The organism is Anabaena sp. PCC 7108 (assembly GCF_000332135.1).
Lineage (GTDB): Bacteria > Cyanobacteriota > Cyanobacteriia > Cyanobacteriales > Nostocaceae > Anabaena.
Genome location: NZ_KB235896.1, coordinates 4482729 through 4540399 on the forward strand (window position 1 = coordinate 4482729; position 57671 = coordinate 4540399).

The following is a 57671-nucleotide window of genomic DNA, read 5'->3' on the forward strand; positions in this document are numbered from 1 at the left end:
ATATTAGCGTTGGTTTGTTTTGCCACCACCACGCTTGCTAATAGTAATTCTCAAACCACCACAATTTACGAACAGCGACAAAATCACAGTTCTGATGGTATCGGTAAATACTACATGGGGAGAGAAATTGCCCAAGTCATGGGTTATACAGGTGCAGGTTGGTTAGAAAGACCCAGCAGAGAAGCAGAAGAAAAACCCAGTCAAATAGTTAATCTTCTCAACTTAAAACCTGATGATGTAGTTGCAGATATCGGTGCTGGTACAGGCTATTTAAGCTTTATCATAGCACCTTTATTACCACAAGGTAAAGTTTTCGCAGTTGATATTCAACCAGAAATGTTAGAGATTATCGGGTATTTTAAACAAGAAAAAAACATCAATAATGTTGAACCAATATTAGCAACTGTAACTAATCCTAACTTACCTCATGAAAGCATAGATTTAGCAATCATGGTCGATGCTTATCATGAATTAGCATATCCCCAAGAAGTGATGACAGAAATAGTTAAAGCTTTAAAACCAGGCGGTAGAGTTGTATTAGTAGAATATCGGGCTGAAAATCCCTTTATTATGATTAAACGCTTGCACAAAATGACACAACAACAAGTGAAGAAAGAAATGCAAGCGGTAGGTTTAGTTTTGCAGGAAAGCATAAATTCATTACCACAACAGCATTTACTGGTATTTGCAAAACCATGAATTAGATTTTTATCTCACGCAGAGTCGCAGAGACACAGAGAAGAAAGCAAGAGTTTGGTATTCTATTTCTGAAAACTTCCCTTTCTTCTCTTTCTTACCTTCGCGCTCTTCGCGTCTTCGCGGTTCGTTAAAAAAGATTTATGTGCTATCGCGCAGACTAAACTAACATTATCAAGACCTTGTTGGGTAGCGCTGTTGCTTAACCCAACCTACTATAATTTATAAGATTTGTGGAATTAAACTGACTTTTTTCGCAACACCATCCCAAACTATCCAATTAAACTTATTATCTAAATCATCACCAGTATTTGAAACTTTAAAATAGAACTTTTCTCCGCTTTTAAATTGCACCGCAAAATCAGCATTTTGGGCATAAACAACTATAAAACCTCTATCCCGTAAGCAATACATAGCCCAATTTTTTAATGATTGCTTATAAGGTTCGTGGGGAATTGGCGGGTTAGTAATTACGTCTTCAATGACTTTTAATATTTTTTCCATTTTCGCATTTAACTAGGATCACAACGTATTTCAATCATAAACCCATCGGGGTCATAAAAGTACACTCCTCTACCTGTAGGACGGGTAAGGGGTCCATAAGCAATTACTAAATTATTTTCCCTGATCACAGCCACAGCTTGATCAAATAATTCTGGATTTATATCAAATGCTAAATGATATGCTCTAGTAAAGGACTTACTGGGGTCAGGGTTTGGTGGTGATAATTCCGGTTCTCCAAATAAATCAATTATCGTCCCGTCGGGAGTGACAAAATTAGCGACTTTTCCCGTAGCGACGAGTTCTATTAATGTTTCTGGTACTTCTTCCCCTGTGAGTTCATGTAATCCTAAAATATGACCATAAAAATGGCGAGATGCTGTCATATTTTGGACATTTAAAGCGATATGATGGACTTTGCGTAGGTAGCCGATGGGAATAGTATTGTTAGTCATTTTTTCTTATTGAGTATTTTTTAATATACTGTAACCTAGTAATAGCAAAAATTGACTCAGATTTTGATGCTATTCAGGAAGATGACCGTTTTCAAGCTTTGATTTAATAAATTAGGTATAATAGCCATATACTGAATTTTATTAATTCTGAGTTAATAATTATGCAGCAAATTACTATAACTCAAGCTTCTCAACATTTATTCGACCTAATTGAAGCAGCACTTAATGGTGAAGAAATTATTATCACCAAAGATAATCAACCTGCTGTAAAATTAATTCCTGTATTAACAGTTAAACGCCGTCGTCAACCAGGTAGTGCTAAAGGAATGGTAAAAATGGCTGATGATTTTGATGAACCTTTAGAAGATTTTAAGGATTACTAAATACCCGACTTATAATATCAATTGATAATTTATTGATAATCTTAAAAAATAAATCGGGTATCTTATTATTTAATTAACGTCTATACTCATCTCCACAATCACCAATTAACTTATATAAATCTTTTGACTGCTGAGAAACTGCATCTATTTTACCTATATCTTCAGCATCTAAACTAAACCCAAACACCTTAGCATTATCTTCTAAATGTTCCGCAATTCCTAATCTTGCACCAACAATTACACCCCCTACCGCTGGCTGATTTAAAATGTAATTCACAGCCACATTAGCAATACTCACTTGATGCTTATCCGCAATTTCTTTAAGAGTAGTTAGTAAGATTTGGAATAATCCCCAACCACCCCAATTATCAACCATTTGTTTGTATTTTCTCAAGCTTGTGGTGTTGATTTCTAAGCTTTTTGGTTCTGGTTTACCCAAATATTTTTCTGATAACAAACCACCGCAAACACTACCATAAGTAAATAGTTTGATATCATGTTCTTGACAGAATTTAACCATATTTACTTGTGGTCTTCTATCAACTAGAGAAAACTGCACCTGATTAGAAACAATCTTGATTCCTGCTTCGGTAATAATTTGCAAATGTTCGGTATCAAAATTAGTTAAAGCTAAATGTTTGATTTTACCTTCTGTTTGCAATTCTGCCATATATTTGAGTGCATCTAAATAGCCAGAGTCTCTATATTCCCACCAATGGAACTGCATTAAATCTAATGATTTAACATCCATTCGACCCAAAGATATATCAATATTTTTCTCGACAATCTCTTTCGTCATCTTTCCAGGACGAGGAACCCATTTTGTAAAAGCTTGAATATTATTTACAGCTTCTTCTCCACGAGTCGCAATTAATTGACGACGAAATTCACCAATGAAATCTTCTGCTGGACCATAATGATCTGCTAAATCCCAAGTTGTAAAACCAGCATCGACATATTGAAACATTGACTCAATAGCGGTTTTTGGATTAATGCGTCCATGTCCCCCGGAAACCTGCCACATTCCGTTTAAGATTCGGCAAATTTTTAAATCAGGAGTAAATTGTAAATAGCTTTCTTCAGTTAACATCATAGATTTTAGTGTATTGTTATTTCCAATCTTTTTCTGCTTGTTCCAAAACATAAGCCGCGACATTTTCGATTTCTTCAGTGGTCAATCTTTCTTGATAAGCTGACATATTGTTTTTCCCATTAGTAACGATATTTGTAATCGCTGCTAAAGAATCCATTCCATATCTTTTTAAAGCATTCTTTTTTAAATTCTTGCCCCTTCTAATAATGTTACCACCATTGATATGACATCCAGCACAGTGAACACTAAAAACTTCTGCCCCATTTTGGGTATCTAAAGCATTAGCAGGTAAAATCGGTAAAATCAAAATGCTTGTCCATAATAGAAGGGTAACTAATGTTAATGTTAGTAATCTTCTCACCAAATTTCTCCAAATTTTGTTTTGACAATTTACAACAATCAACCCTAAAGATAATATTATAGTGATTCAAAGTCGGATGTAAATCCGGCAAATTTTGCACATTCTTCTTGAAAAGTTTCTGCTTCGCTGACATCCTCGATTTTATAAGACATGATACGTATACCATCTGGCATTTTTTTAGAACCAATCAATTCACCTTTGTATTTACCTGCAAGTGTTTTAAACTCAACGCCATAAAGCTTCCAGGCTTCATCATTACAAGTGATATTTACACGCCACATAGTTAATTTGCAATTATTCCCGGTACATATTAATCATCTCACAAATAGGCAACGCCATAAAAATAATCTATTTGATTCTGTGTTCTTCTATCTAAAGGAAGTGTTTATCTAAAAAATACCGCGCCATAATGCCAATGTAGCATCATGTTCAATTGCTATGCAAATTAGCTAAATTTATTTATGGGGCTAAATATGACTAACAACATCAAAGACAAAATTCAAGCCGATTTACAAGAAGCTAAAGCTACTGGACAATTAAGAACTGAGAACATTCGTGAAATAGTCAAAGCCGCAGTTTCTCAGGTAGCTGCTGAATTGAAAGAAGGTTCTAGCGAACTACGTACTTTGGTGATAGATGCAGTTTCAGCAGTAGTTGAAAATTTACAAGATAAAGGTAGCGAAATCAAAGAAGAAGTGACAGCTTCTATTGAAGGTGCTTTAGAAGGTGTGAATAGCAAAAGACATGAAGCTATTGTCAAAACCCAAACGGAATTAAAGACACTACAAACACGACTAGATAATGAAGAAGAACAACTTCAGCAAGAAGTTGATGGAATGTTAGCAGAAATTGAACAGACGAGTACAGATAAATCTGCTAATATAAAAAGTGCGATCGCATCAGCTATTAATGCTATCCAAGATAGTGAAGAAGTCAGCCTGTTAAAGAAACGTTATGCCCAACTCCAAGCACAATTAGCCATTATTAGAGCAAATTTAGCTGCACGTTATGGCGGGCGTTCTGGGGAAGTAAAAGACTATTTAGATGAAGCAAAAACCTGGTATGATCAAGCGCGTCCTCAAGTAGAATCTGTGGCTACACAGGTGGGAGAAAAACATTCTCAATTAGAAAATAAACTGGGTGAAGCAGGTGCTGTATTAGCTAAAAAAGAGCGCCACTTCAAGCAAATATTGAGAGATTTACTCTTAGCAACGGCTGACTCATTTAAAGATAAAGAACCTGAAGACAAGAAAACATTGACTAAATAAGTATCTATAGCAATCCTGGCGGAGGGTGTGAACATTTTTTTTTGTTTGGGTTAGATGCGTTTCCCCTGGCGTTTTCACCTAACATCTACTAGAAAATATGTTTTCATGACTCATTTAGGGCTGCTATAGAAGGTTTTTTATTTTCTTTCAAATATAATCAAAAAAAGGGTAATTAGTCTTAGGAATTTTCAACTAATTACCTATTACTAAAATTAGTAAATACCTTCCTCTCTATTCTGGCTTTCATCATGTTTAGCAATTACCCAAATTGCATGAATACTACCAGGAAGCCAACCCAGAAGGGTAAGCAGGATGTTAATGAACAAAGTTGAATTAACTCCAACAGTGAGAAAAACTCCTAATGGAGGTAAGAAAAACCCAAGCAGCAAGCGGATTATTTTCATGATATTTTGAGAATGTTTTAACTTTGCAGTGACAGTGAATGAGTGGAGTTTTCAACCTGTGTTGGCAGGTTTTTGGAGTGAAAGATGCGACTTAAGAGGATATTTTGGGGTTAGTAGGAGTACTTTGTAATTCAGGATTCTTTTCAGCAAAGTATTTACTAATGAAGGTGTTAGCCAAAGATAGGACTACTGGACCGAGAATAAAAGCAATAATTCCGTGAACGCTAAAGCCAGGAACTAAAATTGATGCTAACCAAAAGCAGATTCCGTTGACTATTAGGGAAAATCCACCTAATGTTAAGAACGTCAATGGTAAAGATAGTGCGGAAATGATTGGTTTGACTGAACCGTTAATCAAACCAATCGCTAAACCTGCTATTAAAGCTGAAGGAAAATTGGCAAGATTAACGCCTGGAACAATTAAATCAACAATTAGCAGGCTTAAGGCTGTAGCGAGTATAGTTAAAAATGTTCCCCACATTGTTTTTACCTTTGAGTAACAGCAACACATATACTGTTTCTATCTTCTAGTAAAATTTAGGTTTTAACCTCTGGTTTTAGGCTGAATTAGGTTATGTCGAAAGGAGGATTTTTTAAACGCAGAGGAACGCGGAGGTTAACGCGGAGGAACGCGAAGGGTTTTTTTAGTTATTCAGGTTTATGGTAGAGGGAGGTTTTATATAAATGTTGTTCTTGATGTGTTTCTAATACGCAATCAGATAATGGATAACTTACGCAGGTAATGACATAACCAGCTTGGATTTCATGGGGACGAAGAAATTTCTGTTCACTTTGATCAATTTCACCGCTAATAAGTTTAGCTACACAAGCTGAACATTCTCCTTGTTTACAACCAGATGGTAAACGGACACCTATTTCTTCGGCTATGTCGATTATATATTGATCTTCTGGTACTTGAATTGTGCGATCTAATTTTAGTTTTTCGTTGATTAATCTGATTTGGTAAATATTCATATCAATTTGGGATTTATTTTTTGCTGTTGTTTGGTGAACATCTGATTTTTTTTAACCCAAAGACGCATAGAGAATAAGGAGAGATTTTTATGAATCAGGACTTACGCAACTAGCACATTGGTAAGGTGCGTCAGATATCAACAATCTGTTTATTTGCAGGATTTATGCTGGCACATTGGTAGGGTGCGTCAGATATCAACAATCTGTTTATTTGCAGGATTTATGCAGTCTGACGCACCCTACAACAGATTTTTAGTGTGACACTTGCGTAAGTCCTATGAATAATTATACATCCTGTAAATGTGCATTTTAGAGGATGTTTTTTGCGCCTTTGTGTGAAGTTTTCTTAGACATCTGGTGAAAAAGAATGTAGAGACTTTCCATGGAACGTCTCTACTAGAAGGGTTCCAAATCATGTATATTTAATTTCTGGAGATGTTTATGCTATTGTTTGACTGCTTTCATGGATAAACCTATGCGTTTTAATTTTTCGTTAATTTCTAAAACCTGGACTTTGACGACTTGTCCGACTTTGACTATTTTTTGAGGATCATCTACGAATCTATCTGCAAGTTGGGAAATATGTACTAGTCCATCTTGGTGTACGCCTATATCAACAAATGCACCGAAGTTAGCAACGTTGGTGACAATTCCTTCTAGTTCCATTCCTACTGTTAAATCTTTAATTTCTTTGATTCCATCTTTGAATGTGGCATACTTAAATTCTGCACGAGGATCTCTTCCTGGTTTTTCTAGTTCGCTGAGAATGTCGCGCAGTGTTGGTTCTCCAATTGTGTCGGTGACGTATTTTTTAATGTTGGTTTTTTTGAGTTTTTCGGCAATTTCTGTGACTTGATTTAATGGTAGTTGTAAATCTTTGGCTATGGATTCTACAAGTGCGTAACTTTCTGGATGGACTGCGGTGTTATCTAAAGGGTTTTCACTACCACGAATTCTTAAAAAACCTGCTGCTTGTTCAAAGGCTTTTGGCCCTAATTTGGCTACTTTTAATAGTTGGCGGCGATTTTTAAAGGCTCCATTTTGGTTGCGATAAGCGATAATGTTGTTAGCTACTGTGGGGGTAATTCCAGAAACGAATGTCAGCAGTTCTTTGGAAGCGGTGTTTAAATCTACGCCTACATAATTAACGCAACTTTCTACTGTTTCATCTAATTTCTTTTTCAGTAATTTTTGATCTACATCATGTTGATATTGTCCGACTCCTATTGATTTGGGATCGATTTTTACTAATTCGGCTAAAGGATCTTGTAATCTTCTACCGATGCTAATTGCACCTCTGACGGTAATATCTAAATCAGGAAATTCTTCTAGTGCGACTTTGCTGGCAGAATATATAGATGCACCGGATTCATTGACCATTACTTTAACTGGTTTGCGTTCGCAGTTTGCTAATACTTCAGCAACAAATTCATCTGTTTCACGGGAAGCTGTTCCGTTACCAATGGCTATTAATTCAATTTGGTATTTTTCAATTAAGTTCTTGATGGTTTGTGCGGCTTTTTTGCGTTGTTCAATAGCTTGGTGGGGAAAGACGGCTTGATATTCTAAAAATTTGCCGGTTTGTTCTAGTACTGCAACTTTACACCCTGTTCTAAAACCTGGATCTATGGCTAAAGTTGGTTTCATTCCTGCTGGTGCAGATAGCAGTAATTCCCGTAAATTTGCTTCAAAGGTTTTGATAGATTCAATGTCAGAATAGGTTTTCTTTTCAGAAATTACTTCACTGACTAAAGATGTTTTCATCAAGCGGTTAAAGGCATCTTTTAACATTGCTTGATAGAAATCTCTGATGTTTCTAACTTTGGTTTTAATTTCTTGAGTTTCTAAATAGGATAGTACAAAATCTTCATCAAAGTCTATTTCAAAGTTTAAGATTTTCTCTGCTTCTCCCCGACACAAAGCCAGCATATTATGAGGGGCAATATTTTTAACTTTGATTTGATAGTTGCGGTACATTTCAAATTTGGTTGTACCTTCTGGATGTTCTGCTTTAATGCGGGAAACAAACAAACCTTCTACTAATAAATAATCCCGCAAATAGGCACGTAATTCTGCTTTTTCAGCAACTTCTTCCGCTAAAATATCTGATGCGCCTTTTAATGCTTCTTCTGCGGTTTTTACGCTTTTTTCTTCAGAAACATATTTCGCTGCTTCTATTTCTAAGTCTGCTGCTACACCGTTTTTAACATTTAATGATCTCATAAAAGTCGCTAAAGGTTCTAATCCTTTCTCTCTAGCGATAGTGGCACGGGTGCGACGTTTGGGTTTATATGGTAGGTATAAATCCTCAAGTTCTGTTTTTTGTAAACAGGAGGTGATTTTAGCTTTTAATTCTTCGCTGAGTTTACCTTGTTCTGCGATCGCATTGAAAATTACTTTTTTCCTTTCTTCTAATTCTGTTAAGTATGTATATCTATCAGCTAAGTCCCGCAGCTGCACTTCCTTCATCTCGTTTGTGCGTTCTTTGCGATAACGTGCAATGAAGGGAATTGTCGCACCCTCGGACAACAGTTCCAGCGCGTTTTGCACCTGATTGGGTTGGAGTTGTAGTTCAGCTGCTAGTAGTTGAGGAATGTTCAACATTGGGTGTTTAAATTGAAAATGTGACCTACTATAATGTAATAACGTAAATTGCTATTTAAGAATAGGACTCAGGATAAAGAATCAATTTTGACTCTTGAAACCGTGGACTTGGCGTTGATTTCTCCGCACACTCCCTATTTTTCCCGATGTCAGTACAAGTCTAGAGAGTCAAATAATTTACCAAAAAATTACATAATCTCGGCTAATTCATATCTTGATTTTAAAAAAACTATTGTAAATAAAACCTACTTAAGTATATAATCAGTGTTTGTTATCTAAAGATAAGTTGAAATTAGTTTCTTCAACTACTAGTTTCTTCAACTACTCGGCAGTTAGTTCAGGATTTAGTTAAATGCCTCTATTTTTTCTGATTCCACTATTTACTGGTTTAATAACTGGTTATTTTTTCAACAGAAAAAACCAAGAAATCGCTTACATAGCAGGTGTGTTTACAGCAGTCAGTTTGATTTTATCCCTGATTATAGCACCTTGGCAACTTCAGTTAGGTTTGTTGGTACTTGTACTTGTGGGTAGTAACAACCTATTACGGAAAATTTACTAAAACAACTCCCACCTAGCTAGTACCGCTGTCTCGGAATTAAAAATAAAAAAGCAGATCATACAAGCTTTCTAAAAGTTTTTTATGGTCAACTGTTTTCATAGGAATGCACTGGATTGTCACATCTTGTCATCAGTACAGCCATTCTCGATACTGGGGATGAATATTTTTAATGTCTTCATAAAGCCACAATTTACTCATGTAAATTAAGGAGAAACAACAAACCCCAAATTACGAATTACGTTCGCGTAGCGTTTCCGTAGGAAATATTACGAATTACGTTCGCGTAGCGTTTCCGTAGGAAATATTACGAATTACGAATTACGAATTATTTCCCCTCTGACTAAAACTACTGTAATATCAACACCAGAAGCAATAGTTTCAGGAATATTACCTTGAATAGCTTGTTGTAATAATCCCTCACGGGAAGCACCTAAAACTACAACATCATAACCTTCCGTTTTCACTAAATTAATTACCTCTTCCGCAACATCATCTGCTTGTACTGATGTAGCAGTAACTGTACTGTGTAAATTACGGTGACGCATAAGTTGATGAGTAGATGCTTCTAAAACCGTCATATCTGGCTGTAATTCCGATGGTTTGAATATCTGCATGAGACGAATTTCGGGTTCATTTCCCAAAGTCACTAAAGCAGGTAATAATTTAATTGCTATCGGTGCATTTGGTCCCCCTGCCATCGGCACTAACCACCGATTAAAATGATTAGCATCAGCAATATTCCCCAATTTTACTAAGACAACATCACAGGTAGCTTGACGTATTATAGTATCAACGACCGTTCCAAAAATCCGGCCGGGGGTAGAAGTATTTCCTTTCCAACCCATGAAAATCAAATCAATATGTCGTTCCTTAATAGTTTCTAAAACGGCTTGAGCGACATCATGGGCGACTCGTATTTGTGTATGAATGGGAATATCCCATTTTTTGGCTAAATTTTCGGCGTGTCTGAGTAAGCGGCGACTTTTGGCGGTTCTAACTCGTGTTGCAGAGGGGGAACTATGACGAGAAACGAGAATGATTTGTAAACACTCTAATTCATAATGGCGATCGCGGGCAATTGTCGCAGCCATTTTTAATAGAGTCTCTGCTGTATCTGGGTTGGCGACTGTTACTAATAATCTACCTCTACCAATACTAGGCGATCGCGTCTGGTAAACTACATAAGAAGGTTCTGGTTGGGGACCATCAACCCTAGTTTCCCCGTTCAAATGGTCTGCTTCCGCCCGAATAATATCTGCACGGGTAATAATTCCAATCAGTCTTTGTCCATCTACCACTGGTAAACGACTGATTTGATAACGATCTAGTAAATACAAAACATCACTCAGTGTTTGCTTAGGTTTAATCGTCACCGGTTCAGGTGTCATGATTTCCCGAATCGGAGTGTGATTAGGTAAGTGACGTTCCCGCACTTTCTGTAAATCGGCTTGCGTAATAATTCCCAGTAATTTATTTTCTTCCACCACCGGAAAACCGCGATGATGAGAACGGGAAAAAGCCTGAATTAATTCTTCTATAGTCATTTCAGCATCTAAAGTTTCCACCCGTTGCTGCATCACATTTTGGGCGGTTAACTTAGTTAATAAACCATCTGCTGGCGCATCTTTTTCAATAAAAATACCATTCCACTCTAAAAGTTTGTCATAGAGAGAACCAGGGGCTACTTTATTTGCAACTATATAGGATGTCACCGAAACAATCATTAATGGCAGTACCAAATTAAAATCTGTCGTCATTTCAAAAACGATGACAATTGATGTAATTGGTACTCTAGCAACAGCAGTAAAAAAAGCTCCCATTCCTGCCAAAGCGTAGGTAATGGGTAATCCCGTGGCAATATTGAAGGGAGCAAGCAGAATATGAGCGCAAATAGCCACTAAAGAGCCAAGAGCAGCCCCCAGCGTCAGTGCCGGTGCGAATAAACCTCCAGGAGCGCCAGAGCCATAGGCGACCAGAGTCAGGACAAACTGGGATAAAAAAGCGATCGCTGCTATCGACCAACTCACCTCACCTGTCATAATCATATCCCGCAGCCCTGTGTTGTCCCGAAATGATAGGGGCAAAAGCGCCACAATCAAGCCAGAAACCAGTCCCGCTAAACCCACACGCGCCGGTAAACCTAATCTGAGGGTGTGTTTATAGAAAGTCATGCTGGACAGAATCCCCCGGTTAAATAATGCCCCCAGCAGACCGGCTAAAACTCCTAAAATTACATAAAAAGGAATATCTTGGATTAAAAAGCTAGTTGGTGCAGTTGCTCCCAAATTAATATCTAAACTACGACCACCTAAGAACCGGGAAACAACCGCACCGATAAAAGAAGCGAGGATAGCTGTCCCTAGTGTTAGGTCTGATACATCTTGCAGCAGTTCTTCCACCACAAACAACACACCCGCAATAGGTGCATTAAAAGCAGCAGCCAAACCAGCACCTGCACCCGCGGCAATTAGCTGTCGTCGATGTTCTGGAGAAGTAGGAAACCAGCGACTTAGTTGAGATGCCAAGCTTGCACCTACCTGCACTGTTGGACCTTCACGCCCTAAAGCTAGTCCAGAACCCAGTGCTAAAATACCACCAACTAACTTAATTAAAGCCACTCGTAAATCTAGAGCAATTGGTATCCGTGCCAGTGCTACCTTGACTTGAGGAATACCACTACCAGAAGTTTCTGGTGCTACACGCTCAACCAACCAACCGGCAAGGAATCCACAAGCTAATCCCACACTGGGTAGTAAGAACCAAGCAGGTAATAATAGTGATTTTTGTACTCTCCATCCACCTAGCCATCCTACCCCAGTTTTCAGCAGAACTGCTGCTAGTGCTGAAACTAAGCCTATTAAACAAGCTTCAAAAATTGCTAAACGACGTTCTTGCCGCAACATTTGCAGAAAGCGCCGCAGAATGGATGAATACCACATGATGCCCAAGGTGTTACCTGATCGAATATTTTTGTTATATCTTCCCTGAATGCTAACTCTTATGATCAGGGATTTAAACTGCCTCTGACTAAAACTACTGTAATATCAACACCAGAAGCAATAGTTTCAGGAATATTACCTTGAATAGCTTGTTGTAATAATCCCTCACGGGAAGCACCTAAAACTACAACATCATAACCTTCCGTTTTCACTAAATTAATTAATCCTTCAGCAACAGAATCAGCTTGTATGGGTGCAGCTACAACTGTACTGTGTAAATTCCGGTGACGCATTAATTGACGAGTGGATTCTTCTAAAACTCTCATATCTGGCTTTAATTCCGATGGTTTAAAAACTTGGGTGAGGCGAATTTCCGGATTATTTCCCAAGGTGACTAAAGCCGGTAATAATTTAATTGCTATCGGTGCATTTGGTCCTCCTGCCATTGGTACTAACCACCGATTAAAATGATTAACGTCAGCAAGATTCCCCAATTTTACTAAGACAACATCACAAGCAGCTTGGCGAATTATAGTATCAACAACAGTACCGAAAATCCGGCCGGGGGTAGAAGTATTGCCTTTCCAACCCATGAAAATCAAATCTATGTGTCGTTCCTTAATAGTTTCTAAAACTGCTTGGGCGACATCATGGGCAACTCTAATCTGGGTATGAATAGGAATATCCCATTTTTTGGCTAAATTTTCCGCGTGTTTGAGTAAGCGGCGACTTTTGGCGGTTCTCACTCGTGTTGCCGAGGGGGAACTATGACGGGAGACGAGAATGATTTGTAAACACTCTAATTCATAATGGCGATCGCGGGCAATTGTCGCAGCCATTTTTAATAGAGTCTCTGCTGTATCGGGATTGGCGACTGTTACTAATAATCTACCTCTACCAACACTAGGCGATCGCGTTTGGTAAACTACATAAGATGGTTCTGGTTGGGGACCGGAAACACCAGTTTCACAATTAATATGATCTACTTCCGCCCGAATAATATCTGCACGGGTAATAATTCCAATCAGTCTTTGTCCATCTACCACTGGTAAACGACTGATTTGATAACGGTCTAGCAAATACAGTACATTACTCAGTGTTTGCTTAGGTGTAACCGTGACTGGTTTCGGTGTCATCATTTCCCTGAGAGGAGTATGTTTGAAAGGGTAGAGATTTTGTAAATCTGATTGAGTAATAATTCCCACTAATTTATTGTTTTCTACCACTGGAAAACCCCGATGATGAGAACGAGAAAAGGCTTGCATAACTTCATCTATGCAAATTTCTGCATCTAGCGTTTCCACCCGTTGCTGCATCACATCTTGGGCTGTTAACTGAGTTAATATGCCTTCAATGGGAGCATCTTTTTGAATTTTGATGCCATTTAATTGTAAAAGTTTGTCATAGAGTGAACCAGGAACTACCTGATCTGCGACTAAATAGGATGTAACAGAAACAATCATTAACGGTAATACTAAATTGAAATCTGTCGTCATTTCAAACACAATCACAATAGCAGTCATGGGAACTTTAGAAACAGCACTAAAAAATCCCCCCATTCCCGCTAAAGCGTAGGTAGTAGAAGAACCTAAACCCAAAAGTTGAGACTCAAACACCCCTACTATATGTCCTAAACAAGAACCTAAAATTAGACTGGGTGCAAATAAGCCTCCTGGTGCGCCAGAACCAAAAGCAATTAAGGTTAAAATAAATTGGGAAATGAAAGTAATTGCTGCTAATAACAAATTAGGTTGAGTCGCAATCATATACTCCCGCAAACCAGCATTATCACGATAATATTCTGGGAGTAAGGACACAATTAAACCAGACATCAAGCCAGCTAAAGCCACCCGTAGCGGTAAGCTAATGTGCAATCTATTATAAGTTTTAATACTGAAAATTAAGCCCCGATTAAATAATGCCCCTAGCAAACCAGCAAGAACACCCAACAGTAAGAAAATAGGAATTTCTAACAGGGAGAACTTGCTAGAATAGTGCATTAATTCCAGGTTTAGTTGTAAACTCCCACCACCTAATAATCGGGAAATTACCCCACCAATAAAACAGGCGATAATGGCAGTTCCTAGAGTTAGACCGGATACATCTTGTAATAACTCTTCAATAATAAATAATACTCCCGCAATCGGGGCATTAAAAGCCGCAGATAAACCAGCACCAGCACCTGCGGCAATCATTTGGCGGCGATGATCTGGAGAAGTGGGAAAAGTGCGACTCATTCCCGCTGCTAAACCAGCACCCACTTGCACTGTTGGACCTTGTCTACCTAAAGTAATACCCGAACCCAAGGAAATAATTGTACTAAGAAACTTTATCCCTGCTACTCGCCAAGATAACTTGATTGGTATATTGGCAAGACTAGCTTTAACTTGAGGAATACCACTACCTGCGGCTTCCGGTGCTAACCTTTGCACCAACCAACCAGCTAAAAACCCAAAACTCATGCCAATTAAGGGTAAAGTTAGCCAAGCTGGTAAAAATTGGGTACTATGAACGCGCCAAGTTCCCAACCATCCTGAACCCTGTTTGAGTAACACCGCTGATAAGGCTGCCACAAGACCAATAATACAAGCTTCGGCGTTGGCGTAGCCCATAGAAGATATCGTTAAACTTCTTCTATGCTGCCACAAGTTGCGAAACCTCTGGGTTAGCATCGCCAGGGAAATCATAAATTTTAAGTTTTTAATTTTTAAGTTTTAATTATATGCTGAACATACTAGCAATCCCCCCGATATTTATGTTCAAGAACATGAAAAGAAAACAAAGTAGTATATCTAGCATCCTCTTCAATTCAGCATTAAAATTAGCTGACTGCGAAGATACGTTTATGATGCTGGAAGCAGAATTTTATGAAAGAGGAAAATATTCTTCAGATTATCTACATCTGGTTTTGACAGAATAATTCTTGGCTCAAATCTTTGTCCCCAACTTAACGCCACTGTTTCTAGGTTGTCTTCATTTTATAGAGGTATTGCTTGATGAGATTTTTGCAGTTCCCAAATAAATGGTTCTACCCATTTTTCTAATTTCAGGAGTCCGATGATATATCCAGAGGCAATCTTTTTGAAAACGCGGATATCCTTTATGACCAGATTTTTTAGATTTACAGTGGTCACTGAGCTTTGTCGAAGTGTTGTCGTAAAACCTTGATATAGCAAACCATCCCCGCTCTGCGGCTGATTGGACAGCCATTGAATTTAATTCAGCAGTAAAAAGGAATTCCTTGCGGAGTTCGGTAGAGTATTTGTTAAGGGCAAACTTGTCAACTTTTAGATCACGTGGTGCATCCATCCAATATCTAATCGCTTTATTGCGAATAAATTGGGTAGTCCGAATATCTGCGATCGCCAAGCAGTAGTAGCGGAACATTGCCCCTCGTTCCAGATACTAAAAAGCGATCGCCTATTTCTTTTTCTTGGTTATCACAAATATAGCGATCGCATACCGTAAAGCCTTTAACAGATAGATAATTGAGGCGATCGCCTAAAAATCATGACTCATAGTAATAGCGATCAGTGTATGACAGATCATTGTAGTGGACAAACAGCTATGATTTTGGTCGAACTCAAAAATATTTAAAGTCGCTCAATTAAGCAGTTATGCGACTTATGTTGTTGTTGGTGAAGGCGTTGACCAATCTTGTCGATGTGAGGTGAGCTGCTATTAGACTCAAAGCCTTGTGATATTGTGAGCGAGAGACTTTAAAGAAAGATTTAGATTAGGAGAGTTTTCATGAATCGTTTGCAAGGAAAGCGTACCCTCATCACTGGTGGCACGACAGGTATAGGACTTGAAACAGCCAAGCAATTTCTGGCAGAGGGTGCGCGTGTAATAGTCACTGGACGTAGCCCAGATACATTAGCTCAGGCACAGCAAGAACTGGGCAAAGAGGTAATCGTCATCAAGAGCGAGGCTGGTCAAGTCGGCGAGCAAAAGCGCTTGGCGGAGCAAATCGCTGGAATTTTTGATCAGGTTGATGCTGTATTTCTTAACGCCGGAATCGGTATCTTTCAACCGCTTGAGGCTTGGGATGAAGCATCCTTCGATCATCAAATTGCAGTCAATCTCAAAGGACCGTATTTTCTGATCCAGAATCTGTTGCCAATTTTGGCGAATCCCGCTTCGGTCATCCTGAATACTTCAATTAATGCTCATATCGGGATGCCAAACTCTAGCGTCTACGGTGCAAGTAAGGCTGCGATGATCTCGTTAGCAAGAACTCTGTCAGGTGAACTGGTTGAGCGAGGTATTCGGGTTAATGCCATTAGCCCAGGTCCTGTATCTACCCCAATATATGGGAAGCTGGGTGTTCCAGCCGAGAATGTTCAGCAGATGGCAGAGGCAATCCGCAATCAGATTCCGTTAAAACGATTTGGTGAGCCGATTGAAATAGCCAAAGCAGCAGTGTTCCTTGCTTCAGATGAATCATCTTTCATGCTGGGTAGCGAGATGATTATTGATGGTGGTATGAGTACTCTATAGTTACAACCCACATTCTGCACCCTTCCTGTTACAGTTGGGGTGCGGAATGTGGGTTAAAAAACAAACGAAATAGACAAAATAGAATCGATTGTTAAAAGCGATCGCCTAAAAATTACGACTCACAGGAATTGCGATCGCTAAAATCAACCAATTCTCATCCTTATTTCTGGCTTTCCAGAATTTCCTTCCCATTTAAAAGTTCCTGATCTTGTTCTTCGCTGACCTTAGGATACTTGAGATTCAGTTCCTGTAGCTGAGTGTAAATAATGCCCGCCACAACCAGACGAGTAAACCATTTGTGATCGGCGGGGATAATGTACCAAGGAGCATATTTTGTATTCGTGTGATTGAACATATCCTCATAGACACTTATATAGTCATCCCAAAATCTGCGCTCGTTCGCATCATTCACAGAAAATTTCCAATTCTTTTCAGGGCGATTAATCCGTTCTAAAAAACGTTTTTTCTGCTCCTCTTTAGATACATTGAGGAAAAACTTAAGGATGACCGTCCCGTTATTAACTAAGTACCTGAGCAAAATTAATTGAATATTTTCGGAACAAATAAAAATCCCTATAGTGCTTATCTGTTCCCTGTTAAGAGTTCCCTGTTCCCTCTCCTAAATGTACAATTAATTTTGCTTGGGTACTTACCTTTAGCTTTCGACTTTTTGAGGTGATCAGCATTAATTATTTTTGCCATTGATGGAAAGTCCTTCTACTATTAAAGAAGGCGTGTAACAAGCACCATTCCAATCAGCATCACCACCTAATTGAACTAATTGTTGGAGGGCTGTGTAGATGTTACCGGCAACCATTGTATCTTTAACTCTACCTATTATTTGGCCATTTTTTACTCGATACCCCAAATCAACATTGATGGAAAAATCACCAGAAATACCACCACTTTCTCCTAATATTTGATCGACAATTAAGCCATCTCCCATCTTGTGAATTAAATCTTGTAAGGATAGGGAACCAGGTTGGATGAGAAAGTTAAATAAACCGGGAGTGGGATAGCTACCCAAACCTGGGCGAAAACCATTACCAGTACTACCAATATTTAATTGTCGTCCGGTTGTGCGATCGCTATAAAAATTCCGTAAAATTCCGTTTTCGATAAACACCAACGACTTTGTCGGATGGCCTTCATCATCAAAAGGACAGCTATATGGTCCGGCTTCTGGGTCTTGATAAAGAGTCAAAATAGGTGCAACTACTGGTGTACCTAACCTTTCTCCCCAAGGGGAAGATTTTTCTAATAACCGCTTCCCGTTCAAAGCCGCTTGTATAGTTCCCCATAGCATATCTGCCGCTTTGGAAGTAAACAAAACGGGAACACGGCCTATTGGGGTAGAAACATTTTCTTGCGCCCAACTTAATCGCTGTAAAATTTGGTGAGCTAATTTTTCTGGGTTGAGTTCTCCTCGCTGAGTTTGTCCATCGGAAATACTCAAAAAGTCATCACCTCTGACCCATTCTGCTGACATATAGCAGCTAAGGGTGGTATCAGTGTAGTGACAATCTAAACCTTTACTGTTAATTAACCTAGTATTTTCTACATCACATTCCCAGTCGGTGCTACAGAGAACATCAGGATAGACTTCACGAATCAGTGCGATCGCTTCTTTGCCCCAATCTATCAGCATCTCCACTGGCACCGATTCCCCTACATCAGGGTAAGAGGTATGAGAGTTACTGACTAATTCTACTGATTCTGGTTGATTGAGTTGACTTAGAGCCAGCGATCGCTCTACCATCACTTGCGGATCGACAGAACCATAAGCCACCATCAGTCCCGGACAACCATTCAGCCACAGCCGTAATGCTGTACCTTCAGATTGGCTGGTTTCTAGTTGTTTAAGGCGATTAGCCTCAAATAACACTGGACGAGAAAGCGATCGCGATTGATACACTTCCGCAGCTTCTGCGCCAGATTTTAAGGACAGTTCTAGCAGATGTTCGGCTAGTGTATCTTGTGACAAATTTGCAGAACCCATTTCCCTTGATGAATTGTGGATTTTGGATTGTAAATCCCAGATATACGCAGTCCATTATCCCATCAGCGTGTCTTAACAGTTGTAAATTTCGTGGGAATTGGGTATTGGTCAGAAGAAAGATCAAAAATATTCCCTATTCCCTCATTTCCTGTTGCCGCTGGTTACAAATTCACCTCTTGTAACAGCCAAAATCCCGCAAAAGTCTGAGATTGAGGATCAGACTGCACCCCAATAAAATGTACCCCATTGGCTTTTTCCTTTGCTTGTGCAAAGCCTTTAGCCTCAGCTAGGAGTTGAGGAGTTCTGATATTAGCTACAATCCAGCTTTCTGTTGCGCCGGTTTCTAAAATTAATCTGTCCCCTTGCTTGGTGTCAAAGTGCAAATAAGCCATCTCTAAACCAGACATCCAACCAGCCAAAGGTAAAGCTCTAGGTGAGAAAATCAAAATACCAGGAATGCGAGCTTCAGGTGACAATTGCGCCAACTCTAGGGGGAAAGATTCACCAAAGCCAATTTCCCAATCTGGCATTTCTGCCAAATCCGTAGCTTCTAAACTCACAAATGCCCATTGTTTACCTTCCAAAGCATCTGGTAAACGTTGAGGTAAAGGTCTCTCTAAACGCACCGAAGCATTAGTTCCCCCTTGATACCCTGGTTCCTGGGGATAAACTTCCTCACTCCGCTGTTGTAACCACTGGTTAAGAACCAAAGTGCGACGACTAGATAAAGCTGGAATCCCCACATCCTGACAAGCTTTAGTAATCATGTTATTCATTTGGCGGCGGAAAAAGCGAATTTTAATCGGCGCTTCCCCTGCTTTCTCAATTGCTTCTTGTAACGCCGTCCGCAACCAACCCGAATTTACCTGAGTACTGGGGCAATATTTAGCGTAGCGAAACAAAGAATCAGTTTTCGTGCGAATATCTGAAGGACTTTCACAAACTAAAACTTCCCAAACTTTTTTCTGATTTTCGTCCAAAATCGGACGGGAGTAAAAATCGAGTTCCCAAATACTGCCCATGTTTTGCGGTGAAATCTGGCGAGTTTATATTTTCTTATATTTCCACTCTACCAGTTCACTGCTTAAGTCTGTAAACAGCGCCTTAACTTTTCAGCCAAAACGGAAACATGAGGTTCGGCCATCAGACTGTTATGATTACCAGGAATATCATGAATTTCTAAGCCACCAGCAGCTAGTTCTGACCACCTTTGCAAATAAGGGGTAGATTCTTTAGTTTCATCAACTGCTTTAAAAAAGATCACTTTACCTGCATAAACTGTTGGACAATAATTTCTGTAAGCATGAAGGATGGCATCTCTAACAGCTAAATGGCGAAAAGAGTGAGGTAAAGGCAGATTCTGCTTCACATAAAATTGATAGACAGTTTCTGTGATTTTATCCTGAATTCGTCGATGAATTTTTTCCCAAACTAAGATTATCTGCTGTTGAAGTGTCAAATTATGAAAATAACGGCGATTACGCTCAATCATATCCATTAAACGTAATCTAGATTCATAAATACCAGACTTTGTTTTTACTGACGGAGATAAAGAACTTATAACTGGATGGGATACAGGTATCATTTGGGGGGGGAACGCATCAAAAATAGCTAACAATTCCACAGTTTCTCCTAGTGCATACAGCTGTTGCGCCATTTCATAAGCTATCACCCCTCCTGCACACCATCCTCCCAGTAAATATGGTCCATGAGGCTGAACAGTTTGTATTTCTTTAATATAGTGAGATGCCATATCTGCAATACATCTATGAGGAGAATTTTTACCATCCAAACCCTGTGCTTGTAAACCATAAACAGGTTGATCAGCATCTAGTTTTAATAACAAATTCAGGCTATATATCAAACCTCCATAAATAGTATGAATATAGAAAAAAGGACGTTTTGAACCATGAGGTTGAATTGGTACTAATGAAGACCAAGAACTTATGTATCCTTCGTCCCGCAGCATATTAGCTAATTGCCTAATTGTTGGAGCTTGGAAAAGAATAGTTAGAGCAATATTTTTACCAAATGTTTTCTCAATTTGAGCAAATAGTTTTACAGCTAAAAGTGAATGACCGCCCACATCAAAAAAGTTATCATTTAAGCCAATAGGTTGAACACCTAAAACATTTTCCCAAATTTTTGTGAGTTGCAGTTCTAAATTATCGGCTGGAGTTGTATACTCTGTTGATTCAAGCTTTTTAAAATCGGGAGTAGGAAGCGCAAGACGATTAATTTTACCATTAGGAGTTAAAGGCAAAACATCAAGCACAACCAAAGCAGCCGGAACCATATAATCAGGTAACTTCTGTTTGAGGTACTGTTTTATTTCCTTGCTACTCACCTCATTTTTTTTAGGAATAATATAAGCTACTAATCGCTTCTCCCCAGGAATATCTTCTCTAGCAATGACAACAGTTTCTTTAACCTGGGAATGTTGATTTAAAACCGCTTCAATTTCTCCTAATTCAATCCGAAAACCCCGAATTTTAACTTGAAAATCTTTTCTACCTAAACATTCTATCACACCATTAGCTTTTAAGCGTCCCAAATCTCCAGTACGATAAATTCTCTTATTTCCACTGTGTAAATCATCTAAAAATGCCGCCTTTGTAAGTTCTGGTTTCTGCCAATAACCGAGGGCAATATGAGGACTACTAATAGCAATTTCACCACAAATATCAGTTGGGTTGCCCATATGATCCAGCAAAAGAATTTCCGTGTCATCAAATGGATAACCAACTGGCACAAACTTCTCAGTAATTTGCGTTTTTTTATCAATTAAATATTGGAGATTGAAGGAAGATTCCGTTGAACCAAGACCATTAACTAAAATACATTCATCAGCAAAGTATTTGTGATATAATTCCACATCACTTTTAATAACCTGCTCCCCTCCTAATAGTACTAAACGTACATGAGTCAGTCGTTTTGCTGCTAGTGATTCTTTTTCAGTTAATATTTGAATAAAACTACGATAAACAGTGGGAGTAGAATGATAGATAGTAATCTTATGTTCCTCTAGCCATGCCGATAAATCAGCTAAACCTTCTGTTTTGATATCAAATGGATAAAGAGTAGCACCATTTAAAAGAGCAGAAAAGATATCTATAATTGCCGCATCAAAACTGTAAGATGCAAATAAACTCAACTTATCATTTTGTGAAATATGGAGATTATTAGTATTATTTCTAATGAAATGCAAAACATTACGGTGATTTTGAATAACTCCTTTGGGCTTTCCTGTCGAACCAGAAGTATAAAGAATATAAGCAAGAGTATCTGGTGCTATTTCTTCGGTGATTTCTACAGCAGAGTCATTAATATTAATATCATCGATATTGATAATTGGCAGTTTTCTATCAGTTAATTTCTGAGCATTAACTAAATTATTGTTATTAGTTAAAACTACTTGAGCTTGTGAATCTTCTAAAATATATAAAATCCTGTCTTGCGGATATTTAGGATCAAGAGGTACATAAGTTTTACCTGCTTTGAGAGATCCCAAAATCGCCGCTATCATAGGTGCATCATGATCAAATAACAGGGCAATTTTAGCCTCTTTATTGGTAACAGTTTGTAGAAGTTCTTGGGCAATTTTATTAGCTTGTAGATTTAATTCTCCATAAGTCCATTGATAATTTTTTGTTTTCACAGCAATATTGTTAGCATATTTTTTGGCTTGCTGTTCAAACCGTGACGGTATTGATTGTTGAATCTCTTGTTTTTGGAACTCTATAAAGGCATTAGTGGGGCTAATCAGGTTACGCTGATGTGATAATTGATAACGCTCCTTTTCAGTTAAAATAGATAATTGAGAAATTGGTTTTTCTGGATTAGCAGATATCCCTTCTAGCAATTGTTGAAAATGCATTCCCATCCACTGAATTGTATCCACATTGAAGAGAACTTTGTTATATACAAATTGCAGATTAATTTGATTATTTTCGGCTCTAAGATAGAGAGATAAATCAAACTTAGAATCAATTTTGAAGCCAGAAACAGGTTCAACTTTTAAACCATTCAATTCCAGAGAAGTCTCCTCTAAATTGACCATATTAAACCAGACTTGAAATAAGGGAGTATGACTTAAATCTCTTTCTGGCTGAAGTTCTTCAACTAACTTTTCAAAAGGTACATCCTGGTGAGCATAAGCGTTTAAAGTAACTTGCCGCACACGACTGAGTAATTCCCGAAAACTAGGATTACCACTCAAATCAGACCGCAAAACCAAAGTATTCACAAAAAAGCCAATTAAGCCCTCAATTTCCGAACGATTACGTCCCGCAATAGGAGTTCCCACAATCACATCTTCTTGTCCACTATAGCGACAAAGTAATACTTTAAATGCCGCCAGTAGAGTCATGAACAAAGTTACACCTTGTTTTTGGCTAAGAGATTGAAGATTTGCAGTTAATTCAGGGGATAAAGTCAAAGCATGAGCAACTCCTTCGTATGTTTGTACTTGTGGACGGGGATAGTCTGTAGGCAATTGCAATACAGTTAAAGTCCCACTTAACTGCTTTTTCCAGTAATTCAATTGCGATTCTAAAACTTCTCCAGCAAGCCAATTTCTTTGCCACAGAGTAAAGTCTGCATACTGAATTATTAGTGGTGGTAAAGGAGAAATTAAATCATGACAATAAGCTGTATAAACTGCTTTTAATTCTTCAAATAAAACTCTAAAAGACCAGCCATCAAAAATAATATGATGAAAATTAAATAACAGCCAATGTTCTGTTTGATTGACACGCAACAGTTTGACACGAAATAGAGAATCTTCAGCTAGATTAAAAGGCTGCTGTGTTTCTTCTTTAGCTATTCTTTGAGCTTCTATTTCTCGTTGCTCATCAGGCAAAGATTGTAAATCAATGATAGGTAAATTGAAATTAATTTTGTTACTAATTACCTGAATTGGTTGTCCTTCTAGTGAGATAAAATTCGTGTGCAGAATTTCATGACGCTGTATGATTTGATCAATACTTTTTTCTAAGGCACTGATATTGAGTGAACCCTGAAGCCGCAACCTATAGGGCATATTATAAGCGGTACTGTTGGGTTCTAATTGGTCTAAAAACCAAAGCCGTTGTTGAGCAAAGGAAAGTGGCAGATTTTCTTGGTGCTTTCTCGGTTCAATCTGTGGTACTGGTAGACTATTATTGTTGCCAATTTGTGAGGATAATTGGGCAATGGTGGGACATTCAAATAGTAAGCGCAGGGGGATTTCTAAGTTAAAACTTTGTCTGATGCGGGATATAACCTGGGTGGCTAGTAATGAGTGTCCTCCTAATTCAAAGAAGTTATCATCAATGCCAATTTTTTCTACCTTGAGTACCTGAATCCAAATATTAGCGATAATTTCTTCTATAGGTGTGCGAGGGGCAACATAATTACTTTGATTAGCAGAAAAATCGGGAGCAGGAAGAGCGCGATAATCAATTTTACCATTAGTAGTTAAGGGGAAAGACTCTAACACCACAAAGCCAGAAGGAATCATGTAATCAGGTAACTTCTGTTTGAGGTATTCACGTAGCTCAATAGATATTTCTGATTGAGAGTTTTGGTTTGATTTAGAAATAATATAAGCAACTAATCTTTTATCACCAGGAATATCTTCTCTAGTAATAACTTTAGCTTCCCTCAAATTTGGATGTTGGTTTAATACTGCTTCTATTTCTCCTAATTCTATTCTAAAGCCGCGAATTTTTACTTGGTTGTCAATTCTTCCTAGATATTCAATATCTCCATTAGGTAAATAGCGAGCTAAATCCCCAGTTTTATACAATTTACTCCCTGCTGTCTTATCAAACGGATTAGGGATGAATTTCTTTTGTGTTAACTCTTTGGCATTGATATAGCCTTTTGCCAATCCCGCACCCCCAATGTGCAATTCCCCTGGCATATTGATGGGAACTGGTTGCAGATATTCGTCTAAAATGTAGGTTTTGACGTTACTTATAGGACGACCAATAACTGGCTTGATGTTAGCTATTTGTATTAAACACGCAGTAGTATCTACAGTGCATTCTGTTGGACCGTAAACATTATAAAAATTAATATTTTGAGCCTGTGCTAAAGTTGTCCACATAGATTCATCAATCGGTTCTCCCCCTACAAGTACATATTCAGGAGTATCATCTCTTTCCAGCAATCCTGCCCCAATCAACAGTCCCAGATGCGATGGTGTGCAGTCCAACACATCTATTTTTTGGTGCTGTAAGTAAGACAACATAGCATTTCCATCAAATCGCACCTTTTCTGGAACTATGTTCAAACTATGACCATATATCAGTTGAATAATCTGTTTAACAGAAGTGTCAAAAGTTAAAGACCCATTTAAACTGATTTGTAATGGTGAATTTGGGTGATGAGAATAGATAGCTTGATGTAGTCCATTGGCAAGATTCACAACGGAGGAATGCTGAATCATTACTCCTTTTGCTTCCCCTGTAGAACCTGAAGTATAAATTACGTAAGCTAAGTTTTCAGGTTGAATTTCACAAACAGGATTTGATTCTATTGCTTGAGAGATCAAAAGCCAGTCAGTATCTAAGCAAATCAGTTCTCCTTGGTGTTTTGGAAGCCTTGTGATTAGATGTTTTTGTGTCAATAATATAGCTACTTGAGCATCATCAAGTGTACGGGAAATACGCTCTTGAGGATATGTAAAATCAAGTGGCAAATAAGCTCCACCCGCTTTTAAAATTCCCAATATTCCCACAATCATTTCTAGTGAGCGTTCTACACAAATTCCTACTACTTTTTCTGATTTTACTCCTAATGTTTGCAAATAATTTGCTACTTGATTTGCACGTTGATTAAGTTCTCGATAAGTTAATTGTTGATTCTCAAACACCACTGCAACTGCATCAGGTGTTCTCTCTACCTGTTCTTCAAATAACTGATGAATACACTTATTTTGAGGATAATCTGTCTGAGTCTGATTCCATTCAACTAATAATTGATGTCTCTCTGGTTCTGCAATTAGAGGCAATTGCCAAATGTTTTGCTCTGGAGTAGCCAATATCCCAGATAATAACATCTGAAAATGTTCGATTATTCTCTCTATAGTAGCAGGAGCAAACAAATCCGTATTATATTCCCATTCACCTATTAGTTGGCCATTTTTCTCTTCCATCGACAGAGTGAAGTCAAATTTAGCAGTTTGTTTTGGTGGTTCTAAAGCTGTTAAATTCAAATTGGGTAATTCCAATTCTCCCATTGGTGCGTTTTGCAAAACAAACATCACCTGAAATATCGGAGTATGACTTAAATTTCTTTCTGGTTGTAGCACCTCAACTAACTGCTCAAAGGGGACATCTTGATTAGTGTATGCTTCTAAACATACTTGCCGAACTTGACCTAATAATTCTCTAAAACTAGGATTATTAGTTAAATTAGTTCGCAAAGCTAAAGTGTTGACAAAAAAGCCCATCAAACCCTCAATTTCTCGGCGGTTACGTCCCGCAATGGGAGTCCCTACAATTACATCTTTTTGCCCACTGCAACGGCAAATTAATACTTTAAATACCGCCAGTAAGGTCATGAATAATGTCACGCCCTCTTTTTGTGAAAGGGATTTGATATTGGCTGTTAATTCTGGTGATAAAACGAAGGTTTTTGTGGCTCCTGTATAGGTTTTTATTCTGGGACGAGGACGGTCTTTAGGCAATTCTAATACAGGTAAAGTTCCACCTAACTGCTGTTTCCAGTAATTCAACTGAGATTCTAAAACTTCTCCAGCAAGCCATTTTTTTTGCCAAAGTGTAAAGTCTGCATACTGAATTGGTAATTGTGGGAACTCTAAGGTAACACCCTCAGAATAAGCTGTATAAAGTGCTTTTAGTTCTGCAAATAAGATCCCAAAAGACCAGCCATCGAAAATAATGTGATGAATGTTAAATAACAGCCAATGTTCTGTTTGATTAATACGTAACAGTTTGATACGAAGTAGAGAATCTTCAGCTAAATTAAAAGTTTGTTGTGCTTCTTTCTTAGCTATTCTTTCAGCTTCTATTTCTCGTTGTTCATCAGTCCAAGATTGTAAATCAATGATAGGTAATTGGAAGTCAATCTTATTAGTAATTACCTGTGTTGCTTCCCCGTCAATAACAACAAAATTAGTATGCAGGATTTCGTGACGTTGAATGATTTGAACAATGCTTTGCTCTAAGGCACTGATATTGAGTGAACCCTGAATTTGTAATCGATAAGGCATATTATAAGCGGTACTGTTGGGTTCTAATTGGTCTAGAAACCAAAGCCGTTGTTGAGCAAAGGAAAGTGGTAGATTTTTTGACTGTTTTCTCGGTTCAATCTGTGATACGGCTAGACTATTATTGTTGCCAATTTGTGAGGATAATTGGGAAATGGTGGGATATTCAAATAGTAAGCGCAGGGGGATCTCTAGATTAAAAGTTTGTCGGATGCGTGATATAACTTGGGTGGCTAGTAATGAGTGTCCTCCTAATTCAAAGAAGTTATCATTAATGCTAATAGTTTCTAATTTGAGTACCTGATTCCAGATATCAGCTAGAATTTCTTCTGTAGCTGTACGAGGGGCAATATAATTATTACTTTGATTAGCAGAAAAATTGGGAGCAGGAAGAGCGCGATAATCAATTTTACCATTAGTAGTTAATGGGAAAAACTCTAATACCACAAAGCCAGAAGGAATCATGTAATCAGGTAGCTTCTGTTTGAGATACTCACGTAGTTGATGAGATATTTCTGATGAAGAATTTTGCTTTGATTTAGAAATAATATAAGCAACTAATCGCTTTTCACCAGGAATATCTTCTCTAGTAATAACTTTAGTTTCCTTCAGATTTGGATGTTGGTTTAATACTGCTTCTATTTCTCCTAATTCTATTCTAAAGCCGCGAATTTTTACTTGGTTGTCAATACGACCTAGATATTCAATATCTCCATTAGGTAAATAGCGAGCTAAATCCCCAGTTTTATACAATCTACTCTCTGCTACCTGAGCAAACGGATTAAAAATGAATTTATCTTCTGTTAATTTCGGTTGGTTTAAATAACCCTTTGCTAACCCTTCTCCACCAATATATAACTCTCCAGCTACACCGATTGGAAGGGGATTTTTTTGTTGATCAAGAATATATACTTTGCGGTTTGGTAATGGTCTTCCAATGGGAATATTTGTGTAAGATTCTATTGATGTAGTTTCTTGAGCAACTGTAAAAGTTATTGCTGTTATGGTTGTTTCTGTTGGTCCATAAGCATTGATTAAACGGATTCCCCTGAGTGGACTATTTTGCCAGATTTTTAAACTTTCTACTGGTAATGCTTCACCACCGCAAATAACTAATCTGAGTTGATTGGGAACAGTGTTAAAATCATTTTCGGTTAAATATTGTAACCATTGAGTGAAATAAGCTGGAGGAATATTAACAACTGTTAAATCATAATCAATTAATTTCTGATGAAATTCCCAGGGAGTTAATAATTTTGTATCAATTAAGATTAAAGTCGCTCCAACTGCTAAGGTTGGTAAAATTTGCTCTAAAGAAACATCGAAACTCAGAGATGCAAATTGTAAAATGCGATCACCGCAGCTGGAAGTTCTATCATCGCTCGAATTGAGTTGATAATGTGCAATGATATTCTGAGAGTGATGTGCGATCGCTTGATGGGAAGTTAAAACGCCTTTTGGTGTTCCTGTTGAACCAGATGTATAAATAACATAAGCCAGATTTTCCCGAGTTACACAACTTTGTAGGTTATTTGTAGATTCTGTGGAAATCTTCTCCCAGTCTGCATCTAAGTTCACAATTTGCAGCGAATTATTTGATAACTTAGCAGCTAAAGATGCTTGAGTTAAAAGAATGGAAACCTGCGAGTCCTCAATCATAAATCTGAGACGTTCTTGAGGATAAACCGGATCTAGCGGTAAATAAACACCCCCAGCTTTGAGGATTCCTAATAACCCAATAATCCTAGATAAAGATGGTTCTAAACACAATCCTACTAATTTATCGGCATTAACTCCTAATTTTCGCAGATAATTTGCTAATTGATTTGCACGTTGATTAAGTTCTTGATAAGTTAATTGTTCATTCTCAAATACTACTGCAACTACATCTGGTGTTTTCTCTACTTGTTCTTCAAATAATTGGTGTATGCATTTATCCTGGGGATAATCCGTCTCACTTTGATTCCATTCAACTAATAATTGATGTTTCTCTACTTCTGTAAGTAAGGGAATCTTAGTAAGAGTTTTTTCAGGAAAATTGATTATATTTGTTAATAAAGTTTCCAGATGTCCTAACATTCGAGTTATGGCATCATCTGCAAATCGAGTTTGTTGATAATTGATTTTTAGTAATAAGTCTGATTCTGCATCAACAGATAATATCAAAGGATATTCATTATGTTCAATAAATTCTAATTCTTCATGATTTCCAAATATTACTAGTGTTTCAAATAATGGTAATTCTAAAGGAATGTCACTCCATTGCTGAATTTGTTCTAGAGGAGTAAATTCACACTCTGTCAAAGTAGACCATTGTCCTTGTATTTCTGTCAACCAGGATAAAACTGAAGTATCAGGTTTAACGGAAACTCGCACAGGTACAATATTAAAATCAGGGTTTTCGGTAGTTGAACCAAACAGAATATCTGTTTCTCTAGTGTATTGACTTAAAAGTAGAGCTACTGCTGCTTGAATGAGAGTGTGAAGACTTAATTTATTGTTTTGGAAAAATGTAGTCAAATCTGAAGTTTGACTGTTTGATAGGTGAAATTCTTGGGTCTGACGAGATAGATATAAGGAGGCGGAAGGAGTCAATAAAGGTAATGTAACAGGGGCTGTGAAACCGCGCAAAAAATCACGCCAGAATCTTTCAATATTTGAGCCGTAATTAAGAGAGGTATCTTCTATATTTTTCATAATTAATCTAAGTTTTTCATTCTAATTTGTTCTGACTAAATTGTCTTAACTAGGCATCACGTCAAGTTAAATAATTATACCAATTCAAAATCCAAAATTAAAGTAGTTGTCATGTATTTAGTCCATAATTTCATGAATGTATTTCTTCTTTTTCTATTACTATGGTTTCAATCTTTATGCGTCTTGACACGAAACTTTCATGAAGATGTGGTTGATTATCTAAAAAGAATTTGATTCCCCCGTTAAACCCAGAGTTTAACGGGGGAATCTTTAGTTTAAGTTGGAAGCACTATCACTAAAATTGGTATTTCTAGCGATTTATTATCCTCCGTAGAAAACGCCATCTGCAAGACCCTTACCATTGTTGTAATCATCCAGTTTGCTATTGATTGCATCACCAGACTCTAAAGGATAGAGAACATTGGTGTTCAAGTTGTAGGGACTTGGTGAACCGGATGCACTGGAAGTACCTTGACTCCAGTAGCTATTAGAAAGTTGAGGGCTATAAACATTACCAATACCTGTCATTTGGTAAATTGCGCCATCACCTTTCTTATCGCCATTTTCGTCTGGAGTGAAGGCTTGTAACCAATTAATGCCTTCGCTGATGTAATATCGTTCATCCTTATCGGTTGGATTAGCGGTGTCAATGGGATTACCAGCAAGATAATTCAACCAACCAGCAACCAAGGAGCGACCAAGATCGTACCGCTTATCTCCGTTAGGGTGCTGTGAGGAATCAACCATCTGGAGTGCTTGTGCTTTGGTGTAGAAGAGAGTATCTTCACCTGCATCAGTTTTGCCATTGCGGTTGTAGTCACCGATGAGTAGCCCGATGTCATACTGTCCGCTCACAGGATCAAGAACTTTTCCAGGTTCTGCGGAGTTCGTATAAGGTGCGAAGAGAAGATCGCTTTTGGCGAAGTTGGGCTGTGTTTTTTGTGCAGGTTCGTTGCCTTGGATACCATCCCAGAAAGTCTGCCAGGTGGAATTTGCCCAGAAACCAGGAGTACGTACACCAGGTGCTGAGGGGAGGTTTAAAGCAGCAGTCACGGTATCAGTATCGGTAGCAATGTTGTTGCCAGTGTTGGTGTCGGTGAAACCAGTTGGAGCTGTTACCTTAGCGGTGTTAGTTAGAGAAACGGTTGTTGGTGCGACAGGTTTCTGAATATCCAAATACCGAATTTTGAATTGATCGTTGCTATCATCGGTCTTGGCGGCGATAACTAGAGTGTTACCTAGGTTTTGATTAGCATTGATATCTGCCCAGCGATCGCTGCTACCACCCAAGTTAACTTCAGTGAAACCAAAGCTGTCGAGAATTGAGTCGCTTAAAGTCGTGATGGTATTGTTAAAGTTACCGATCCAAACAGTGGCATCACTGTCATCAACGACATATTGCAGGTAGGCGCTATCAATCACAACCGATTCAGAGAATTGGAATAGGACGTAGTTATCTCTGCCACCGCCGTTATCAACGCGATGATAACTACTGCTTTCGTTGCTATCAGTAACACCTAAGCCACCAGTGTAGCTACCGAGATAGGCCTTATTCCAAGTTCCATTTTTGCCATCAACACGACTAAAGGCGCTTGCTGTAACGGAAATGCCGTCCTGTGTAAACGTCCGGGTATTTCCATCTGTTCCATCCGTCGAACTATTGCCATTGAAATCAAACGTGGTGTTTGTATAAGTGGGGGTAGAGGACACAGCGTTGGCAGCTACTGTACCATTAACTGTGTAAGTTATACTACTACCACCTGTCAGGGTGACATAATCGTTGATGCTGCCTGTGCCGCTGGTTTGATTATCTGTAGCTCCCCCTGTTGCCACGCTTGTCCAAGTCACGTTGGTCAGCAAGGTAGGCATTACATCGCTAACCAAGGCGTTTGTGGCGGTCATCAGACCATTGTTGCTGACGACGATAGTGTAGGTTAACTCCTGTCCAGCAGCGACTGTCGTTAAACCGTCGGTTTTGGTAATTGACAAGTCGCCTGTTTTAACTGTAGGAGCAGAACTTACAGTATCAGTATCGGTAGCACTGTTGTTGTTGGAGTTAGTATCGGTGAAATCAGCCGGACCTGTAATCGTAGCCGTATTGGATAGGGTTCCGGGTGAAGTAGTTGTGAGTTTACTGATGTCTAAAGTGTTGACTTTGAAATTATCATCAGTGTCACCAATTTTAGCCGCAATCACAAGTACATTGCCTGCAACATTGCCACTATTGATATCAGCTGTGCGAGTGCTACTACCACCGTTATTAACTTCAGTAAATCCTAAAGTACTTAATACAGTGCTGTTGAGATTGATATGGTTGTTGAAAGGATCGTTTACAGTTCCAATCCAGATCGACATATCGCTGTCACCGACGACATAGCCCAAAGATGCTTTATCAATGACAACGGATTCCGAGAATTCAAACAGGATGTAATCATTGCTGCTGCCGTTGTCTACAACATGCAGATTACCGCTACCATCTCCTTCATTGGAGTTGGTAACTCCTAATCCACCGCCATAGCTGCCGAGATAGGCATTAGACCAAGTAGTGCCATTCAGCTGACTAAAGGCACTTGCCTTCACCTGAACGCCGTTAGTGGCAGTAAATGTCCGAATATTACCAAGGGTTCCAGAAGTTGCTGTGTTGCCACCTAGGCTAAAGGTTCCTACACTGCCCACAGTCGGTGTAATCGGAGCTACAGTCCCGGTGACTGTATAAGTGATGCTGCTACCCGCTGTCAAGGTGACGTAATCGTTGATAGAGCCTGTACCAGTGGTTTGATTGTCTGTAGCTCCCCCTGTTGCCACACTTGTCCAAGTCACATTGGTCAAGTTGCTGGGCATGATATCGCTCACCAGGGCATTGGTAGCAGTTATCAGACCATTATTTTGAGCCACAATGGTGTAGGTGATTTGCTGTCCAGGTGTGACTGTCGTTAAACCGTCGGTTTTGGTAATGGACAAGTCGCCGGCGTTTTGATAAATCCCTGCATCCAAAGTCGGGTTATTTTCACCAGAAGCAAGAGTGATAATTTGGGTTTTGCCAGTGCTGGTATTAGCATCGGAGTCTAAAGCATCATCAGTACCTGCATCTGCTTGAGTAAACTGATATCCCGCAGGCAGATTAGAGAATTCAACTTGATATTCTTGTCCAGGTGTTAGTCCAGAGAAGTTATACCGACCACCAGAATTGGTAGTTGTGGTGATAGTGGTGTTATCAGCAGTAGTACTAATCAGTCCATCTACTCCCCCACCAATCAGGGTGACGGTTACGCCTTCTACTCCTGCTTCTGAAGCCTCTTGAATGCCGTTGTTGTTGACATCATAGAATACGAAATTTCCTAATGAAGCTGTCTTATAGAAGCCTGAATCAACTGTGGTGTCATTTTCTCCAGGAGACAAGTTGACGACATCGGAGATGAGTCCATCGCTATCAACGCTATCATCACCACCAACATTGGTAGGACTTACGCCATTAAAGCCTGTGGGTTTGACAAACTGAACTTTGTAATCTCCTGGTTGCAGGTTAGTGAAGGAGTACAATCCATTGGCATCTGTGCTAGTGGTGGCAATGAAATTACCATCTGCATCCAATAGGTTAACAGTAGCCTCAGCAATGCCTTGTTCCCCTACATCTTGAATACCGTTGGCGTTGTTGTCTTCAAAGACAAAGTTACCTAAGCTGGCTAGTGGTACTAAACCCGCATCTAATGTGCCGTTGAATTCTCCACTTGTCAGGGTGACTGTTTGAGTTAAGCCTGTGCTGGGGTTAGCATCGCTATCTAGGGTATCGTTTCCACCTTGGTTAGCTTTGGTGAAACTATAACCACTTGGTGATGTGAATTGAAGTTGGTAGTCTCCAGGGGTTAAGCCACTGAAGTTGTAACCACCGTTAGCATTGGTTGTGGTTGTACCAATAACACTGCCATCTGCAGGGTTAATTAACTCGACTGTTACCCCACTAACTCCGGCTTCTGAAGCATCTTGAATGCCGTTGTTGTTACTATCGTTGAATACGAAGTCTCCTAATGAAGCTGTCTTATAGAAGCCTGAATCAACTGTGGTGTCATTTTCTCCAGGAGACAAGTTGACGACATCGGAGATGAGTCCATCGCTATCAACGCTATCATCACCACCAACATTGGTAGGACTTACGCCATTAAAGCCTGTGGGTTTGACAAACTGAACTTTGTAATCTCCTGGTTGCAGGTTAGTGAAGGAGTACAATCCATTGGCATCTGTGCTAGTGGTGGCAATGAAATTACCATCTGCATCCAATAGGTTAACAGTAGCCTCAGCAATGCCTTGTTCCCCTACATCTTGAATACCGTTGGCGTTGTTGTCTTCAAAGACAAAGTTACCTAAGCTGGCTAGTGGTACTAAACCCGCATCTAATGTGCCGTTGAATTCTCCACTTGTCAGGGTGACTGTTTGAGTTAAGCCTGTTGTGGTGTTGGCATCGCTATCTAGGGCATCGTCTCCACCTTGGTTAGCTGTGGAGAAACTGTAACCTGTTGGTGATGTGAATTGAACTTGATAATCTCCGGGAGTTAAGCCACTGAAGTTGTAACCACCGTTAGCATTTGTGGTGACGCTGGCAATAATACTGCCATCTGCGGGGTTAATTAACTCGACTGTTACCCCACTAATTCCTGCTTCTGAAGCATCTTGAATGCCGTTGTTGTTACTATCGTTGAATACGAAGTCTCCTAATGCGGCTGTCTTGTAGAAGCCTGAATCAACTGTGGTGTCATTTTCTCCTTGAGACAGGTTAACGACATCGGAGATGAGTCCATCGCTATCAACGCTATCATCACCACCAACATTGGTAGGACTTATTCCGCTAAAGCCATCGGGTTGGACAAACTGAACTTTGTAGTCTCCTGGTTGCAGGTTAGTGAAGGAGTACAATCCATTGGCATCTGTGCTAGTGGTGGCAATGACATTACCATCGGCATCCAATAGGTTAACAGTAGCCTCAGCAATGCCTTTTTCCCAGGCTTCTTGAATGCCGTTGGCGTTACTATCTTCAAAGACAAAGTTACCTAAACTGGCTGGTACGAGTTCACCAAAGTTGTTTCCAGTACCATTTGTGCCTGAAGTTAGGGTAATGGTGCTGATGTTGTCGTTACCTAATGTCCCACCTTGAGTACCAACGCTGTCTTGACCATCTAAGTAGGCAGTTGGCTGAGTTTCTGTCAGGGTGTAGTTTGTGCCGGGACGCAAGTTGGTAAATTCGTAGTTACCATTGACATCTGTTGTCGCAGTAAGGCTGACTGCGTTGCCTAAGTCGTCTGTACCTGTCAGGTTAATGGTTGTTCCTTCAATGCCTGTTTCTGTGGCATCTTTGATACCATTATTGTTGGCATCTACATATACTGTTCCAGATATGCTTGATGCTAAGACTTCACCAAAGTTGTTTCCAGTACCATTTGTGCCTGAAGTTAGGGTAATGGTGCTGATGTTGTCGTTACCTAATGTCCCACCTTGAGTACCAACAGCATCTTTACCATCTAAGTAGGCAGTTGGCTGGGTTTCTGTCAGGTTATATGTTCCCGGACGTAGGTTGCCGACTGTGTAGTTACCGTTGGCATCTGTTGTGGTTGTTACAGTTACAGCGTTGCCTAGGCTATCTGTACCTGTGAGGGTGATGATTGTTCCTTCAATGCCTGTTTCTGTGGCATCTTTGACACCGTTGTTGTTGGCATCTACATATACTGTTCCTGATACGCTGGCATACTTATAGAACCCAGCATCAATAGTTTGGTTGAATTCTCCAGGGTTTAAAATGATCACATTGGACAATAAACCGTCGGAATCCACCGCGCCAATGCTTCCCTGTTGCCGAGGACTTACCGCATCAAAGCCAGTGGGAGTAGTAAATTGCACCTGATAGCTTAAACCTGGGGTCAAGCCTTTGAATTCATATAAACCACCTGCACCAGTAGTGGTGGTTGCTAAAATTTCATTACTTTCGATGATTCCATTGCTATTGCTGTCCCGTCCCAAATTGACAGCAACTCCTGTAATTCCTGATTCACCTGCATCTTGGATGCCATTGGCGTTGAGGTCGTTCCATACGAAGTTGCCCAGTTTTGCTGCTTTAACTTGACCTAAAAGTGGTTGTTTAGGTGTTATCGAGCCATTGCTATTAACTACAAACGGGTCAAAAATGACTCCAATAAATTGATTGGTGTCGGGAACAAAGTTTTCGCCGTTTGCCTTAGCCAGATTGACGATAGAAGTAACATCGCTGGCAACTACAGACCCGTCTTTTGTTAAATCACTACCATTGGGATTATAAGTGTCCCCCAGTAATGTCCAAATGGCTGCCTGAACTTCACCGTAGTTATATTGAGGATTAGCCGTAAAGTTTTGGTTAATGATCCAGTTGACCAAATCTAAATTATATAAGTTACCTATCCTCGCTGGCGTTCCCAATGTTGCCAACGGAGCTAGTTCATAACTGGAATAGACATTAGCTGTATAGGTGGCGTTAGCGTCAATGCCAGTAGCACTGTCCAAACACCAAGCGTCAATGACACCCTGTTGGTTGAAATAAGTATAAGTATTATCACTACCAGCACCAGTAATTGATACTACGTCCTTATAGCTAGGTGTATTCTGTGGTCCGCCGGCAGGGGTAACTGTGATTTTTACTTGAGGTTGCGACATAATTTTTTACACTCGATTAACTAATCAATCTCGCTGATTATCAAACAAGGATTCATCTCTGTAGATAGAGTTGTTTCCTTTTGAATTGTTCAAATTTTTACTTATTAATAGAGTAAATTATATAACCGTAGTATTTTTTAAAGCTTCAGTAAATTTACTTTTTAATCCATGAAGTTACAATAAATATCGCCTCTAATTAATGACTTCATTCGCACCAGTATTAGCGGGATTAGCCGGGTTTATACTGTTAAAGTTATTGCTAGAGCTTAGACTCAATTAGTCATGTTCAATAAAAAAGGGAGTCTGATTTAATACAGTCTCTCCCCCTTTGGTAAAAGCTAATAAACGGACTACCATTACTTATCTGCCAATATAAAATTGGTCAGACTAAAAGAATGCCGTCAAGTAGCTTATAAGCACTGATATAGAGCTAAAAATGCTACATTTAATATGCGTTATCTAGAACCCTTGTAGGGATTTTTCCTGGAACGGCTCTACATTCTTTTTCGGAGATGTCTAAACAATTGACCACTAATTGTTACTCATCACTCATTACTCATAACTGGCTCTAATTGTCCCTTTTCAACCGATAAATGCTGATTCATCCAAGTCTCTAAATCAGCCAGCACTTCATGATAATTGATGTCACAGTGTAAATCATGATAAGCTCCCGGATACTCAATACGTAGCTTATCTGGGTAAGTCACTCGCTGGTAGAACAGTTCACTTCCCCCAGGTAAAGCCACTCTGTCAGCACCACCATGTAAAATTAACAGCGGTATCTGCCATTCTGCTGCGTGAGCATGAATCCAGTCTAATGTCGCAAAGAATTCTGTAGATAAACGGGCTGTGGCACGGGTATGGCGTAATTTATCCTGATTACAGGGAGTCACAATTTCCTTATTCCGTGAACCAGCAGCTGTGTCTAGTCCAATATTTAGGGAAAAACGCGGCCACACCTGCGACAGCATTTTCCCTAAAAGTATTCGTATCGGTGGTACTCCTACTTCTCCAATACTGGGGGCAAAGGCAATCACACCTTGCAATGCAGATGTATCTTGGGGATAGTGCAGAGTGTAGTCTAAAACTATCATTCCACCCATGCTATGACCAAAAAGAAAAATTGGACATCCTGGTTGCTGCTTCTGAATCATCTCTTTGAAGGCTCGAACATCATCCCGAAACTCAGCCCAAGTATTTATGTAACCTCTTTGACCAGGTGATTGTCCATGACCACGCAAATCTAAACCATAAACTGCATATTGTTTAGGTAGCAAATGCTCAATTACATTTTTGTAAAGTCCGCTGTGTCCTCCGAGTCCATGTACCAGAACTAATATCGCCCTTACCTTACCCTCTGGATTCCAGCTTTGGTAATACAGATCAAGTCCCCCAACACCTTTAAATGTGCCTACGCTGTGGTAAATCATAGGGTTTATTTTTTACGTTCTTTCCCAGCAAGCTATTAGCCTATCAACGTACATTGTAGGGAAATTTGCTTCTAACTGTGGGAGGAATTACAGAAATTTTGGGTTTTTATGACAGATTTCTCTAAATATTTTGGTGTCTTGGATATGACAAAAGGTAAGTATAATATGTAGACTTCTGACCGAGAAGTGTTTTAGAGTAAATAATCAAGCATTCTGATTTGTTCATGAATATTTCTTCGAGCGAATCTTCTCCTGAAATCTCATCTGATGCAGACTTGATCTCCAGTCATCAGCCGGAATTAGAAACTTTACTACCTGTGACTGACGCAACTATCCAGCGGGTGCGGGAAGGTGTAGCCGCAGCGAGCGATCGCTCTATTCGTCATACTATAGAAACTACTCTCAATGGGCTATCGGCTATTACTCAAGAACATTGGGAACCGCGAGTTAATGCTAAGATCAGACGTTGGGTAGTGCGATCGCTCATTCATTCCCTATTCAGTGTCAAAGTTGAAAACATTGAAAATATCCCGCCCACACCAGCTATCTTAGCTGCTAACCATCTTCACCACTTTGACCCATTGGTTTTACTCTCAGAAATTCCCACCCAGCCCCACTATTATATTCTTGGTGATGCTCGCACTCTCTATAACAAATGGTGGAAACGCTGGATTTTGGGTTTTGCCGATGGTGTTATTCCTTTAGAAAGAATTTGGGGTGAAGAACAGGCTGTTATTGCTGCTGCTAAAGCCGGACGAGATGATTTACAAGAACTTGCTCAAGTTATTAAAGATACCGTTAATCCTGGTGGAGATATCCAGACAATCCGCCGCATAGATCGCATTGTGGCCGCAATTTTAGCCCGTGGAGATGGGTTGATGATTTTTCCTGAAGGAAGATTGGGAACTGCTGAGGGTCATTTGCATCCCTTCAAACGCGGGACTGTAATTTATGCTTTGCGGTCTGGAGTGCCAATTGTACCGATATCATTAATTGGTACTCATGACTTATTTTTGAGGAAAAAGTTAACAATTCGGGTTGGTAAACCTTTATATTTTCCCCCAACTACAAGACCAAAGCGTCAGGAAATAGATTCAGCTTTGGAAGCGTTACAAAAAGCGATAGGGGCTTTGTTACCTACAGATTATCAAGAACCAACGGGGATAAAGTTATTACAGAATTTTCTGAATCGGATGTTGTTGTAAAAGGAAGTATTGCGATGCCTGCGGCGGGCGGAGCCATCGCTTCACTCATGATACTGCATACATTACATAAAACCCCACCCCTAGCCCCGCAAGCGAGGAGGGGAAAACAGTAGCCCCCTCTCTGTTTACGGAGAGGGGGTTGGGGGTGAGGTTCCGAAATGTAATTCACCCAACAAAAAATTGCTATAAAAAGGAAAACAGTAGCCCCCTCTGTTTACGGAGAGGGGGTTGGGGGTGAGGTTCCGAAATGTAATTCACCCAACAAAAAATTGCTATAAAACAGTATTTTAAAGTTTGTTTTAGAAATAAGTAAAGTTATTTATTCTGCTTCTAAAAATCCTTTGATGGTTTCTGCTGGAATACTAAAAACAGGATGATTAAATATTGCTTTTAATGCTTCTAATCCACCAGCTTTAAGTGCCGCTATTAATCTGGATTTTAGTGTTGGGTTGCGTTTAATTTCTTGATGAATGGCGTTTGTAATTCCTTCATTTGTGGCTGTTTGATTGTTTTTAGATAATTGGTGAAGCAGTTGTTGAATTTCAGCTGCGGCTTCGGCTAAATTCTGTTTTTGTTCTGGTGTGTAATTATTTTGATTGAATGTGACATTACTACCTGATTGGGCTGTATCTACAAATTGGTTATTTGCATTTCTTTGGTCATACTTAGATTGATAAGATTCTGACATGGAATTACTCTCTGATTTTACATGAATATGAATTACATTATTAAAGGATTCTTTTTTCTGGTTGTCAAGTTCATTTTGTAACGGTGTAACTGAGGTTTGCAGTTCCCGATTTAATTCTTGGGTTTTTAGATTTACATCATCAATTAACCTACGAATATCAACCATTTCAAAACTATTTTCGCACTCAATCTTATAGCGTCCAACATACAAACGTTTACGTAATGATTCTAAAGGATAAGCATAAGGTGTCTGACTTCCTTCACATTCTTTGCAGTTACAAGGAACAAGAGTATCATATTTCAAACGCTCAAAAGAACGATGTATTTTGTCGAGTTCGTGTGTGATAACTGTCAGCAGTTCTTTTTTACGATTTCCGGTAACACGGATTTTAATTTCCTTTTGATTGTAGTTTTCAATCACTTCAGCACGAGTTTGATATTGATTGAGAATAACGCCACTTCTCCAAACCTGTTTTTGTTGTTCAATCCAAGGGTGTGTTTCGACAATTAAGCGAGTGATAATACCCTTGGGCATGAATTCATATTTGTAGCGTAAAATTAAATTATGGGATTTATCCCAGATATATTCAGGTTGGTTGATATCGAGTAATTGCGGTGCAATATATTTACCATTACAATGAGGAATTGGGTAACAAAGTTTAAACCGCATCATCAATTGCAGCAGTTCATCCCTCATCTCGCTATATTCGTTATCTTGCCAAATTTCTGCAAGATTATTTTTGGTAAAACACCCTAAGTTCTTAATGACATTTTTATTATCCAGCACTTTGTAAACTGCCGTAGTCCCCCATTCTGGTTTGAGGATAACATAGTGTTTAAGTGTAGGATCATCTTGGAAATGCAAGCAAACACCGAGGTCGTGCAAATAGCGACTTAGTAGCAACATATCCTCACGTTTAGTTAAGCTATGAAGTTTGCAAAGTTTGTAGTATTCTTCAAGACTAATAAAGTTGCGGGAGTCTTTTTCTAGGTCAGAACGGACTTTCACCCAGATTTTTGGTAGAGGTGTACCAACATGAGGAAGTTTATTTATGTATTGCTGAATAGAGTTTTTAATTTCTATTAAACCACGATTAGTCGCTAAGTTAGTTGGTAAAACTTCTTTGAGATTTAGAAATTCTCCTCGCAATTGGCGTTCATTGACTTCGCATTGACGGTCTTGTTTTTCATTTTTAATAATTAAAACTGGGCTACTTTCACTCAATAGTTCGACAACTTTCAGCCAATAATAAAAATCTGTATTATCTTGGCGTATATCTGCAACTAAGGCATAGAGAGAACGTTTAGTCAGAAAAAATTGGTGAGTTTGGTGGTAGATTTCTTGTCCACCAAAGTCCCAGATATTAACGCGAAATTCCTGACCATTATCTAGATTGAATTTCCACTGAATGACATCAATGCCTTCAGTTGATTTTTCATTTGATTGAAGTTTGTAGTTTCCATCTTCAATTTTTTTGGCCAAAGAAGTTTTACCTGCACCTCCTTCACCGACAATTAAAAATTTTGCTTCATATAAATGCTCAACTGTTTGTTCTAGCTGTTGCCGATAAAAGCTAAGAATTGATTTTAATCCCTGTTCTATTATTTCTGGTGGAAGATTGATTATTTCATTGCCTTGAAGTTCAAGCTGCTTCAAGTGAATGAGTTGTCCTATTTCTGGTGGTAGACTCCTCAGTTGATTGTTTCTGAGGTCGAGAGTTCGGAGGTTAGTAAGTTGTCCTATTTCTGGTGGTAGACTCCTCAGTTGATTGTTTCTGAGGTAGAGAGTTCGGAGGTTAGTAAGTTGTCCTATTTCCGGTGGTAGACTGCTCAATTGATTGTCACTGAGATAGAGGGTTCGGAGGTTAGTAAGTTGTCCTATTTCCGGTGATAGACTGCTCAATTGATTGTCACTGAGGTCGAGAGTTCGGAGGTTAGTAAGTTGTCCTATTTCTGGTGATAGACTGCTCAGTCGATTGTAACTGAGGTCAAGGAATTGCAGGTTGGTGAGTTTTCCTATTTCTGCTGGCAGACTACTGAGTTTTCTTACGCTAAGGTGAAGTTCTGTTACACCATCCATAGCGGCTTCTTCGATTACCTGTAGTAGTTCTGCCTCAGTCATGAACAATTACTGAACTGTGATTACTAGAGTTTAGCAAACAGATGTCGCAGTTTAATAACCGCTATCAGGTAAAAAATTACGCAACAGCGCCCAAATCGTTATAGTCTATACGTAAATTCCCTAACTCATAATTGACTGAAGATGCAAATAGACTTTCATCATGGTGTCACCTACGTTGTAGCGCGACTAGCGGGTTTTGACCACGAAGAGGCGAGTACCGTCGCTTACTGCGCCCAATATGTAGATGATGCTATCAATAGCGGTTTAATTCGATTCGATAATGGGGCGATGTTTACCCGCATTAGTTCTGCACACAAGATGTTAGATTATCGCAATTTTCAGGCGTTAGCAATTCATCATGTTTGGATTCCTTTTCATTTTTTACCTGGAAATGGCGGAAAACCAGCAGGTGAAGATCCTGAAGGGAAGTTTATCGAAAAGTTGATTTGTCGTCCTAATAGTTATGTCGCGCAGCAAATGGTGCGGGAATGTATCCAACGCCGTGAAAGTGCTTATAGTTTGCATCGTCTGGGTATTACTATGCACGTTTATGTTGATACCTGGGCGCATCAAGGTTTTGCTGGTGTTAATCATCGAGTCAATGAAGCAAGAAAATTACTTGATGAAAATGATCAACCTGATCGGAATTTGATGGATAGATTGAAGAATTATTTTGTTAGTGAGGCTTTACCTTTAGGACATGGTGCGGTTTTAAGTCATCCTGATAAGCCGTTTTTACGTTGGGGTTATATTAACGGTAGGGGTGAAAAAATTAGCCGTAATAATCCTGAAGATTTTCTGGAAGCTGCTGATAATATGTGTAAGGCTATGCAGCGTTATTTAAAATGTGATGCTGATGCTATTGTACCAGGTTTACCAGAACCAGATAAAAGTTTAATTGCCTTTATGCTGGAAAATATTAAAGATATTAAGGGTAGTTTACGTCATCAAAAATGGCTAAGTGCAATATCCCAAGGTCAATTTAGTTTTGGTGCAGCAAATATTAACTATATTCCCAAGGGTAAAAGTTCCTGGAAATACCTCGCTTTGGGAACTGAAAGCCGCGTTGATAAAGATAATGAGATTTTTCCCTATCATCCCAGTTTCCTAGTCAGCAATTGGAAATTATTTCATGATGCTTTACAAGCACATCAATTCTATATTATTCACGATTTGCTACCCCAATATGGAATTTGTGTCGCGTGATAAGAAGGTAAGAGGATATATACTAAAAGCGGTTGGAAACTTTACTTTTAAACGCAGAGGTTCGCTGAGGTAAACGCAAAGTGACGCAGAGTTTTTATTGAAGTTTTCGCTTTGAGTTTTGTTATCCTCATAATGTTGAGATATTAGCCGTTTTTCAAAAATTAAAATATCAAATAGAAATCTTAATCCTGTTAATCCTTAAATCCTGGAAATCCTGATTCAGACATTTCACCTTACCTGTAATAAGCCTTTAAAGAAATAAATCATATTCATAAATATCATTTCTATCCACAGCATGACATGATCTAACCAGGCTAAAATTTGCTCTAAGGGATGGATTTCATATCCTAAAAATGTGGCGGTGGTTTCTATCCAATCTGGCTGGATTTGAGGTTGATTTTTTACCTCATTTTCTACTTGGTAATGAGTAGCTACTTTGGAGGATTTGTTATTTTTAAATAAACCTTTTTTTGATTTGGGGAATAACTCTGTCTGACTATTTTCTGTAAATGAACTAGCAGTTAAACCAGAATTTACATTATTAGCATCTATTTCTAAATCACCAAATAAGTCACCCCAGCTTAACCAAGCGTCAGGAATTAAATCTGATTGCTGCAATTGATGATTTTGATTAATCTGGTTTAAAGGTTTAATTCTTGGTTCTTGTGCATTTGATTGAGGATGAATTTGTTGAATTTTCCTACCACTAAAGAAGTAATTTATTGCAGATTCAATTAATGCTGGAATATTCAAAGTTTGATTTTTCAATCCATCAGCATTAACTGTGATTTCTTTTCTGGCTTCTACTTGTTCTCTACCATATATAAATATATCCAATTGAGTTTGAGCAATTTGAATAATTCCCTGACTACGCTGTTTCATAGGTGCAATAGCTTTAGCTTCCATTTTGGCTAAGGCTGTATCTAGAAAAGCTAAAAATCTATCAGGATAAGAAAATTGTATATTTACATGAAAATTGGTTTCAGGTAAATCTATTATGCTAGAATTATTCCTATCAGTTAACCTGGTTAAGATCCGGTCAATTTCTGGTAAGAGGTTCTGTTGTTTTTTGACTTTAGCTAAATTTAAAGAATAATTATATTCAGCGACTTCGCTATTAATTTTATCTGCTACTTTGGCCTGTTGTTGAATTGTCAAAACATCCAGAATTCTGTTATCGTTGGCAACAAGTACCAAATTACGATTTTCCAATTGTGCAGCAATTCCTAGCACTTTTGGTATATGCTTCTGGAGTGTATTTCCCGGTTTTAGAGATTTAGTAATATTAGATTTGGGTTGCTTTTTAAGACTTTTCCACCACCCAACACGGGTAGCTACTTCCCGCAAGGTATCACCCAAAAACGTTAATGGGTTGACATTTTGTGAATTTTCTGTATCAGATGCCGCCGCAGATGGTAAATTTTGAACTAACTCTAGTACCTTCTGAATAGGTGTATCAACAGGTGGGGGAGTTTCCGATTTTAGCCTTTTTCCAGCAAGTTCATCGGGCTGAAACATCTGGTACAGTGGATAAAGTAGGGCTTCGACACTCCATTTAGTAGCAACTTGCAAATTTCGGAAGGAGTTTTCCCACTGTTTTGTCAACCGCTGAGAATGCTGGTTGAAAAATTTAAAGATTTTACTTTGATAAGGACCGGAGGAACCAGAAGACATGGTAGAAATTTGTTAGTTTGAGTATTTTTGAGTTTTGAGACTCCCACAAAACTGTTACTTATCGTCAGTCAGTGATATCAAGTCTGTTTGAATATTTATCATATCGTTGGGGTAGAGAATAGGGAAACAGATATTATCACTAATTAGCCGGACTTGATATAACATCATGATAATGGAAAATAAGCTCAAGTAAGTTTAATTTAGACAATCCTAAACCCGAACCTAATTTTTACATTAATTGTTAATCTTTATTGATTATGACTCTATCTCTATCCCATACCAAATATATATCAGACGCAATTGAGAATTTACGTGCCTGCTGTCAAGTTAATATCCAGTCTTCTTGGTTGTATCAGCAGGTTGACTGGGGAATTACTGAAGTAATCAACTCGGATTTGTCTCTTTGGGAACCTGTAAATCTCAATGATAAATTACATATTCCTTGGACAGCGGGAAAACAAGTTTTGTGGTTGGTGCAAAAATTAGTTGTTCCCCAGGATTTACAAGGTTATGATTTAACAGGTTTATGTTTGCGGTTGGCTTTGGTTTGGTGGGCAGATGCGGCGGAGATTTATGTTAATGGTAAGTTGGTATTAGTTGGTGATTTGTTTGATTCTTCTCCGCGAGTGCTTTTAAGTCAAGCTGTTTCTATTGGGGACGAGTTTGTTGTTGCTTTGCGGTTGGTGAGTCCGGGTCATTGTGATGGGGCTTTGATGCGATCGCTCTTGGTTTTTGAGTCTTTAGATTATAATAGGTTAGATCCGGGTTTTTTGGCTGATGAGTTGGCTGTTGTTCAAGTTTTTCTGGAAAGGTTCGTACCTGAGAAGTTGGCTGGTTTGGTTGCTGGGATTGAAGAGGTAACGAACCACAGAGGCACAGAGGACGCAGAGGAAGAGAAAGAAGGGAAGAAGGAAGAGTGGGAAAGGTTTCTGTTTAATATACGAGAATCTTATCTGCGTTCATCTGCGTTCATCTGCGTTTCAAAATCTAAAATTCATTTGTTAGGTCATGCTCATTTGGATTTAGCATGGTTATGGCCTGTTTCTGAAACTTGGAAAGCCGCAGTCAGTACTTTTGAGTCGGTGTTAGGTTTACAAAGAGATTTTCCCGAGTTGGTTTTTTGTCATACTACTCCGGCGTTGTATGCTTGGGTTGAGGAATATCGTCCAGTTTTATTTGCGGAAATTCAAAATCAAGTTAAAGCGGGAAAATGGGAAGTTTTGGGTGGGTTTTGGGTGGAACCGGATTTGAATTTGATTTCTGGTGAGTCTATTGTCCGTCAGTTATTATATGGTCAGCGTTATTTTCAGGAACGGTTTGGGAAAATATCTCCTGTGGTTTGGGTTCCTGATACTTTTGGTTTCTGTGCGACTCTACCTCAGTTTTTCGCAAATGCGGGAATTGAGTTTTTTGTGACTCAGAAATTGCGCTGGAATGATACTACTAAGTTTGATTATGGCGCTTTTTGGTGGCGATCGCTTGATGGTAGTCAAATATTTAGTTTTATGTCTGCACCCATAGGCGAAACTATTGATCCTGTTAAAATGGCAAACTATGCCTGTGAGTGGGAAAGTAACACAGGTTTAGTAGATTCTCTTTGGCTTCCCGGTGTCGGTGATCATGGTGGTGGTCCGACTCGTGATATGTTGGAAATAGCAAGGCGTTGGGAACATTCCCCAATTTTCCCCAAGTTGGAATTTACAACTTCGGAAAAATATCTCCAACAAATAAAATCCCAAAGTCAAAATTTACCTGTTTGGGAAGATGAACTTTATTTAGAGTTTCATCGCGGATGTTATACTACCCACGCAGACCAAAAACGCTGGAATCGCAAATCTGAAAATCTTTTATATGAGGCTGAGTTATTTGCAACTTTAGCAAATGTTCTCTTTGGGGTGCAATATCCTCAAGATGAAATTGAAGCTGCTTGGAAAAAAGTTTTATTTAATCAGTTTCACGATATTCTCCCTGGTACTTCTATTACTCAAGTTTATGAGGATGCTTTACCAACATGGGAACACGTGGAACAAGTGGGAAATAAGATATTAGATGAGTCTTTGAGTGCGATCGCATCTCATCTCACTTTACCACAACCACCCCAACCTCATAGCATACCTATCATAATTTTTAATTCGCTCAACTGGCAACGTTCCCAAGTCGTCAGCGTTACTTTACCAAAAACAATTTTAACAGCATCCCCGTCCACGCAGGTGGACTTTGTTGGTGTAGCCCCAGAATTATATTCTGCGGGTAATCATAACCCAATATGGACAATTTATGACATTGACGGAAACCAACTTCTATCTCAACAAAGCGAAAACTCTTTATTGTTTCTCGCAACTGTCCCATCCATAGGATATCAAATATATTGGCTTTCTCCAACTTCCCAAAATCCCCATATCGACAATTCTGAATTTCCCCAAAACTGGATATTAGAAAATGAATATTTGCGAGTTCAGGTAAACCCCGAAACCGGAGACTTAGAAAGCGTCTTTGACAAAACCCAACAACGGGAAATTTTAAATGGTGCGGGAAATCAACTTCAGGCTTTTGAAGATAGCGGACAATATTGGGATGCTTGGAATATTGACCCTGATTATAACACAAAACCTCTACCTGCAACCGAATTAAAATCAATTCAATGGCTAGAATTTGGAAATATACAACAACGTTTGCGGGTAGTGCGTCAACTGGGAAATTCGCAGTTTTGTCAAGATTACATTCTCCAAACCGGTTCACCACTTTTGAAAATTGCCAATACTGTAAATTGGCAAGAAAATCAAGTATTAGTGAAAACAGCCTTTCCTCTCAACGTCGCAGCCGATTTTGCTACTTATGAAATTCCCTGCGGTGCTATTCGTCGTTCAACCAACCCCCAAACCCCCGCAGAAAAGGCAAAATGGGAAGTACCCGCTTTACGTTGGGCTGATTTAACTAGAGATACGGAAACCGGAAAATACGGAGTTAGCTTGGTGAATGATTGTAAATATGGTTACGACTGTCAAAGCAATCAAATCCGCCTCACTTTGCTGAGAAGTCCTAATTGGCCTGACCCGAAAGCTGATAGAGGTATACATGAATTTACGTATGCTTTGTATCCCCATTCAGGTAGTTGGGAAACGGCACACACTGTTAAATGTGGATATGAATTAAATATACCATTAAAAGTATTAGTTAATCCACCAAATCAACAATCTGTATTAAATAGTTACCAAAACCAAAGTTTTCTGAATTTATCAGCAGATAATTTAATTATCATGGCTTTAAAACCTAGTGAAGATAATCAACAAAAAATCATAATGCGCTTTTATGAATGTCACGGAAAAATAGCGAATTTATCTTTTAAAAGTGATCTTTTTACATTAGGAGAAGCAGTTGATTTATTGGAAAGACCGATAAATCAAAAGATTGATCAAATTGATCCTTGGAAAATTGCTACATTTAAAATAATTCGTAATTCGTAATATTTTCTACGGAAACGCTATGCCTACGGCACACTGCGTGAACGCTAACGTAATTCGTAATTGCAGTTATACTGGTTTTTATGAAGATGCTATTTATCCGTTGTGCTAGAGAGGTTCCATGGAACGTCTCTAGCAAATAAATTTGGCTTTAGCTTTTCCCTTGGGGAGAAGGGGAATTAAAACCCAAAATTACGAAGTACGAATTACGAATTAGTAATTAGAAAGTACTCAAAAATCTAAACTTACCCAATCTGGTTGACGATAATAATGTGTCATGTTGTCAAACTTCCGCAATTCAACTCGGTTGATGAAAATTTCTGGGAAATTTAACAACCATTGTTGATTTAACTCAGATAACATAGTACTGAGTTTGATGCGGTCTGGTTCTGCGGGAACTTCGCCAAAATAGCCTAATGTAATATGGGCTGTAAAGTTATAATGTTGCTCTATCCCCAAGCCCATTAACTTGCGGTTTTGGTAAATTAGCCTGCGGATTTGAATAATCTCCTCATAGGAACTTTCATCTTTGGGTACTAAACACACACCTATAGCCCTGGGCATAACCAGCAGTCCCAGCATTTGCCAGGAAATGGGATTAGCTGGCTTTGTCCTGGATTCTTGATGTTGCTTAAACAAATCACCTAAGCAAGAGTTCAATTCCTCGACAAATTGGGGATTTTTTTGAGTGGCATGATGGAAAGCATGATCCCAAATCAAATCTGCTACGGTTAAATGAAAGCTGGCAGCAGGTACAGGTACAATCAAATCACAGTTGACAGGTAACTCTAAAAGCGATCGCTGATAAGTCTCTATTTGGCTATAAAAACCAGCATTGTCTGGGTCTTCTGCCGCAGGTGGGGTAATCAGCGTATAACCAGGAAAGGGTACTGGTTCTCTGATGCCAGAATTGGACTGAAATTTAGAAGATTCCTGAATATGCTGAACTTGGGTTCTGTAAAATTCTGGTAGCATCATTCTTGCTACCCGATTTAAGTAGGTTTGGTAGTTATCGTCCAATCTTTATCGCCTCGCACTCTCTTGATAGATTGTAGGGAAATTTACCCAATTTGACCAAACTAATTTGGTTTTTAATTTTTAAATTTAAAATTTAAAATTTTTAATTGCTATGCCAATCTATGTTTACTGGGGTGAGGATGATTTTGCCATTGAAAAGGCAGTAACAGTTTTGCGCGATCGCATTCTTGATCCTCTCTGGATAAGTTTTAATTATACTACTTTTCCCCCTGAACAAGCCGATGCTGTGATTCAAGCGTTAAATCAAGTGATGACACCGACTTTCGGCGCTGGTGGGCGTTTGGTGTGGTTAATCAATACTACCCTTTGTCAACACTGTCCAGAAAATGTTTTAGCCGAATTACAACGCACTTTAGCTGTAATTCCTGAAGACTCGTTCTTATTACTTACCAGTCGTAACAAGCCTGATGAACGTCTCAAAGCTACAAAATTTTTGAAACAATTTGCCCAGGAGTTCCGGGAATTTTCCCTCATTCCTCCCTGGAAAACGGAATTATTGGTACAAGCTGTCAATCAAGCTGCTGAAACTGTGGGTGTGAAACTGACTCCCCAGACGGCGGAACTGTTAGCGGAATCTGTAGGTAATGATACCAGGCTTCTGTACAATGAAATGGAGAAATTGCGGCTTTATATCGCAGGTAGCCACAAGCCTTTAGATGTCAATACAGTAACTGCCTTAGTTAGAAATACTACACAAAATACCTTACAATTATCAGCAGCCATTAGAACTGGAGATACAGCCAAAGCTTTGGGGGTTGTTGCCGATTTGATCAATGCTTCTGAACCTGGATTGCGGATAGTTGCCACTTTGATCGGTCAATTTCGCACCTGGTTATTGATCAAGATTATGATGGAAGCAGGAGAGCGCAATCCCCAAGCGATCGCTCAAGCTGCTGAAATCAATAACCCCAAACGCATATATTTTTTACAGCAAGAAGTTAAGTCACTCTCAGTACAGCAACTAATCTCTTCTTTACCACTGCTTCTGGAATTAGAAGTTAGCCTTAAACAAGGAGCCTCAGAAACATTCGCACTCCAAACTAAAGTCATAGAACTGTGTCAAGTCTGTCAAGGAAATTAAATAATTCGTAATTCGTAATTCGTAATTCGTAATTCGTAATTCGTAATTCGTAATTCGTAATTCGTAAAAAGTGTAAGGTTTTGGCATATAGAGTTCCAAAATAGGTGCATTTTTTCTTGTCAGAGCCGGAAAATTTAGGATGTTCCCCGTTCCCCGTTCCCTGTCCTCACCGACAACTTTTATGGCTTACGCCACGCTACGCTATCAGCAAACCCTAAGTAAGTTTTAATTCTTTAAAAGTTGAAGGAATTTGACTGGGACTGGAACTTATCAACCCTAAAATAAATCAAACCTACTATCATATCCTTACTATAGTTCTGTGTCACCTATCCTATGCCGGAAAATTACTTTGTCTTTTTCCCAATTACTATTCAACGAATAATGTCTCACTCCTCGGTATTTGCCACCCTCACCACTGCGAGTGTAATTTTTAGCACTTTAGGCATAAATTCCAAAGCCGCTGCTCAAAGCTTGACAGTTAACAATACAGAAGTCACTAACTATGCCCAATCTGTATTAGCAATGGAACCAGACCGTCAGCAAGCCTTTGAGGAAATTAAAAAAATGATTGGAGAAAAAGAAATCCCCAAGATAGTTTGTAACGACGTAAACAGTATGAGTTCTCTCCCCAGAAAAGCAATGGACATTGCGGTTAATTATTGCAACCGTTCTCAGAAAATTGTTGAAAATCATGGACTCACCATTGAGCGGTTCAACAAAATTACTGTAGAAATCCAAAACAGCAGTGATTTAAAGCGTCAGGTCTACAATACATTATTACGTCTGCAAAATACCTCTGACAAAAGTAAGTAGGCAAAAATAAACATAACTACTATGGGCAGAAAAATTCACGAGGCTAAAACCCCTTGTCTTCTGTCTCCTGTCTGATCCTAAGGATAAATATTCAGCAAGCCTTACTTAAGATTTCAGGTTAAAAGCGGTAGAAAATTTACAGACAAAGCCTGATGCTAAAAGACTTTCAAACCTGTTAATAGTTAGCGGCTGTAGTATCACTTCTAGACATAAGAGTAAAAATTCAGTATGCGTCATCTAGAACACTTGTAGAGACTTGTCGTGCTTAGTCTCTATATTTTTTGTCTGAGATTACTAAGTAGTTTGACAAAATTAAATTCATTCGTGGAGTCAGGAAACAGAAAGACAGTGTGTGTAATTAATTTTGTACGATTACTTACATCAGCCTCAATCAAACTTGGCCACAAAACTTTGTTGTTACCAAAACCCTATATACTAGACTAGAATTTGTTAAATTTGAGATTTTTGTTAATTGCGATACCATAAACTATTAATTTTTAGATGAAATACTAGATAGTTTTTCAGATTTTTGAGTAAAAACTAAATCCAGTATCATCAAAAAACCCGAACTTAATGTGGTGTAAAAATCAAGAGAGGAGTGAAAAAATGGATTTACGTGGAGATGCATTGCAAATCCTCAAAGAAACTAGTCGAACTTTCTATATCCCAATTAGTATTTTACCGTCAGGATTACAAGAAGCGGTCGCCTCCGCATACCTGTGTATGCGTGCAATTGACGAAATTGAAGATCATCCAGAACTGGATAATGCCACTAAGACTCAGCTGTTGCGAAATATTAGTTTGACATTACAAACAGGAGTTGATGGTTTTGCGGTGGATGCTTTTTCACTAGCATTTAGCGGATATGAAAATTCTTTAGCAGAAGTCAGTCTCCGCGTTAGAGAATGGTCAATACTAGCACCGGAGAGTATTGCCCCTCGAATTTGGGATGCAACAGCGGCCATGGCAGATAGAATGGCTGACTGGGCAGAAAAAAACTGGAAAATTGAAACAGAATCTGACTTAGATCGTTATACATTCGGGGTAGCAGGTGCAGTCGGCTTGCTACTATCAGATTTATGGTCTTGGTACGATGGTACACAAACTAACCGAACTCAAGCGATTGGATTTGGGCGTGGTTTACAAGCCGTCAATATTCTCCGTAATAATACTGAAGATTTGACCCGTGGAGTAGACTTTTTCCCCGATGGTTGGAATAACGACAATCTCCAAGAATATGCACGTCGCAATCTGATCTTGGCAGATGCTTATACCCAATCGCTTCCATCTGGACCGGCTTTACAATTCTGCCAAATCCCTCTGGCCTTAGCTCATGGTACTCTTGACGCTTTGGTTAATGGTAAGGAAAAACTTAGCCGCAGTGATGTTTATGCACTGATTGAAAACCTGATGGGTATTAATGTAAAAGCTAGTTAAGAGCCTGAGAAATCTGTTCAAATTAGCACAGACGCAAAAACCCGCGTTTGTGCCATTGGCACAACACGCAGGAGCAGTAAGCTAATCCGCCTTTAAGTTGCTCCCATCCCTACAGAAAGACGCTCTTACGCTCCAGAAGGGGAGACAGGGGGATGCAATTTGAATCATTATTAGCTTAAGACAGACTGGGAATCTGCGTCAGTTAATCAAATAGGGTAATTAAAACACACCCTATGAGAATATTTTCACTTAACGCGACTCCGTACCCTGATTGGGACTACCAGCTACAGAATCTTCTCCTGGTGCTTCTGGTGTAGCTGTGGATCTAGCATCACTTTTTTCAGCGTCGCCAGTTTTACGAATATCTTCTTGGAGGGGGGTTTGATAACCGCCTGAAGCTGTGGGTGTATTCTCTGTATTCTCTTGAGAATCAGATTTTTGTTTTTTAGTTTTTGCACTCATGATTACACTCCAATTCATCTGGGCATCAAATCAATCTAATCAGTGCAGCAGTGCAAATATATCTATCTACAATCTGGTTATGGCGGATTATTTATCTGTCTTTAGTCTTGTTTTTCACCGCTTCAACTGGATTTTCAATCCTTGTACAAAATCCCCAGATTCAATTTTGATTCCGAAAACTAAGTAGCCATCATGAACTGTGTACACCAGAACCCATGAAAAAAACTTCTTATTCCCCTCCTCGCTTGCTGTGAGGGGTTAGGGGTGGGGTCTTATTTTCAAGTCAGAGTAACGTAAATAATTAAAGGTTTGTAGTCAGGTCTAAAGACCTGAAATTCGGGCTAAAGCCCTAACTACGAGCCAATTTCAGAATTTGTTACCTTACTTAACATAGTTCTATTTATTTTCGCCTACTTACTTAAATCATTGTGGATAAATTAACTTAGCCTTTTTGTGTTAGGAATTGAGTTGAAGGATACAGACGCAAAGAACGCAGATGAAGAGGATTGAGAATAATGGGTCTGGTTTGGCAGGCTGATTTTTATCGTAGCCCACTACGAGATGCAGCAGGGCAGATATTGTGGGAGTTGTTGATTTGTGACGAGACTCGCCGCTTTGAGTTCGTGGCTACCTGTCCTCAGTCACAAGCTAATTCCCGTTGGGTGACTGAACAACTTCAGTTAGCAGGTGGTGAAAAGTTACCAGATGTAATTCAGGTCTTTCGCCCCCAGTCTTTGAGTTTAATTGCAGCGGCTGGTCGCAATTTGGGTATTAATGTTGAACCTACCCGCAAGACTTTGGCACTAAAACAGTGGTTGGCAGCAAAGCAATATCCTGTCGTTGTAGATAAACCACCTCCAGCACCATTACCGGAAAATCTCTGGGGGGAAGAGTGGCGTTTTGCTACAATTCTTGCAGGTAATCTCTTGGATGAGTTTACAGAGCGCCCTATTCCTGTTATTCATATACCAGAATTTCTGAAACCGATTAATCTTGGTTTAGCATCAACTGTGTCCGTTCCCGGTGTGGTAATTTATGGTGGACGGCAGTCTATGCGTTTGGCGCGGTGGTTACAGGAAGCTGATGCTGTATCGTTAAATTACATTGCTGGTGCGCCTGATGGTTTGATTTTAGAAGCTGGTTTGGTAGATAGATGGATTTTGGCGACTTTTGAAGATACTGAAGTTTCTGCTGCTGCTCAGGTATATGAACAGCGAAAACAGTTAAGTAAGGGATTGCATTTTTTATTGATACAACCGGATGATTCTGGGATGACTTACAGTGGTTTTTGGTTGTTGCAGGCGGAGAATTGATGATATCGTGTCAGGTTGAGATAGGGAGATGGGATGACGCGGAGAGGGGGTGACGCGGGGAACGGGTCGAGTTTTTTTGATAAGTAATTAGCCGCACTTTATATAATGAATCACCCCATCTCCCTCTTTCTATCTTTGTTTCTCCCCATCCCCGTGTCCCCGTGTCCCTCCCTCTTTCTCCCCATCTCCCCATCTCCCCATCTCCGCGTCCCCACATCTCCGTGTCTCCTGAATTCTTAATTATCAGCTTCTCCTCCGACGACGACATCTTTTATTCGCAGACTTGGGCCACCACAACCTACGGGTAAACCGTTTTGTCCACCTTTACCACATCCACCTGATTCATCCCAGTAAAAATCATCACCGATGCCTTCAATATCCGCTAGGGTTTGGAAAACATTACCTGAAAGTGTTACATCCTTGACTGGTTCTGCAATTTTGCCGTTTCTAATCATCCATGCTTCCCCAGCGCTAAAGGTGAACATTTCTCCATTTGTCATTCCACCTAACCAATTCCGGGCATAGACTCCTTCTTTGATGTCAGTAAATAAGTCTGCAACTGGTGTATTACCCCTTTTAATCCAAGTGTTTGTCATTCGCACAATGGGCATAAAGTGATAATTCAGACAGCGAGCATTACCTGTGGGTGCTTCTTCTAATTTGCCAGCAGTTTCACGGGAATGCAAACGTCCGACTAAAACTCCATCTTCAATTAATTGCGTAGTTGTCGCGGGTGTGCCTTCATCGTCGTAAAAATAACTACCACGATGACCTTCTGGGGCTGCACCATCAAAAATTTGCAGTTCTTCGGAACCAAAGCGACGACCAAGGGTCATAACTTCCAGTAAGTCTGGGTTTTCATAGGCCATGTCAGCTTCGGAAAGATGTCCAAAAGCTTCATGAACAAATAAACCACTGAGAATTGGGTCAATAACTACGGTATAAGTATTACCTTTGACTGGTGGTAAGGATAAAGCGGTAACGGCTCTTTGGGCGGCGCTCTTGACTTGGGTATCTAAATCTGTTAAGTCTTGGTATGCTTTGCGTGAGCCGGTGGTTTCTCTACCAGTTTGTACGGTGTCGCCGTTTCTGGCTGTGGCTGCAAAGCGCATTTCCATATCTACCCAAGATTGCTCAATTAGAGTTCCTTCGGAGGATGCGAGAATGACTCTTTGGGCGCTGTCACTATAACGGACTGAGGTGGTGGTGATGCGGGAATCAACGTTTTTGAGTAAGTCGGTATAGCGATCGCACAATTCTTTTTTCTGTTTTAGGGAAACTGTACGTGGATCGATACCTGTTAGGGGTAAATTACATATAGCTTGTATGGGATCAATGGGTGCGAGTATGGTTTCTTCATCTCCCACTATCCGCGCTGCTGCGATCGCTTCTTCAATTCTTTCCTTAATCGTAGCCAACTGGTTAAAACTACTTAACCCCCAGCCACCTTTATAACAAGCACGAACATGACCACCAATAGAAATACCTTCGCTGAGGGTTTCTACCTTGTCACCACGCAACAAGATATCTGTTCCTTCTGCTTCTTCTAGGCGAATCATCAGATAATCTACACGGTGGGAATAACGGGCTATTAACTCAGAGAGTAAATTTTGTACGTCAGCAAGTGTCTTTGGCATTTTTGTTAGTGATCATCACGAACTACATTTATTTTCCAACTATTCAGGTCAATTTTGTTATTTTGGGTATCATGTATATGCTCGGAGTTTTTTGAGCTTTTTATTTATTATTCAAAAACGTATTTTTCTGCCACTTTCCAATAACGAGAAAACCGCTTTAAGTCAATAAAACCATCATAATCAAAAAATGGTTCTACTTCTAAAATTTCCAATTCTAAAGAACGCTCAATTTGGGTACAGATATCCTCAAATCTGGGACTAGGACTATCTGTGGTGACAACTAATTTAGCATCATGTTCTTTCGCAAACTTGATAATTTCTTCTGCCACATTTCCCCGACGAATTTCCACAGGTAATTCTAACAAACATTCATAAATAAAGGTAAGGCGTTTTAGACTAAGTTGCCATTCCTCAATTAAAGCATCATCCCAAACCCAAATGGCTGGGGTATGAGGATATTCTTGAAATGCTGGGTTGTGGGGGCTTAAGCAATCTCCATGTACCCAAATAATTGGTTTATTCATATTGGTAATTTGGTTATATCTATATTTTTCTTGATTGCTACATCTACTTGTTCTAGAAATGATTCTAAAGTAGAGGAGTTATCTAATACTATATCAGCCTTGGCTACTTTTTCTGCAATTGGTAATTGGCTATTAATTCTGGCTGCGGCTTGTTCGCTGTTTAAATGATTGCGCTGGATTAATCTTTGTTGTTGCTGTTCTGGTGAACAATATACAACCCAAATTTCGCTAACTAGATTTTCTAAACCAACTTCAAATAACAAAGGTATCACTAAAACTAAAGTATTTGCAGATGATTCATTAATAGCTTGAGAAAAACAATTTCGCACATAAGGATGTATGACACTTTCTAGCCAAGTTCGTTCTTCTGATTCTTTAAAAACAATTTCTCCTAACTTTTGACGATTTAAATTTCCATCAGAAAGTAAAATTTCTTGACCATATCTTGCGGCAATTTGTGCGAGAGTAGATGAACCTATAGATACTGCATCTCTAGCATAAATATCCGCATCTAAAATTGGCAAATTATAAGCACTATGCAAATAATTAGCTACTGTACTTTTACCTGTAGCTATACCACCTGTTAAACCGATTAAACGTTTAGTCATTGGTAATTGTAAATAATTCGTAATTCGTAATTCGTAAATGACTGAAGGTTAGAATTTAAATTTGGGGTTTTGGATGGAAAGATTCAAAGTTAAAAAATTTATTCACTACATACAATAATCTCAAATGTTAAAACCCCTTGTACTATCACAAGGGGGATCATTTTTAATTTTTAATTCTTAATTCTTAATTTTTAATTAACCTCGATTTGCCCATTTTATAATAGCATTTGTTAAGCCATCTAAAGTATATTCCTCAGCTTCTATATCGACACGACCAAATAAATCATGACAAGTTTGGGAAGTTTGGGGACCGATAGAAGCAATGGAAACTTTCTCTAAGTAATGTGTGATTCCATCTGTAAATTTACTTGCGGTTAATAGACAGAAAAATTGTACAGTTTTAGAACTAGCAAAGGTGATCACATCTATCGCACGGTTTCGCAAAGCCAACTCTGCTTCTGGAGGAATAGTTTGAGGACAGCAAGATTCATAGGTAGGAACTTCTATGACATTTGCACCTTTAACGGTTAATTCTTTGACTAAAACTTCTCTTCCACCACTTTCTACTCTGGGAAATAAAATCTTTTTACCCGCTAAGTTTTCGGGAAAGCTTCTGACTAAAGAGTCAGCGATAAAGTGGGGAGGA

The 57671-nt window shown here is 39.1% G+C and carries 36 protein-coding genes and 2 pseudogenes (2 of these 38 cut by a window edge); 12 read left to right on the forward strand and 26 right to left on the reverse strand.

Annotation, left to right across the window (positions count from 1 at the left end; translation table 11 throughout):
• Positions 1-699, forward strand: the 3' portion of a protein-coding gene (locus ANA7108_RS0121005; RefSeq protein ID WP_369750745.1) for a class I SAM-dependent methyltransferase. It extends 6 nt beyond the left edge of the window; only the last 699 of its 705 coding nucleotides appear in the window; its start codon lies beyond the left edge, outside the window; the stop codon is at positions 697-699.
• A gap of 219 nt (positions 700-918) precedes the next feature.
• On the opposite strand, the gene ANA7108_RS0121010 is transcribed toward ANA7108_RS0121005, so the two are convergent.
• Both ANA7108_RS0121010 and ANA7108_RS0121015 read right to left on the reverse strand, forming a co-directional pair.
• A complete protein-coding gene (locus tag ANA7108_RS0121010) occupies positions 919-1200 on the reverse strand; it encodes a hypothetical protein (protein ID WP_016952798.1) in 282 nt (93 codons plus the stop codon).
• An 8-nt stretch (positions 1201-1208) separates the two neighbouring features.
• A complete protein-coding gene (locus tag ANA7108_RS0121015) occupies positions 1209-1652 on the reverse strand; it encodes a VOC family protein (protein WP_016952799.1) in 444 nt (147 codons plus the stop codon).
• Between the two features lie 161 nt (positions 1653-1813).
• Between ANA7108_RS0121015 and ANA7108_RS0121020 the strand changes: the two genes are divergently transcribed.
• A complete protein-coding gene (locus ANA7108_RS0121020; protein WP_016952800.1) occupies positions 1814-2035 on the forward strand; it encodes a type II toxin-antitoxin system Phd/YefM family antitoxin in 222 nt (73 codons plus the stop codon).
• Between the two features lie 73 nt (positions 2036-2108).
• On the opposite strand, the gene ANA7108_RS0121025 is transcribed toward ANA7108_RS0121020, so the two are convergent.
• Genes ANA7108_RS0121025 through ANA7108_RS0121035 form a run of 3 tightly spaced genes read right to left on the reverse strand, consistent with a single transcriptional unit; the run spans position 2109 to position 3770 of the window.
• Positions 2109-3128 (reverse strand): aldo/keto reductase, encoded by a 1020-nt coding sequence (locus ANA7108_RS0121025; protein WP_026104354.1) that lies wholly within the window; start codon positions 3126-3128, stop codon positions 2109-2111.
• Positions 3129-3144: 16 nt separating this feature from the next.
• Positions 3145-3489 carry a cytochrome c6 PetJ gene (gene petJ / locus ANA7108_RS0121030; RefSeq protein WP_016952802.1) on the reverse strand — a complete coding sequence of 115 codons (345 nt, stop codon included), beginning with the start codon at positions 3487-3489 and terminating at the stop codon, positions 3145-3147.
• A 56-nt stretch (positions 3490-3545) separates the two neighbouring features.
• On the reverse strand, positions 3546-3770 hold the full coding sequence (locus tag ANA7108_RS0121035) for a hypothetical protein (RefSeq protein WP_016952803.1): 225 nt from the start codon (positions 3768-3770) through the stop codon (positions 3546-3548).
• A gap of 192 nt (positions 3771-3962) precedes the next feature.
• Between ANA7108_RS0121035 and ANA7108_RS0121040 the strand changes: the two genes are divergently transcribed.
• Entirely contained in the window at positions 3963-4757 is a 795-nt protein-coding gene (locus tag ANA7108_RS0121040) for a hypothetical protein (RefSeq protein WP_016952804.1), read from the forward strand.
• Positions 4758-4969: 212 nt separating this feature from the next.
• Here the strand turns inward: ANA7108_RS0121040 and ANA7108_RS0121045 are convergent, their stop codons facing one another.
• From ANA7108_RS0121045 to ANA7108_RS0121060, 4 genes are all read right to left on the reverse strand, one after another.
• Positions 4970-5161 carry a YqaE/Pmp3 family membrane protein gene (locus tag ANA7108_RS0121045; RefSeq protein ID WP_016952805.1) on the reverse strand — a complete coding sequence of 64 codons (192 nt, stop codon included), beginning with the start codon at positions 5159-5161 and terminating at the stop codon, positions 4970-4972.
• 91 nt (positions 5162-5252) lie between these two features.
• On the reverse strand, positions 5253-5642 hold the full coding sequence (locus ANA7108_RS0121050; protein ID WP_016952806.1) for a phage holin family protein: 390 nt from the start codon (positions 5640-5642) through the stop codon (positions 5253-5255).
• A gap of 167 nt (positions 5643-5809) precedes the next feature.
• Positions 5810-6136, reverse strand: coding sequence for a 2Fe-2S iron-sulfur cluster-binding protein (locus tag ANA7108_RS0121055; protein WP_016952807.1), 327 nt, complete (start codon positions 6134-6136; stop codon positions 5810-5812).
• Between the two features lie 444 nt (positions 6137-6580).
• Positions 6581-8740 carry a Tex family protein gene (locus ANA7108_RS0121060; protein ID WP_016952808.1) on the reverse strand — a complete coding sequence of 720 codons (2160 nt, stop codon included), beginning with the start codon at positions 8738-8740 and terminating at the stop codon, positions 6581-6583.
• Positions 8741-9092: 352 nt separating this feature from the next.
• Here ANA7108_RS0121060 and ANA7108_RS0121065 point away from each other — a divergent pair, with 352 nt between their 5' ends.
• Positions 9093-9302, forward strand: coding sequence for a hypothetical protein (locus tag ANA7108_RS0121065; protein WP_016952809.1), 210 nt, complete (start codon positions 9093-9095; stop codon positions 9300-9302).
• Between the two features lie 311 nt (positions 9303-9613).
• Here ANA7108_RS0121065 and ANA7108_RS0121070 read toward each other — a convergent pair whose 3' ends face one another.
• The 3 genes and pseudogenes from ANA7108_RS0121070 to ANA7108_RS29350 all read right to left on the reverse strand — a co-directional run.
• A complete protein-coding gene (locus ANA7108_RS0121070) occupies positions 9614-12241 on the reverse strand; it encodes a chloride channel protein (RefSeq protein ID WP_016952810.1) in 2628 nt (875 codons plus the stop codon).
• 65 nt (positions 12242-12306) lie between these two features.
• The gene (locus ANA7108_RS0121075) at positions 12307-14913 is read right to left on the reverse strand and encodes a chloride channel protein (RefSeq protein ID WP_042490591.1); all 2607 of its coding nucleotides are present in this window, start codon (positions 14911-14913) and stop codon (positions 12307-12309) included.
• A gap of 379 nt (positions 14914-15292) precedes the next feature.
• A pseudogene (locus ANA7108_RS29350) lies at positions 15293-15628 on the reverse strand (hypothetical protein); the annotation flags it as partial.
• Between the two features lie 363 nt (positions 15629-15991).
• On the opposite strand from ANA7108_RS29350, the gene ANA7108_RS0121090 reads away from it, so the two are divergent.
• Positions 15992-16741, forward strand: a complete 750-nt coding sequence (locus ANA7108_RS0121090) for an SDR family oxidoreductase (protein ID WP_016952814.1) — start codon at positions 15992-15994, stop codon at positions 16739-16741.
• Between the two features lie 160 nt (positions 16742-16901).
• On the opposite strand, the pseudogene ANA7108_RS0121095 reads toward ANA7108_RS0121090, so the two are convergent.
• From ANA7108_RS0121095 to ANA7108_RS0121120, 6 genes and pseudogenes are all read right to left on the reverse strand, one after another.
• A pseudogene (locus ANA7108_RS0121095) lies at positions 16902-17273 on the reverse strand (hypothetical protein); the annotation flags it as partial.
• 153 nt (positions 17274-17426) lie between these two features.
• Complete coding sequence (locus tag ANA7108_RS0121100) at positions 17427-18740, reverse strand: TldD/PmbA family protein (protein ID WP_016952816.1); 1314 nt, start codon at positions 18738-18740, stop codon at positions 17427-17429.
• Between the two features lie 161 nt (positions 18741-18901).
• Complete coding sequence (locus ANA7108_RS0121105) at positions 18902-19762, reverse strand: Tab2/Atab2 family RNA-binding protein (RefSeq protein WP_016952817.1); 861 nt, start codon at positions 19760-19762, stop codon at positions 18902-18904.
• Positions 19763-19824: 62 nt separating this feature from the next.
• Entirely contained in the window at positions 19825-29655 is a 9831-nt protein-coding gene (locus ANA7108_RS0121110; protein ID WP_016952818.1) for a non-ribosomal peptide synthetase, read from the reverse strand.
• 321 nt (positions 29656-29976) lie between these two features.
• Complete coding sequence (locus ANA7108_RS0121115; RefSeq protein WP_016952819.1) at positions 29977-36327, reverse strand: SdrD B-like domain-containing protein; 6351 nt, start codon at positions 36325-36327, stop codon at positions 29977-29979.
• A gap of 545 nt (positions 36328-36872) precedes the next feature.
• Positions 36873-37757 carry an alpha/beta hydrolase gene (locus ANA7108_RS0121120; RefSeq protein WP_016952820.1) on the reverse strand — a complete coding sequence of 295 codons (885 nt, stop codon included), beginning with the start codon at positions 37755-37757 and terminating at the stop codon, positions 36873-36875.
• A gap of 224 nt (positions 37758-37981) precedes the next feature.
• On the opposite strand from ANA7108_RS0121120, the gene ANA7108_RS0121125 reads away from it, so the two are divergent.
• Complete coding sequence (locus ANA7108_RS0121125) at positions 37982-38962, forward strand: 1-acyl-sn-glycerol-3-phosphate acyltransferase (RefSeq protein WP_016952821.1); 981 nt, start codon at positions 37982-37984, stop codon at positions 38960-38962.
• 319 nt (positions 38963-39281) lie between these two features.
• On the opposite strand, the gene ANA7108_RS0121130 is transcribed toward ANA7108_RS0121125, so the two are convergent.
• Positions 39282-41771 carry a COR domain-containing protein gene (locus tag ANA7108_RS0121130; RefSeq protein WP_016952822.1) on the reverse strand — a complete coding sequence of 830 codons (2490 nt, stop codon included), beginning with the start codon at positions 41769-41771 and terminating at the stop codon, positions 39282-39284.
• A 141-nt stretch (positions 41772-41912) separates the two neighbouring features.
• Here ANA7108_RS0121130 and ANA7108_RS0121135 point away from each other — a divergent pair, with 141 nt between their 5' ends.
• Positions 41913-42977 carry a DUF6765 family protein gene (locus ANA7108_RS0121135; RefSeq protein WP_016952823.1) on the forward strand — a complete coding sequence of 355 codons (1065 nt, stop codon included), beginning with the start codon at positions 41913-41915 and terminating at the stop codon, positions 42975-42977.
• 228 nt (positions 42978-43205) lie between these two features.
• Here the strand turns inward: ANA7108_RS0121135 and ANA7108_RS0121140 are convergent, their stop codons facing one another.
• Complete coding sequence (locus ANA7108_RS0121140; protein WP_016952824.1) at positions 43206-44651, reverse strand: hypothetical protein; 1446 nt, start codon at positions 44649-44651, stop codon at positions 43206-43208.
• A 257-nt stretch (positions 44652-44908) separates the two neighbouring features.
• Between ANA7108_RS0121140 and ANA7108_RS0121145 the strand changes: the two genes are divergently transcribed.
• Positions 44909-48115, forward strand: a complete 3207-nt coding sequence (locus tag ANA7108_RS0121145; RefSeq protein ID WP_016952825.1) for an alpha-mannosidase — start codon at positions 44909-44911, stop codon at positions 48113-48115.
• A gap of 228 nt (positions 48116-48343) precedes the next feature.
• On the opposite strand, the gene ANA7108_RS0121150 is transcribed toward ANA7108_RS0121145, so the two are convergent.
• Positions 48344-49132 (reverse strand): hypothetical protein, encoded by a 789-nt coding sequence (locus ANA7108_RS0121150; RefSeq protein WP_026104358.1) that lies wholly within the window; start codon positions 49130-49132, stop codon positions 48344-48346.
• Between the two features lie 109 nt (positions 49133-49241).
• Between ANA7108_RS0121150 and holA the strand changes: the two genes are divergently transcribed.
• From holA to ANA7108_RS0121165, 3 genes are all read left to right on the forward strand, one after another.
• Complete coding sequence (holA, locus tag ANA7108_RS0121155; protein ID WP_016952827.1) at positions 49242-50231, forward strand: DNA polymerase III subunit delta; 990 nt, start codon at positions 49242-49244, stop codon at positions 50229-50231.
• A 381-nt stretch (positions 50232-50612) separates the two neighbouring features.
• Positions 50613-51044, forward strand: coding sequence for a DUF4168 domain-containing protein (locus tag ANA7108_RS0121160; protein WP_016952828.1), 432 nt, complete (start codon positions 50613-50615; stop codon positions 51042-51044).
• 606 nt (positions 51045-51650) lie between these two features.
• Positions 51651-52481 carry a squalene/phytoene synthase family protein gene (locus ANA7108_RS0121165; RefSeq protein WP_026104360.1) on the forward strand — a complete coding sequence of 277 codons (831 nt, stop codon included), beginning with the start codon at positions 51651-51653 and terminating at the stop codon, positions 52479-52481.
• A gap of 249 nt (positions 52482-52730) precedes the next feature.
• Here the strand turns inward: ANA7108_RS0121165 and ANA7108_RS0121170 are convergent, their stop codons facing one another.
• Complete coding sequence (locus tag ANA7108_RS0121170) at positions 52731-52943, reverse strand: hypothetical protein (protein WP_016952830.1); 213 nt, start codon at positions 52941-52943, stop codon at positions 52731-52733.
• 515 nt (positions 52944-53458) lie between these two features.
• Between ANA7108_RS0121170 and ANA7108_RS0121180 the strand changes: the two genes are divergently transcribed.
• Positions 53459-54256: a Tab2/Atab2 family RNA-binding protein gene (locus ANA7108_RS0121180; RefSeq protein ID WP_016952832.1), complete on the forward strand. Its 798-nt coding sequence runs from the start codon at positions 53459-53461 to the stop codon at positions 54254-54256.
• Positions 54257-54492: 236 nt separating this feature from the next.
• Here the strand turns inward: ANA7108_RS0121180 and ANA7108_RS0121185 are convergent, their stop codons facing one another.
• The 4 genes from ANA7108_RS0121185 to ANA7108_RS0121200 form a co-directional block, all read right to left on the reverse strand.
• Positions 54493-55893: a TldD/PmbA family protein gene (locus ANA7108_RS0121185; protein ID WP_016952833.1), complete on the reverse strand. Its 1401-nt coding sequence runs from the start codon at positions 55891-55893 to the stop codon at positions 54493-54495.
• Positions 55894-56000: 107 nt separating this feature from the next.
• Entirely contained in the window at positions 56001-56417 is a 417-nt protein-coding gene (locus ANA7108_RS0121190; RefSeq protein ID WP_016952834.1) for a hypothetical protein, read from the reverse strand.
• A complete protein-coding gene (gene coaE / locus ANA7108_RS0121195; RefSeq protein WP_016952835.1) occupies positions 56414-57025 on the reverse strand; it encodes a dephospho-CoA kinase in 612 nt (203 codons plus the stop codon). The genes ANA7108_RS0121190 and coaE overlap by 4 nt, the downstream gene beginning before the upstream one ends.
• A 195-nt stretch (positions 57026-57220) precedes the next feature.
• Positions 57221-57671, reverse strand: partial view of a uroporphyrinogen-III synthase gene (locus ANA7108_RS0121200; RefSeq protein WP_026104361.1) — the 3' portion only. It continues 356 nt past the right edge of the window; 451 of the gene's 807 nt are visible here — the last part of the coding sequence; the start codon falls outside the window, past its right edge — the gene reads right to left on this strand; it ends in the stop codon at positions 57221-57223.

What these genes read in the sequence shown, in the direction of transcription:
- ANA7108_RS0121010 (WP_016952798.1), bottom strand. Translation starts at nt 1,200, where the DNA reads ATGGAAAAAATATTAAAAGTCATTGAAGACGTAATTACTAACCCGCCA.
- ANA7108_RS0121015 (WP_016952799.1), bottom strand. Translation starts at nt 1,652, where the DNA reads ATGACTAACAATACTATTCCCATCGGCTACCTACGCAAAGTCCATCAT.
- ANA7108_RS0121020 (WP_016952800.1), top strand. Translation starts at nt 1,814, where the DNA reads ATGCAGCAAATTACTATAACTCAAGCTTCTCAACATTTATTCGACCTA.
- ANA7108_RS0121025 (WP_026104354.1), bottom strand. Translation starts at nt 3,128, where the DNA reads ATGATGTTAACTGAAGAAAGCTATTTACAATTTACTCCTGATTTAAAA.
- ANA7108_RS0121035 (WP_016952803.1), bottom strand. Translation starts at nt 3,770, where the DNA reads ATGTGGCGTGTAAATATCACTTGTAATGATGAAGCCTGGAAGCTTTAT.
- ANA7108_RS0121040 (WP_016952804.1), top strand. Translation starts at nt 3,963, where the DNA reads ATGACTAACAACATCAAAGACAAAATTCAAGCCGATTTACAAGAAGCT.
- ANA7108_RS0121045 (WP_016952805.1), bottom strand. Translation starts at nt 5,161, where the DNA reads ATGAAAATAATCCGCTTGCTGCTTGGGTTTTTCTTACCTCCATTAGGA.
- ANA7108_RS0121050 (WP_016952806.1), bottom strand. Translation starts at nt 5,642, where the DNA reads ATGTGGGGAACATTTTTAACTATACTCGCTACAGCCTTAAGCCTGCTA.
- ANA7108_RS0121055 (WP_016952807.1), bottom strand. Translation starts at nt 6,136, where the DNA reads ATGAATATTTACCAAATCAGATTAATCAACGAAAAACTAAAATTAGAT.
- ANA7108_RS0121060 (WP_016952808.1), bottom strand. Translation starts at nt 8,740, where the DNA reads ATGTTGAACATTCCTCAACTACTAGCAGCTGAACTACAACTCCAACCC.
- ANA7108_RS0121065 (WP_016952809.1), top strand. Translation starts at nt 9,093, where the DNA reads ATGCCTCTATTTTTTCTGATTCCACTATTTACTGGTTTAATAACTGGT.
- ANA7108_RS0121070 (WP_016952810.1), bottom strand. Translation starts at nt 12,241, where the DNA reads ATGTGGTATTCATCCATTCTGCGGCGCTTTCTGCAAATGTTGCGGCAA.
- ANA7108_RS0121075 (WP_042490591.1), bottom strand. Translation starts at nt 14,913, where the DNA reads ATGCTAACCCAGAGGTTTCGCAACTTGTGGCAGCATAGAAGAAGTTTA.
- ANA7108_RS0121090 (WP_016952814.1), top strand. Translation starts at nt 15,992, where the DNA reads ATGAATCGTTTGCAAGGAAAGCGTACCCTCATCACTGGTGGCACGACA.
- ANA7108_RS0121100 (WP_016952816.1), bottom strand. Translation starts at nt 18,740, where the DNA reads ATGGGTTCTGCAAATTTGTCACAAGATACACTAGCCGAACATCTGCTA.
- ANA7108_RS0121105 (WP_016952817.1), bottom strand. Translation starts at nt 19,762, where the DNA reads ATGGGCAGTATTTGGGAACTCGATTTTTACTCCCGTCCGATTTTGGAC.
- ANA7108_RS0121110 (WP_016952818.1), bottom strand. Translation starts at nt 29,655, where the DNA reads ATGAAAAATATAGAAGATACCTCTCTTAATTACGGCTCAAATATTGAA.
- ANA7108_RS0121115 (WP_016952819.1), bottom strand. Translation starts at nt 36,327, where the DNA reads ATGTCGCAACCTCAAGTAAAAATCACAGTTACCCCTGCCGGCGGACCA.
- ANA7108_RS0121120 (WP_016952820.1), bottom strand. Translation starts at nt 37,757, where the DNA reads ATGATTTACCACAGCGTAGGCACATTTAAAGGTGTTGGGGGACTTGAT.
- ANA7108_RS0121125 (WP_016952821.1), top strand. Translation starts at nt 37,982, where the DNA reads ATGAATATTTCTTCGAGCGAATCTTCTCCTGAAATCTCATCTGATGCA.
- ANA7108_RS0121130 (WP_016952822.1), bottom strand. Translation starts at nt 41,771, where the DNA reads ATGACTGAGGCAGAACTACTACAGGTAATCGAAGAAGCCGCTATGGAT.
- ANA7108_RS0121135 (WP_016952823.1), top strand. Translation starts at nt 41,913, where the DNA reads ATGCAAATAGACTTTCATCATGGTGTCACCTACGTTGTAGCGCGACTA.
- ANA7108_RS0121140 (WP_016952824.1), bottom strand. Translation starts at nt 44,651, where the DNA reads ATGTCTTCTGGTTCCTCCGGTCCTTATCAAAGTAAAATCTTTAAATTT.
- ANA7108_RS0121145 (WP_016952825.1), top strand. Translation starts at nt 44,909, where the DNA reads ATGACTCTATCTCTATCCCATACCAAATATATATCAGACGCAATTGAG.
- holA (WP_016952827.1), top strand. Translation starts at nt 49,242, where the DNA reads ATGCCAATCTATGTTTACTGGGGTGAGGATGATTTTGCCATTGAAAAG.
- ANA7108_RS0121160 (WP_016952828.1), top strand. Translation starts at nt 50,613, where the DNA reads ATGTCTCACTCCTCGGTATTTGCCACCCTCACCACTGCGAGTGTAATT.
- ANA7108_RS0121165 (WP_026104360.1), top strand. Translation starts at nt 51,651, where the DNA reads ATGGATTTACGTGGAGATGCATTGCAAATCCTCAAAGAAACTAGTCGA.
- ANA7108_RS0121170 (WP_016952830.1), bottom strand. Translation starts at nt 52,943, where the DNA reads ATGAGTGCAAAAACTAAAAAACAAAAATCTGATTCTCAAGAGAATACA.
- ANA7108_RS0121180 (WP_016952832.1), top strand. Translation starts at nt 53,459, where the DNA reads ATGGGTCTGGTTTGGCAGGCTGATTTTTATCGTAGCCCACTACGAGAT.
- ANA7108_RS0121185 (WP_016952833.1), bottom strand. Translation starts at nt 55,893, where the DNA reads ATGCCAAAGACACTTGCTGACGTACAAAATTTACTCTCTGAGTTAATA.
- ANA7108_RS0121190 (WP_016952834.1), bottom strand. Translation starts at nt 56,417, where the DNA reads ATGAATAAACCAATTATTTGGGTACATGGAGATTGCTTAAGCCCCCAC.
- coaE (WP_016952835.1), bottom strand. Translation starts at nt 57,025, where the DNA reads ATGACTAAACGTTTAATCGGTTTAACAGGTGGTATAGCTACAGGTAAA.